The organism is Micromonospora sp. Utrum1, from assembly GCF_057197805.1.
The window spans coordinates 1,279,974-1,334,791 of sequence record NZ_CM170071.1 but is presented as its reverse complement, the minus strand read 5'-3'; the positions used below and the strand labels follow the sequence as shown (position 1 = coordinate 1,334,791).

Here is a 54,818-nt window from a genome sequence, read left to right as displayed (position 1 = left end):
TCAGATCGCCACCGGCGTGCTCGACGGTGACCGTGTTCATGTCCGCGGTGAGCGCACCCGCCTTCGCCTGCACGTCGTGGTCGTAGAGCACGACCTTGCCGTCGACCAGAACATCGAAGGTACGCATGCCGGCCTTGACCTTCTCGATCTCCGCGAAGTCGAGGCCGATCCGGTACGTCCCGGCGGGCGCGTCCTTGAACACGTAGGTGAACGTCTTGCCGGTCCGCTGGGTGCGGAACAGGTCGTCGTCCTCCGTGCGGCCGATGTCGGCCTTGGTGGCACGCGCCGCGCCGCCGACGTAGCCCCACGGCCGCGAGCCGAGCTCCTGGTCCGGCGACCAGACGAAGCCGTCGGTGCCGACGTACCCGGATCCGCCCACGTCGACGCCCTGCCAGTAGGCCGAGGTCGCCAGGCGGACCGGCTTGAGCTGGACCTCGCCCTTGCCGGCGTTCGAGGCCACGAGCACGTCCCCGACGAGCACACCGGGCTCGACGCCGGCGTTGTCGGCCGTCGCCGTGACCGTGGTGGACTCGCCGACCGCGAGCGTGACCGTGCCGGTTGCGGCCGCGCCCGTGAGGGTCAGCCACGGAAGGTCGGCGGCCTCGTGCCCGCGGTCGCTGGTGCGTTTCTGTTCGCTGAGCCGCACCTCGAGCGGGGCGGAGCCGGTGTTGGTCACGGTCACGTCGGCCGTCGCCTTCTGGCCCTTGTCGAGGAGCCAGTCGAAGTCACCTCCGGTGACGGTGGCGATGCCCGTGGTCAACGCCGTGTCGACCACCTCGGCCTGATCCTTCTTGGGGATGGTCACGGGGTGGCTGGCCGTGACGTAGTTCGGCGCCTCGACCTGCACGGTGTTCTCGCCGACCAGCGCCTGGGCCTTCCACCGGCCCTTCGCGTCGGCCGTGATGACCCGCTCACCGTTCGGCCCCTTGAGCGTGACGATCGCGCCCTCGATCGGCTTGCCGTCGTTCTTGTCGGTGACGGTGCCCTCGATCGTGCCCGCGGCCGGGAGGGTGTACTCCAGCCCCAGGCCGGCCTTCAGGACGGGCTGGTTGAAGGAGTACTGGCCCGCGGGGTTGCGCGTCAGGCTCTCCACACCGACCGTCGCCGACGACCCCCGGGTGAGGGGGTTGTCGCCGCCGACACCGTCGCCGTACCCGATCTGGACGCGGCCGTCCGCGATCAGGGTGACCGAGAAGCTCACGCGAGCCGTCTGGTCGTCGTAGAAGGTGGCGTTGCGCCACTCGATGACCTCAGCGGCCAGGCCGTCCACCTCGGTCCTGCCGAAGTAGATGCCCGCCTCGTCGTCGACGACCAGGTCGTCCCAGAGCGGATAGATCGCGTCGAACGCGTACGGCGACGGCAGCTCCGTGTTGTTCCCCACGGCGCTGGCCTGGTCGAAGATCAGCTGGCCGTTCGTCGTCACGCACACGCCGTCCCAGGCCGTGTCGTAGAACGGGAACAGGAAGCTGGAGTCGAACCACAGCACGCCGCAGACGTCATCGCCGTGCCACCCGGACTCCTCCGCACCCTGGCGGTAGAGCCCGTCGGTCACCTTCATCGAGTACGAGCGACCGGCGGGGGCCACCGGCACGGGGCCCGGCTCCGGCTGCTCGGGCTGGGGCTCCGGCTCCGCCTTGTCTGCGCGCGGGTCGAGCGTCACACGCAGCGCGGCGATGGTCGGGGCCTTCAGGCCCTTCGAGCCCCGTAGCTCCACGGTCAGCGGACCGCCCTCGTGTTTCACGACGGCGGTGCGCCAGTCGGCGGCGTTCGGCCCCACGGCCGCGGCCGCGTCGTAGGCGTAGTCCGTCAGCGTTCCGTCCACGAGGACGTCGAACACCCGCTTGCCCTTGGCCACGTTCTCGATCTCGGCGAACCCGAGGTCGATCGCGTAGGTGCCCTTGGGCGCGTCGGGGAAGCGGTAGAACAACTGCTTGTCCGCCGTGGTGCGCTGCGACTGGAACAGGGCGTCGTCCGTCGTACCTTCGATCCCGGACTGCGTGGAGGCGACCTTCGTCTTCCCCTCGTAGCCCCACGCCTCCTTGCCGGCGGCCTGGTCCCCGGACCAGGTGTAGCCGGAGCCGTCGGTGAACTTTGAGCCGCCGGCGTTGACGCCGACCTGGTACTTCGTGGTCGTGAGCGTCACCGGCACGTACGTCTTGGACTGCCGTCCGGAGTCGGACCGCAGCACGATGTTCGCGCCGAGGACCCCGGGCTTGGCGTCCTTCGAGGAGATCGAGACCTTGACGGTCGTCGACTGGCCCGGGGCGAGGGTGCCGCCGGTCGAGGACAGCGACAGCCACGGCAGGTCGGTGAGCAGGTCGTCCTCGACGTCGACCAGCACGACGTCATCGGCGACCTGGTCCGCCGCCCACAGCGCCCCGGTCGAGTCGGTCTCGAGGCCACCGCCCTGGGTCGGCTTCTGGCCCGGGAACCACCACGCGTTGACCAGCGAGCAGTCGTCGGGGTCGACCTGCAGCAGGCGGGTGGGCCTGTTGAAGGTGAGGTCGGTGTACCAGATGGTGTCGGATGCCTGGTTGTAGGCCAGGCCCATCACCTCGGGCAGCGGAGGGGCGCAGAAGGACAGCAGCGCCCCCGCGTTGTCGTGCGACGTCCCGGCGACGGTGCCGATCATGCCGTTCGCCCGGCCGCCGACGTAGAACACGTCCTCCGTCGGGTTGTAGGCGAGGCCGGTCAGCTGCAGCGTGGACCAGTCGCCCTTGATCTGCCGGGTCTCCTTCCCGGTCTCCCGGTCGAAGCAGTGGATGTAGCTGGCCGGGCTGTCCTCCATCTGGCACATGTCACCGGTCTTGGTGTCGAGCGCCATGTCGAACGCCCGGTACGCGGGGTTCCACGACGCGTCGAAGACCTTCCCGGTCGGCTTGCCCGCCACCGTGTAGGCGGTGTTGGTCCGCTCGTTGTAGTCGTGGACCCAGACGTCACCGTCGTACCCGATGCCGGAGGGCTCCTTCTCCTGGATGGTGCCCGGGATGGCGATCCGGGTGATGACGTCTCCGCCGGCGGTCGGGCCGACCTTGCCGGCCGCCTGTGCTTCCGCAGCGCTGGACGTCGCCGCCTTGCCGTCGGCGTTCGACGGCTTCATGCCGCTCGCACCGGCCTTCCAGGCGGTGAGGTCGATCGTGCTGGCCGCACCCGTCCCGGTGCGCGCGGTGGCGCCGGTGGCGTCAAGCTCGGGGTGGCGCGCGGCCTCGCCCAGGTCGTACGTGAGCGGGGCGGAACCGGTGTTGGTCAGCGTCAGCGAGCCCACACCGTTCTGGTCGGTGCCCATCACGGCGTCGAGGCCGCTCGCCTTCAGACCGGCGACGCCCGTGGTGAGGCGCGCATCGACCGTCGCCTTCGCGTAGAGCTTGTCGAGGGTGAAGTCGTACGACCCCGTCACGTAGTTCGGCGCCTCGACCGTCATCGTGTAGTCGGCGACCGGCAGCTGCCGGTGCACGATGCCCGTCGCGTTGGTCGTGACGCTCTCGACGAGCCCGTTCTTGTTCGTGAAGGAGACCTTGGCCCCGGACACCGGCAGCCCGTCGTTCTTGTCGACGACAGTCGCGTCGAGGTAGCCCCAGTCCGGAAGGTCGTAGGTGACGATCATCCCGTCGTGGAGCACCGGGACGTTGTCGGAGAACCGGATGCCGTCCACGCCGGCCCAGCCCTGGATGCCGGTGATGGTGCGGGCGCCGCCGGTCACCGGGTCGTCGGTCCCGATGCCGTCGCCGTACCCGAAGATCACCTTGCCCGAGCGGGTGAGCGCGGCCGAGAAGCTGACCGGCTCCGTGTACTCAGACCGGATCGGATAGGCCCAGATCTTGGCGTTGCGGAACTCGACGACGAACGCGTCCTCGCCGTCGACCTTGGTGGCCGACGTGAAGACTCCCCCGCCCGGGGCGAACTCGACGGGGGACGTGACCCAGAACGGGAAGATGCCCGCACCGCCGCTGCCGGGTCCGGTGGAGGTGTCCGGGGAGATCACGCCGCGCAGGCCGATACCGAGGGTGTCGTGGCTGCCGTTGTAGAGCGCGACCGGGAACGGCAGCTTCACCGTCGCCCACACGCCGCTGGTGAACGCGACCGGGTCGGTGCCGCGCAGGTACTCGCCTTCGGAGACGGCGCAGCTGTAGCCGCCCTTGTCGACGACGAGCCCGACCGGGATCTCCAGCGACGTGTTCTCGGTGCCGACGGTCAGCGGGAGGGACGTCGGCGAGAGGCAGGCGTTGGGCGTGACGGCGAGCCCGTACTGGCCCTCCGGCACACCGGCGATCGTGAACGCGCCGTTGGCGTCCGTGCGTACCGGCTTCAGCGGCGTGTCCTTGACGGAGACGTCGGCGTTCGGTACCGGCTGCTTCTTGTCGTCGACGACCTTGCCGCTGATGTCGTGGCGCGCGGCGGCCGTGAGCGGCAGCTTGACGGAGGTGTCCTGGCCGAGGGAGATCGTGACGTTGGCGGTCGCGGTCAGGTAGCCGAAGACCTTGGTGCTGATCTGGTAGTCACCGACCGGGAGGTTGATCTTGAACCGGCCGTCCTTGTCGGTGCCGATGGACCGGCTGAACGGTCCGCTGATCGTCACGTCGGCGGCGGGGACCGGGGCGCCGTTGGCGGTGACGACACCGGTGAGGGTGCCGCCCTGCCGGGGCGCGAGCTCGAGCAGGCGGACGAGGTCGAGCCGGCCTTCGCCGTACTTGTTGTTGACGTCGGCGGTGCCGCCGCACTCGGTGTCGTCGACGTCGACGGCCGAGTCGGCGAGCAGGCGGCGGGTCTGCTCGACCTGCCCGATGAGGGTCGGGTCGTAGCTCCACAGGTCGGCGACGGCGCCGGCGACGTGGGGAGCCGCCATCGACGTGCCAGACATCTCGGTGTAGCTGTTGTTCGGGTAGGACGAACGGACGGCGACGCCCGGAGCGGAGATCTCGGGCTTGATCCGGCCACCCTCACCCTCACCCTTGCGGGAGAACGACGCGAGCGTGCCGTCCGAGTCGTACGCGCCTACGGAGTAGGCACTCTCGGCGGAGCCGGGCGAGGAGACGGTGTCGCAGGCCGCGTACGGCGAGGTGTTGCCCGATGACCAGACGCTGAAGATGCCCGCGGCGCTCCAGGCCTCGTCGATGGCCTGGAAGAAGTCGTCGAAGTTGTGCTCGACGGTCTGACCCCACGAGTTGTTGATGACGTGGGGGCGCTTGGACGGGTCAGGGTTGTTCCCGTTGACGTCGGTCGGGGCGAGCAGCCACCAGCCGGACTTGAGCAGCGACTCGACGCCGCTGCTGTCGCAGCAGCCGTTCGTCGCGATCCACTGCGCGTCCGGGGCGACGCCGACGTGCTCGGTGCCGTCGTCGCCGACCATGGTGCCCATGGTGTGGGTGCCGTGTCCGTTGTCGTCGCACGGCGCGCCCGTGCACGGGCCCCGGGTGGCCATCCAGTTGTAGTTGTGGTCGATGGTGCCGTCGGGCTTCGTGCCGCGGTACTGGTGCATCAGGGCGGGGTGGTCGAATTGGACGCCCGAGTCGAGGTTGGACACGGTGATGCCCGCACCGGTCGCGCCCATGGCCCACGCCTGGGGGGCGTGGATGGCGTCCAGACCCCACGTGGTGGTGCCTGCCTCGGCGGCGGCCTTCGGGGCGGCGGGGCGGGCAGCCTGGTCGGCGGGGACCTTCTCCTCGACGGGCTCGACCAGCGCGACCTGCGGCGTCGCGTGGATCTCGGCGACCTGCCCGACCGAGGCGACGTCGAGCGCGAGCTTCTGCGTGCCGCCCTTGACGAGCACGGCGTTGACGAGGGGGTAGGACGTGTACTTCACGCCGGCCGCGTCGAGCTCGGCGGCGACGGACGCCGCGGAGCTCTTCGCTGCCGCTTGCAGCTTGTCGTAGACGAACTGACCGCGTTCGGTCCAGTTCGCGATCTTCTTGGCGGGGGCGAGATCGGCCTTGGTGTCGAACGTGATCCAGAAGTCGGAAGCCGGCTGCGTGCGGAAGCGATCCTTCAGGTTGGACGCGATCTTGTTGGCGGCCGCGCCGGGATCTGGCTCAGCGGCGGATGCCGGTAAGGGCTGGATCATGCTCAGGCCGACCGCTGCGGCCAGCGAAGCCGCGAGGGCTGTGAGTCTCATGGGGGTCCTTCCGCCTACAGGGGTTGGTAGGGGTCGTGGCTCTCGTGGTCGTCGGCACCGTCGGCGTCGTGGGCGTCGGAGGCGTCGCGGGCGCTGAGGCGCGGCTCGCGCGACAACTCGAGAGGTGGCTGGTGCTCGCTGGCGGAGTCGTCACGCGCGACAGGTAGCTCAGGCATGCATTGGCCTACGGCTATGGATCATGCAGTCATGCTCGGCGGACGAGTGACCGCTCGCTATCCAGCGGATACGTCAATTTTCACGACGCGTCGCCGAGGGAGTCCTCTTCTGCGAACACTCCGGCCTCCACTGCCTTGACCGCGAGCGCGGTCCGGGAGGTCACCTTCAGCTTGCGCATCGCCGCACGTAGCTGCTGATCCACCGTGGCCGGCGACTTGGCCAGGATCCGGCTGATCTCCCGGTTCGTCTTGCCGGCGACAACCAGTTGGACCACGTCGAGCTCGCGAGGTGAGAGCTGGTCGCCGTACCCTCGTCGGCCGCCGCGCCACAGTCGCGGAACCTCGGCGCCGTGTTCGCGAAGCCGCTGTGCGACACGGTCTGCATCGCCGCGGGCTCCGAGCCTGAACAGTTGCTCGTACTGCGCGGCGAGCAGCTCTCGGCCTTGCTCGATCTGGCCGTGCGCGAGGAGCGCCTCGGCTTGACGCTCGCGGGCGAGCATGGCGTCGTAGGGACGCGGCAACGCGCTCCAGGCGCGCGCCGCCCGACCGTAGGCTGTCGCCGCGCGGGCGTGGTCTCCGGCCGCCGCGAGCAGCAGCGCGCGGCATACGGTGAGCGCGGCGCGAGGCGCAGGCGCCGTACGGCCACGCAGTCCTCTGGCGAACTGGTCGCTCAGGCGTGTCGCGGCCTTCAGGTCGCCCGCGGCGAGATACGCCTCGATCCGGGCGGGGACGAGGTCCGTCGCCCAGACCCAGATGCCCTTTCTCCGGACCGTGTCCATCGGCTCGTTCGTGACCTGCAGCGCCCGGGCGCTGTTTCCGTCCGTCAGCCACAGTCTGGCCAGCGCAGCGGCGGCCTCCATCGTGTCGTCGGCTGCGCCGAGACGGGCAGACTCCTCGAGGACGAGGCGGAACTGCTCCTCGGCGGCGCGCCGCCGTCCGGCCGCGGCTGCCAGCCGGGCCGCGAGGCGAATGCTGCCGAGGTAGTGCGCCGGCCGGTCCCGGTCGGCATCGGCGAGTGCCGCGCTTCGCTCCGCGAGACCCTCCCACCGGCCGGTCAGCCACGCCAGGTTGGCCTGTTCGAGTCGGACGTTGTGCTGCAACCGGGACGCCTGCTCGGCCTCGGCAAGGCCCATGGCCACGGCGAGGTGTTTCTCCGCGTCGGCGTACCGACCCCAGATCAGTGCACCGGTCCCGACATTCGCGTGGATGCGGGCCACGTCGAGACGCTCCGCCGAGCTCGCGCCGTCGACGGGCAGGCCGGCGACGACGTCCCAGGCCTCCTCTTCGCCGAGCATGAGCAACGCCGCGGCTCGGTTGCCGGCCAGGTTCAGCCGCTCCGCGGGAGAATCGAATTCGGCGGCGAGCTCGGCGGCGCGATCCAGCCAACGCCGATGGGTCGACGCGGGCCACGGCCCCGCATAGGCCCATCCCAGATAGGTCATTGCCCGAGCCGCCTCGACCGGGTCATGGTCGAGGTTGGCCACCGCCTGCTCCAGCTCGCCGAGTGCGGCCTGCGCCTCACCCCCGGTGATCAGGAGCCGACCCAGGGGGTTGCGGATCTCGGCCTGCTGGCGGGCGGACAGACCGGGGGTCTCCAGCACCAAGCGCAAGGTACGGATCACGCGGTGGTGGACCTCGTCGACCGGTTCACGACGGCCCAGTGCGGCAACTCCGGCGATGCGCGCGACTCGTGCCCGATCCGTCGGCGGCAACACCGCCCACGACAACAGATCGACCAGCAGGTCGACCGCCTTGGTGTGGTCACCCGAGGCCATGGCCAGCTCGGCACCCTGCTCGGCGTACCCCGCCCAGGACCGCGTCTCGCCCGCCTCACGGAAGTGGTGGGCAAGGCGTGCGACAGGCGGCGGATGGATGTCCTCCAACGCGCGGCCGGCCAGCAGGTGGAAGTGTCTGCGGTCGGTCAACGGGATCGCCTCGTAGACAGCCGTGGCGGCCAGCACGTGCCGGAATCGCCACCGGCCGCGGTCGTCTCCGTCCAGGACGCCGGCGTCGGCAGCCTCCGCGACAGCGCCTCGACACGCAGTTGGTGACAGACCGGCGGTCATCGCGATCGTGGCCAGTGACGACGGTTCAGCCAACGTGGCCGCGGATCGCAGCACCTGCTGCGCCGTCGGCGACAGACGGCCCACCCGCTCCCGGGTGGAGTCGCGCACCGTTGGCGGCACCTGCAGCTCACGCAGCTTCAGCCGGACCCACTGCCCGTCGCGGAAGACGAGGTCGGCACGGTCGCACATGAGGCGAACCGACTCCTCCAGCGCCAGCGGAACGCCACCGGTCCGCTCGTGCATGAACGTCGCGAACTCCTGCGATACCGGGTTGCCGTCCAGCATCGAGGACACCAGCGCTGCCGTGTCGTCGGGTCGCATCGGCGCCAGGGCGATCCTCAGCTGGGTCACGCCAGCGGGCAACCGGGACGTCAGCCGCAGCAACAGCGACCCGACGTCCACCTCCTCCGGCCGATAGGAGATCACGAGGCTTGGCCCGTCCGACTGCTGTCGGGAGGTGACGAACAGCAGGAACTCCAAGGTCACCTCGTCGGCCCAGTGAGCGTCCTCGAGCACGAGAACGTCGACACGCAGAGCCCGCAGCAGCTCGTCCAGGGCGCGGAACAGGCGATGCCGTGCCGCCTTCGCATCGTCCAAGGGCGGCAGTGCGGGCGGCAGGTCCGAGGACCATTCAGGGAACAGGGGCCGTAACGCACCCGCAAGCTCGCTGAGCCGCAATCGCGACACCGGGCGGTCGATCCCACGGAACGCGTCGACGATCGGCCCCAACGTCAGCGACTCGCGAAGCGGTGGGCACACCGAGACCAAGGCGATGTGCTGGTCCGGCGCGGCCAACCACTCCCGCAGCAGTCGGCTCTTCCCGATCCCCGCCTCGCCCTCCACCAGCACGATCGCCGGTGGCCGGGCCAAGGCGCCCCGAAGCGCCGTCATCTCCCGATCACGACCCACGAAATGCGGCGTGGAAACCATCGGTGACGTCCGGTCGTCCTCGGGCGAGGGGTCGAGCATGCGTGATGCTCTCTCTTTTCGCTGCTCGGGCACAAGTACCATCGCGGCGACCCGCGTTGCGGGAACCTCCGCCGGAGCACCGATAACTCACTCGTTCCGCGCGGTCTCCGGGCCGGTGATCCGCCGCAGCAGCGGCAGCGTCGAGGCGACGATCCCCAGCGACACCGCCAGCCCGCCGGCCACCATCAGGTAGAACGACCCGTCCGGCGCCAGCAGCGTGTAGCCCAGCTGCGCCCGCAGGAACAGGTGCGCCGCCAGGAACCCCATCCCCGTCGCCACCGCCGCGACCAGCAGCAACGGCACGACGGTCTCCAGCGCCACGACCCGCCGCAGCGTACGCAGCTGCACCCCGGTGAGCCGCAGCATGCTGAACGGCCGCTTCCGGTCGCTCAGCCCGCCGGCCACGCTCACCGCCAGGCTGCAACCGGCGATCGGCAGGCTGGCCAGCATGACCACGTTGGCCAGCTGCTGGAACTGCACCATCAGCCGTGCGGAGTTCGACTCCCACTCGGCGACGCTGGACGGGAAGCGCACCGTCGGGAACGCGTTGATCAGCATGGTCCGGGCCTGCTCGAACGCGGCGCGGCTGGTGGTGTTGACGACCACCGACCGGATCGGTTGCCGCTCGACCTGGGCCGGGTCCAGGTCGGCGGCGGGCCAGACGTAGCTGTCATTGGTCAGGTCCCACGCACGCTCGCCGATGAGGTCGTCGGCCACGGCCGCGACCTGCGCGCCGGCCGGGCAGGCGCCGAAGAGCGCCAGGCGGTCCAGCTCCGCGCACGTGATGACGCTCGGCCACCACCACCGGTAGGCGGGCGATTCCGTCCCGTTCACCTCGAGCGGGGGTGGCGTGTCGACGGGGTTGGCGCGGACCAGCGTCACGCTGCGTACCCCCGGGATCGTCGCGAGCCCGGCCGGGATCTGGTCCGCGGCCGGTGCAGGGCCATCCTCGTGCGGGAACGAGATCGACAGGGACCTGGCGGCCACCGAGTCGGTGCGCGGCTCGCCCCGGTTGGCGACGTAGGTGGTGATGATGCCGGTGGCGACGCTGGTCACGAAGAGCGCCACGATCAGGCCACTGACCGACCGGAAGGCCGCCTTGGGATTGTCGGCGAGGCGCCGCCCGGCGATGAGCGCGGCCGGCCGGCTGGCCCGCCCGGCCAGCAGGCGGGCGCCGAGCATGGTCAGCCACGGCCCGGCCAGCAGCAGCCCGGTCAAAATCAGGAGAAACCCCGAGAGGTACGCGGTGAGCTGGCCGTTGGTGGTGGGGGGACGCCGGCCGATGAAGTACGTCAGCTCGACGAGCCCGGCGACCAGCGGGATCAACCGCCACGCACGCGGCGGCTTCGGGGTGACCCGGCGCGCGACGCCCAGCGGGGAGATCTGCACCCGGCGCAGCGCCAGCCAGGACGCCACGACGGCGCCGAGCGGGATGCCGAGCGCGACCACCAGGACGTCGGCGATGGCGAGTGACAGGTCGGCGGCGAAGAAGCGTTCGCCGGTGAACGGGATCGCGGCGAGCCCCGGGCGCAGCGCGAGGAACAGGCCGAACCCCACGGCCGTGCCCACCGCGGCCGCGAGCACGGACTCGACGGCGGAGATGACGGCGATCTGCCGTGGCGTGGCGCCGATCAGCCGCATCGCGGCGAAGCGCTGCTCCCGGCGGGTCGCGGCCAGCCGGGTGGCGGTGCCGATGAAGATGAGCACCGGGAAGAGCAGCGCGACCGCGACGATGGAGAGCACGAGGGCCATGCCGTCGTGGTTGATGCCGACATAGCAGCCGCGGGAGCAGCCGCTCGGCGAGGTGGCCATGATCTGGGTGACCTTGCCCGCCCCCAGGTGCTCCAGATCCGTGGGAGTCCGGCCGATGACGATCAGCAGCGAGTCGGGGGACGGCAGCGCCGCCCGTCCGATGGTGCCGACCTGATAACCGGGAAACCGGTCGCCGAGTTGCGCGGCCGGGGTGGCCCGCAGCAGGTCGCCGAGGGCGGGCGAGACGTAGTACTCGCCGGGGCCGGGCAGGCGCGGAATGCCCGGCGGGACGGGCGCGTCCGGACCGGTCGCCGCGACCTCGACCCGGCCGATCGAATCGCCGTGGTAGTAGTCCTCCCGGATCAGCCACCACAGCGGGTCGACCGACGGGTCGGCGGCGGCCGGCGCGACAGCGGTATTCAGCCAGGCATATCGCTGGTTCTGCGCGTTGACCGCGTTCATGCCGGCGAGCGTGGTGAGCAGCATGCCGACACCGAGCGCCACCGCGGTGGCGATGACGGCGAGCCGGGTGGCGGCCTCGCGCCCGCCGGCCAGGGACAGTCGGATCGCGAACCGGATCATGCGGACACCAGCGCGTTCACCTTGCCGTCGCGCACGATGACCTGCCGGTCGGCGTACGCGGCGACCCGGGCCTCGTGGGTGACGAGCACGACGGTGGTGCCCTGCTCGCGGGCCGAGGAGACCAGCAGGTCCATCACCTGCTCGCCGGTCAGCGAGTCCAGCGCCCCGGTCGGCTCGTCGGCGAACAGCGCGCCGGGACGGGCGACCAGGCCGCGGGCCAGCGCCACCCGCTGCGCCTGCCCGCCGGAGAGTTCACCGGAGCGGCGCCGCTCCAGCCCGTCCAGGCCGAGCCGCTCGAACCAGGGCCGCGCCTCCTTCAGCGCGGCGGTCCGCTTGACGCCGCGGAGCAGCAGCGGCAGCGCCACGTTCTCCTCGGCCGTCAGCTCCGGCACGAGCTGCCCGAACTGGAACACGAAACCGAACTGGTCGCGGCGCAGGACGCTGCGCTGCGTCTCGCTGAGCGTGTCGATCCGGCGGCCGTCGAAGTGGATCTCGCCGCTGTCGGGCACCAGGATCCCGGCCAGACAGTGCAGCAGGGTGGTCTTCCCGGACCCGCTCGGGCCCATGATGGCGACGATCTCGCCGGGGGCCACCAGGACGCTGGCGCCGCGCAGCGCCTGGGTTTCGCCGAAGGAGAGCGTGACGTCGCGCGCCTCGATGGCCTTCACTTCCGCACCGCCTTCGCGAGGGCGTCCAGCCGGGCGGCCGTGGTGTCGATCCAGTGCAGGTCGGCTTCCAGGTGGAACAGGCCGTGGTCGGCCAGCATGGCGTCGACCAGGGTGCCGGAGCGCTTGATGTCGGTGAGTTCCTTCATCCGCACCAGGTGGGCGGCGCGCTGGCGGTCGAGGTAGTCCTCGGCGGGGCGGCCGAGCATGAGCGCCAGCACGACCTTGGTGAACAGGACCGTCTGCAGGTTGGGCTCGGCCGGGACCGGTTCGGTCAGCCAGGACTCGACCTCGGTGGCGCCCTGCTCGGTGATGACGTAGCGCTTGCGCTCGGGGCCCACGCCCGGCTCGACCTCGCCGATCACGATCTTGCCGTCCCGGGCGAGCCGGCTCAGGGTCGAGTAGACCTGGCCGAACGGCAGCGGCTTGCCCCGGCTGAAGAAGGCGTCGTAGTCGCGCTTGAGGTCGTAGCCGTGGCTGGGCTCTCGTTCGAGTAGGCCAAGGAGGGTCATAGGAACGCTCATGCGGAGACTATAACCCGAGGGTATACCTCGCGTATATACCCCGCGGGTATGTCAGCGGGCCCTCCCGCTGTCGGCACCCGAGGCGGCGGGCTGTCCGGACGCCGTCGACGGGGTCAGTGCGAAGTGGACCGTACGGCCGGTCCTGGCCCGGCCCAGCCGGTGCGTCAGCGGCACCAGCACCCCGTGCAGCAGCGGATGCTTGCCGACCAGCGCCCGGCTGGCCGCCCGGTACTCCGCCCCGCTCAACCGCCGCGCGACCGCCTGCACCGCCTCCCCGGTCGGCTTGCCGAGGGCGGTCGACGGGGCCAACGTCACGTGCGAGTTGTTGCGGATCCGCCGGGTCTTCCACGCCTTCTCGAAGCTGCGCACGTACGCCCGCTCCCCGGCCACCGCGACGCTCACCGCCGTCGGCACGGGGGTCCCGTCCCGCTTGAACGTCGTCAACACCACGGTCTTCTGCCGCACCAGCGGCGCCCATGCGGGCGCCGGGGCGGGGTCGACGTACCCGACCACCCAACCGAGCTGCCGCAGCCGGGCCACCAGCGCGGCCAGGGCCAGGAGGGCCGACAGCCCGACCAGCCAGGTCTGGGCCGTGCTGCCGCCCAGGTCGGCGTCGACCAGGTGCGACACGGTGTGCGCCACCGCGCCGACGACGTAGCCGGCCAGGGCGACCGCCAGGGCGTCGGCCCAGATGAGCGCCAACAGCAGCGTCGCCCCGATGCCGAACTGGAACGCCCCGACGTCGTGCACGAAGTGCTCATGCGGGGGGAACCCCACCGCCGAGCTGAACGAGTCCGCCCGGGCCAGCGCCCACACCCCGACGACCACCGAAGCCGCGCCGAGCAGCGCGGCAACCCCACGTACGAGTGCTCTCATGCCCTTGGGACGGCCCGACGCCCGGCGGTGTGACCTGGACGCCGAGATGTCGCCGTCAGCCCTCGTGTGGGGCCCTCACTCACCCGCCGCACGTCCACCTCGACATGGACCCCGCTCTCCACCAAGACGTCGACGACCAGCCGCAGCCTGATGTCGGCGGCCGGCGAAAGGTCCCCATGGGCGGCCAGTTGGTGGAAGACAACTGGCCGCCGCTGGTTACCGCGCTTGAGTGGTGACTGATTTTGGATCAGGTGGTGGAGCGGGCGATGGCCTGTTCGACGAGGGCGACTGTGGCCCGGGGGTCGGCGACTTGAATGATGAGACGGGTGTAGCGCTCGTCACGCAGTTGGATGACGACGGCTTTGGCCGGGTCGCGGACGTCCCAGAAGATGCGTTCGCCATCGACGTGGAAGGTACCGGCGGTGATGACGCCGGGCAGGTGGGCGCCGGGCGCGCGGATGCCTTTTGGCTCCTTGATCACGCCGGGGTCGGCGGTGGCGCCTCGGACGTTGAGCAGCGGGATCGCCAGGCGGCTCTTGAGGGCCCAGAGCTTGTCCAGCCCTTCGATCTCGACGATGAGGCTGTCGTTGTCGATGCATACCTTTGCCATGGAAGCTCCTTCAGCGTTGCGGTTGGTGAATCCGGTCGAACAGGACCGTGCCGGCGCGGGCGGCGTCGACCCCGGTGCGGACCCGCAGACGCAGGCCGAGGATCGCCGCGGTGAGCGCGTAGGTCAGGGGTGACGGCGCGTCGTCGGCGGTCGCGGCGCCGCCGCCGCCCAGGGTGAGATCGATGGCAGCGTCGAAGTCGCGCATGGCGCGGGCGACTTCCTCTGCCACCTCGGAGTCCACCGGCGCGCGTTCGACCACGGCCAGCAGCAGCAGGTCCAAGTCAGGGCTCGCGGTGTCGGCCACGAATATGTCCCGCAATGCTTGTGCCGGATCGGGGGCCGCGGTGACCTTCGCCAGCAGTGGCCGGACCTGATGCTCCAGGTGCCACCGCAGGGCGGCCAGGTACAGCCCGCGCTTGCTGCCGAAGACCTTGTACAGGCTGTTGCGGTGCACGCCGAGGTGCGTCACTAGGTCGTCGACGGAGATGCCGTCGTACGCCCTGCCGGCGAACAGGCTTGCCGCCGCCCTGATCACTTCGGTCTCGTCGAATGCTCTCGGTCGGCCCATGGAAGGACCCTAGCCGATTTAGGAACGATCAGTCAAGAACGCTCGTTCCTAAACGTCTGGGGTCTCCCCCCTGGGGCTGCCCATGCGTAAACCGCTGCCGGCTGTGGATCCACTGCTGCGGCTACAGGCCAGCATCACCGCCCGCGACGACCGCCTACTCGGCTGGCTCTACGACCACGGAGTCTCGCCCGTGGGCCGTACGGCGGGCGACGGCCACTGTTGCGGGTGTGGGCGGGTCGACGCCGTGTCGGCCTTCGATCGCCACATGACGTCTCGGTCGTGGCCGCCTCGCGCACGGGTGGCACCGGAATTTTGCTCCGACGCCACCCGCTCCGCTTTCCGATAGCGGCTCAGCTCCAGTGCGTCATGTCAGCCTTCGTGCGGGCCTTCGCTGACCCGTCGGACGTCGACCTCGACATCGATCCCGCTCTCGGTGAAGACATCGGCGAATCGCTTCCCCCACTCCACCGCCTCCTCCTTCGACCGGACCTCGATCAGCCCGAACCCGGCGATCAGCTCCTTGGTCTCGGTGAACGGCCCGTCGGTGACGGTCTTCTTGCCCTTGGTCGCGGTGATCCGCGCCGACTCCTCGCTGCTCTTGCAGAGCCCCTCGGCGGCCAGCAGGATCCCCGCCCTGGAGACCTCCTCCATGTAGGCGCCCATCCGCTTCATGAACTCCGGCGACGGCTCGAAGTTGCCGGGAACGGCCTCGTCCAGCTTGTGCATCAACATGAATCGCATCTCAGTGCTTCCTCTCGGTGATCGTGTGCAGGGAAACCGCGGTGAGCCAGCCGAAGACCAGCGCCGAGCCGAGCGCCATCCGGACGCTGATGCTGTCCTGGTCGGGCCAGGCCATGACGGCGACCGTCGCCAGGGCGACGAGGACCGACGACAGCGCACCCACCCGCCCGAAGCGGCGGGCGAAGACCAGGCAGGCGACGGTGAGCGAGCCGAAGGAGAGCATCGCCCCGACCCCGTGCCCGTAGGAGTGCCAGCTCATCGTCTCGGGGTTGCCCTCCGGCGCGCCGGCCGGCCAGCCCATGCTCGGGTCGGCGCGGAACACCCCGGCGACGATCAGCCCGACGCCGAGCACCGCCACCAGCGCCGGCCCCCACGTCGCGGCCGGCCCGCCGCGCAGCGCCCGCCGGAAGCCGACCGCCCCGGCGACGGCCAGCAGCCCGGAGACGACGAAGTTGGCGATCTGGATCCAGCCGTGCTCGCCCAGGGCGAGCAGGCTGAGCGGCTGCCGGCTCAGGTCGAAGCCGTCCCGGGTGAACGCCTGGGCGAGGCCCAGCCCGAGGAACAGTGGCCCGGCGGCGGCGCCCGCGGTGAGCAGGGTGGCGGTCGAGACAACCCGTGTGGTCCCGGCCTGGGTGAGCGTCGTACTGGTCATCTCGATCTCCTCGTCATCGGTTCTCGCTGACGCGTCGATCGGGGCGACCCGGATCCGACATGATTTCTCAAGATCTTTTATTCGTCGCAGGCGGCGGCCCGGCCGAGCAGCAGGGCCCGCTCGCGGGCGTTGCCGGTGAGCGACGCCGCCCGCTCGAACTCGGCCCGTGCCTCCGCGTGCCGACCCAGCTTGAAGAGCAGGTCGCCGACCACGCTGGGCAGCAGGTGGTAGCCGGCCAGCGCCGGCTCGAACTCCAGCTCCCGGGCCAGTTCGAGGCCGGCGGCGGGCCCGTCGGCCTGGGCGACGGCGACGGCCCGGTTCAGCTCCACCACGGGCGAGGGCACGAGCCGAACCAGCTCCGCGTAGAGGGTCGCGATCCGCGCCCAGTCCGTCTCCTCCGGGGTACGCGCCCGCGCGTGGCAGGCCGCGATCTCGGCCTGGAGGGTGTACGGGCCGGGGTGGTCGGTGCGGGCCTTGTCGAGGGCGGCCAGGCCGCGCCGGATGAGCAACTGGTCCCAGCGGCTGCGGTCCTGGTCGTTGAGGAGGATCGGCGCGCCGTCGGGGCCGGTGCGGGCGCGGGTACGCGACGCCTGGATCTCCAGCAGCGCGGCCAGCCCGTGCACCTCGGGCTCGTCGGGCATGAGCCCCTGCAGCAGCCGCGCCAGCCGGAGCGCCTCCTGGCTGAGGGCGGGACGCATCCAGTCGTCCCCGGCGGTGGCCGAGTAGCCCTCGTTGAAGATGAGGTAGACGACTTCGAGCACCGAGTCGAGGCGTTCGGCGGCCTCGGCCGGGCCGGGCACCTCGAAGGGGATCTTCGCGGTGGCGAGGGTCTGCTTGGCCCGGGTGATCCGCTGCCCGACGGTGGGCTCGGTGGTGAGGAAGGCGCGGGCGATCTCGCCCGTGGTGAGGCCGCCGAGCAGCCGCAGGGTGAGCGCGGCGCGGGCGATCGGCGACAGGATCGGGTGGCAGGCCACGAAGATCAACCGCAGCAGGTCGTCCTCGATGTGCTCGTCGAGCGCGGCGACGAAGTCGGGGGTGACCTGCTCGTCGAGGTCCCGGCCGAGCTCGGCGAGCGTACGCTGCTGGATCTGCCTGCGGCGCAGCATGTCCACGGCCCGGCGCTTGCCGACGGTCGTCAGCCACGCCCCGGGTTTGGCCGGTACGCCGTCGCGCGGCCACTGCTCCAGCGCGGCGACGAGCGCGTCCTGGGCCAGTTCCTCGGCCAGGCCGACGTCGCGCACGAGGGCCGCGATGCCGGCCACCACCCGGCCGGCCTCCATCCGCCACACCGCCTCGACGGTGCGCCGCGCGTCGGACTCCCCCATGCGCACATCACAGCAGGCCGGTCCGACGTTCGCCAGCACTTGTGCGGGCCGGCACGATGGCGGGATGGACGAGGACGAGTGGTACCGCCGGCACGGCCTGCGCCCGGCGGACCTCGGGCCGGTGCGCGCCCTGCTCCGCGAGCAGACCGCGCTGGGCGTGGAGAACGACAGCGCGCTCGTCCACCTCGGCTGCGTGCAGTTGTTCCTGCACGGGGATCTGGCCGACGTGCTGCTGATCTCGCGGGCCAAACACTCCAGCTTCGACGCCGCCTGCTCCGTGGAGTGGCAGCTGCTCTGCGGTGCCGGCCGGGAGCACACCCTCGATCACCTGCGGTCGCTCGGCACGGCCGAGGCCGCCGAGGTGGTGGCGTACCTGTCGTCGGTCCACCCGGAGGACGTGGCGGCGTTCAGCGTCGAGAAGCAGTCCCGGTGGTACGCGGAGTACTACGACGCGGAGGAAACGTCGTAGGCGACTCGTAGCCTGGCGCGGTCATCGACGAACGCTGGAGGCGACGTGCTCGACCACTTCTCTGTCATGGTGCGCGACCTGCCGGCCAGCGCCGCCTTCTACGACGCGGTGCTCGCCCCGCTGGGCGGCCGGCGGATCATGGAGCCCGGCCCGATCGGCTACGGCGTCGAAAGTCCCGACTTCTGGCTGGTACCCGCGCCCGCCGAGGCCGGTGGGCCGCTGGAGTCGCACATCGCCTTCACCGCCCCGGACCGGGCGGCCGTGCAGGCGTTCCACGACGCGGCGGTGGCGGCCGGCGCGGAGGTGCTGCACGCGCCGCGGGAGTGGCCGGAATACCACCCGGGCTACTTCGGGGCGTTCGTCCGCGACCCGGACGGCAACAACGTCGAGGCGGTCTGCCACCGGCCGGAGTGAGGCCTCCCCGCTTCCTGGCCGGCCTCGGGACCCGGTGCGGCAACACCGGTCCGGCGGCGGCCCGGCGCATCGGACGCCGGGCCGCCGCACTACTACCGGGTTCCGGTCGTTGAACCGGGCGGGTCCACGAGGGTCCGACGAGGAGCAGCTACTAGTGATTGCTTTCCTCACTAGAGCTGCCCATAATTAACCGTTGTGGGTAGCGTGTATCGGATCGGTGAGTTCGCTAAGCGGGTGGGCCGCTCGGTGAGCACGGTGCGCCGATGGGAGGCGGAGGGCCGGATCTCGGCCCGTCGTCTGCCGTCCGGGCAGCGGTATTTCGACGATTCGGATGTGCGCCGGGTGCTGCAGCCGGGCTTCGACGTCGATCGGCGGAAGGTTGTGGTGTATTGCCGGGTCTCGGCGCCGGGTCAGAAGGTCGACTTGGCCTCGCAGGTGGCGGCGATGCAGCAGTTCTGCCTCGCTCGCGGTCTGGCGGTGGACGAGTGGATCAGCGAGGTCGGCGGCGGGATGGACCTTCGCCGTAAGAAGTTCCTGGCGTTGATGGATGCCGTCGATCGGGGTGAGGTTGGCACGCTGGTGGTGGCGCACCAGGATCGGTTGGCCCGGTTCGGGTTCGACCTGTTGGAGCATCTGGCGGCGCGTGGCGGCTGCGAGATCGTCGTGGCCAACCAGGAGTCCCTGTCCCCGCAGCAGGAGTTGGTCGAGGACCTCCTGGCCGTCGTGCACATCTTCTCGTGCCGGCTGGATGGTTTGCGCCGCTACGAGAGGGAGTTGAAAAGGGCGGACTTGGCCATGGAGGGTGACCGGTGAAGGTCACCCGGATCGCCTACTCGGTCAGACTGAATCCGGGCAAGTACGCCGCCCTGGTGGAGCAGGCCCGCCGGCTGGGCCGGGTGCGCAGCGAGGTGTGGCAGCGGTATGGCTCGATGAACGGTGTCGGGGCCGGGCTGCGGGACCGGCAGGTGCGGGACCGGTGGCTGGCTGACGGCACACATGTGCAGTTCGCCGTGTTGGCGAATGCGTGGAAGGAAACCGTCCGCGACGCCATGGCCGACATCGCGGCGAACCTGGCGGCGGCCAAGGTGCAGGTCCGGCGGGCGATCAGCCGACGCACCAACGATCCGGCGGAGCGTAAGCAAATGTTCACCGCGCTGCAGGCGGACCAGTGGGCGGACGATCCGTTCCTGGCCCGGCAGATGCGCAAACGCTGGAAGCGGGGCCGCAACCGCACACACAATCAGATCCTGGTGCGCGCCGACAAGTACAACACCATCGTCGATGGGCGGGGACGGTTGTGGCTGGCGATTCCGGGCCTTGTGCCCCGGAAGATGGTCAGGATCCCGCTGTCCACGACCGTCGCCCCGACGGGCACGCTGCGGCTAATTTTGCGCGGCGGTCGGGTGGAGGTGCACTACCAGATCGACGCGGCGCAGATGCGGTCGTCGCAGCGGCCGTGCGGCGAGGCGACGGTCGGTGTGGACAAGGGCTACACCGAAGCCCTGACCGGCTCCGACGGCCAGCCCCACGGTGCAGGGCTCGGCGTGCTGCTGTCGGGTGAGTCGGATCGGTTGAAGGAACGTAACCGGCGTCGGGCGAAGCTCCGCTCGATCGCGAACAGCGCCGCCCTGCGTGGCGACGACGCGAAAGCGCACCGGATCAAGGTCAACAATCTCGGCACAATCAAGCGGGGCCGGCAGGCCGCCCGGCATCGGGCGCGGGTGCGTACGGAGATCTTCACCGCCGTGCACGAGGTCGTGGACAAGGCCGCCACCGTGATCGCCGAGGACCTGACCAAACGCTTCACCGGCCGCAAACAGCTTCCTAAGAACATCAACCGGCGTCTTGCCGCGTGGACCAAAGGAGTCACCGCCGAGGCCCTGAAAAACGTGTCGGAGCGCAGAGGTTCTGCGCTCGTCCACGTCAACGCCGCCTACACCTCACAAACCTGTCACCGCTGCGGCCGGCTCGGCCGACGCAGCGGGGACCGGTTTCACTGCACCTCGTGCGGGGTGGTGTGGCAGGCCGACGTGAACGCCGCGATCAACATCCTGCACCGAGCCGGCGACCCCGACATCGCCCTGCACACCCCGTACCAGAAGGTGAAGCAGATCCTGCAGGATAGGACCGATCGCCACCGGACCAGACTGCCGGTCCAGGACTCCAACCCAGCCACCACCGGGCGGAGAGCGAACTATCCGAACCGCTCAGCTATGAGCAACAAGTAGGAAGCAGGCGGCATCCGGTGTTCGACGGCTTCGCGGAGCTGGACGTCGTCACCAGCGACACGACCATCCACGGGCGGCGGGGTGGTGACGGGCCGCCGGTCCTGCTGCTGCACGGCATGCCGGAGACGCACCTGATGTGGCACCGGGTCGCGCCGCGGCTCGCGGAGCGGTTCACCGTGGTCGCCACGGACCTGCGCGGTTTCGGCGACAGCGGAGCGCCGCCCAGCGCGCCGGACCACGCCCCGTACAGCATGCGCCGGGTGGCCGCCGAGCAGGTGGAGGTCATGCGGCTGCTGGGCTACGACCGGTTCGCCGTGGTCGGGCACGATCGCGGCGGGCGGTGCGCGTACCGGATGGCGCTGGACCATCCGGACGCGGTGAGCCGCCTCGCGGTGCTCGACATAGTGCCCACCGGCGACGCGTTCGACCGCGCCGACATGGCGTTCAGTCTGGGGTTCTGGCTCTGGTCGTTCCTCGCCGCGCCCGAGCCGGTGCCGGAGCGGCTGGTCGCGCAGGCCCCGGAGGTCATCGTCGACCACATGCTCGACGATCTGTCGGAGGTGCCGGACGCCTTCCCGGCGCCGGTGCGGGCGGAGTACGTGGCGAAGCTCGGCAGGCCGGAGGCCATCCACGCGATCTGCGAGCAGTACCGGGCGGCGGCGACCCTGGACTACCAGCACGACCGGGCCGACCGGGGCCGGCGGCGGATCGGCTGTCCAGTGCTGGCGCTGTGGGGTCACGCCGGCCCGGTCGCGACCTGGTACCGGCCGCTTGAGGTGTGGCGGTCCTGGGCGGACCAGGTCGAGGGCGGGCCCATCGCGGCCGGGCACTTCCTGCCCGAGGAGGCGCCCGACGAGACGCTCCGGCACCTGCTGGCGTTCCTGGCCTGACCGCGCGGGCGCTCGCGGGGCACGATGGGACGCGTGGACATCGAGCCGGTCGAGTGGGCGCCCGTCCGGGCGTTCCGGCGTGCGTGGCTGCGGCAGCGCTGGCAGGACCTCACCTTCCTGCACTGGGCGGTCGAGCCGGAGCTGGTCGCGCCGCTGCTGCCCGCCGGCACCCGGCCGGACACCCTCGACGGGCTCAGCTACGTGGGGCTGATCGGCTTCCGGATGGTCGGGCTGGGGCTCGGGCGGGGACCGGGCGTGCCGTACTTCGGCACCTTCTGGGAGACCAACGTCCGGCTGTACTCGGTCGACGGCACCGGGCGGCGGGCCGTGGTGTTCCGCTCGCTGGACGCCTCCCGGCTGGTGCCGGTGCTGGTCGCGCAGCTGAGCCTGCGGCTGCCGTACAAGTGGTCGGCGATGCGGCTGCAGCGGGACGGGGACCGCCTCACCTACCGCTGCCGGCGCCGCTGGCCAGGCCCGGTCGGCGCGGCCAGCCGGATGGCGGTCCGGGTCGGTGAGCCGATCGCCGACCCGACGCCGCTGGAGCATTTCCTCACCGCCCGCTGGGGGCTGCACACCCGGGCGTACGGGCGCACCCTGCACCTGCCGAACTGGCATCCGCAGTGGCCGTTGCACCGGGCCGAACTGCTGCACCTGGACGACGACCTGGTCACCGCTGCCGGGTTGCCGCCGCCGGCCGGGCCGCCGGTGAGCGTGCTCTACTCCCCCGGCATCCCGGTGGTGTTCGGCGGGCCGGCTCCCCTGCCCTGAGGCGTCAGCGCAGCGGGTCGTGGGTGCCACGCGGGACGTCGGGCCGGCAGCGGCGGACCCGCTCGGCCGCCAGCCGCCCGCCCACCGCCAGGCCGTACTTCTCCACGGCCGCCAGGCCGTAGGCACTGCAGGTGGGGGTGAAGCGGCACTGGGCGGGCCAGCGGTGCGACAGCCAGCGACGATAGCCGAGGATGGCGGCGCGGCCGGCGCGGTCCACGGCGGGCCTGCGCACCACGTCGGCGGCCACCGAGCCGAGGGTCAGCAGCAGCGAGAAGAGGCCGAGGTCGCAGCAGCCCGGGCCGTCACAGGGGAGGTCACAGTCGCACCAGTCCCGGTCCTTCTTGCGGCGGCGCCGCTTCCGCATGATCACAACGCCATGATGCGACACCCGCGCCAGCGGCCAGAGGCGCCGGATGTCAGGCGGCGTCGGCGATCGGCGAAAACCGCACGTCGAGCCGCATGTCCAGGGCTCGGGCGAGTCGTTCGAGGACGACGAGCGTGGGTACGGTGCCACCGGCCTCGAAGCGGGCCACGGCCGACTGGGTCATGCCGGCCGCACGCGCGAGCTGGGTCTGGCTCCAGCCAACGCGTTCCCGCAGGTCTCGGACGGTCTGACCGAGCTCGAACGCCAGCCGCGCGGCCGCGTACGCCTCGTCCGCCCCCGGCTCGGCCATCCGCCGCTGGCGCAGGTCGTTCCAGTCCACCCGATCGGTCATCACTCCGCCCCCTCGACCACGGCGTGCCGTTCCGCCACGCACCGTTCCAGAGCCCGGCGCGCCCGCTCGATCTCCCGGTCCTCCCGCATCCGCGTCTTGCGGAAGACCGTCAGCAGGATGATCCTCCGCTCGGAGGCTATCCAGTACGTGATCCGGATCGCTCCGCGCTCCAGGTAGAAGCGCAGTTCCCGGAGCTTGCCGTCGAGTTGCCGGGTGTGCGGCTCACTCAGTAGCGGACCTCGGTCGGCGAGAAGATCGATGTAGAAGGCGGCTCTTGCGAACTCTGCGGTCGGCAACTCCTCCAACCAGCTACGGACTTCTGGTTCAAGCTCCACGCTACCCAGGCCATAGCGTCGATGCTATGGCTTCGACTTGGTCGACGTCGTCCAATGCCCTCGCGTGTCGCGCCGGAGCAGCTCGACCCGATCGGATCGGGTTCGGTGGGGTCGGGTGGGGCGGATCCTGGATGCCTAGCGTCGAGGGCGTCAAGCGGAAGGAGCACCGGGTGCTGGAGCGGCTCAACCAGGCCATGGACCATCTCGAACGCCACCTCGACCAACCTCTCGACGTGGCCGGGCTGGCCCGGATCGCCTGCACGTCGGAGCACCACTTCCGGCGGCTCTTCTCGGTCCTGGCCGGGATGCCGCTGTCGGAGTACGTGCGCCGGCGTCGGCTCACCGTGGCCGGGGCCGAGGTGCTGTCGGGCGAGGCGTCGCTGCTCGACGTGGCGGTCCGCTGGGGGTACGGCTCGAACGAGGCGTTCGCCCGGGCGTTCCGCGCGGTGCACGGGGTCGGCCCGGCCGAGGCCCGGCGCACCGGGGCGGTGCTGCGGTCGCAGCCCCGGATGTCCTTCCGGCTCGTCGTCGAAGGGAGCACCACCATGGACTACCGGATCGTGACCAAGGACGCCTTCGCCCTCGCCGGGTTGAAGGCCCGGGTGCCGCTGGTCCACGAGGGGATGAACCCGCACATCGTGGCGTTCATCAAGGGCCTCGACCCCGAGGCGGTACGCCGGATCGAGGCGCTGTCCGACCAGGAGCCGGGCGGCATCGTCAACGTCAGCGACGACCTGGCCGGTTCCCGGGCCGAGGGCACCGAGCTGGACTACTGGCACGCGGTGGTGACCGGCGCGGACGTGCCGGCGGACCTGGACCGGCTGCCGGTGGCGGCCGGCTCCTGGGCGGTGTTCACCGTGTCGGGCGCGTTCCCGCAGGCGGTGCAGCACCTGTGGCGGGACGTGTTCACCCAGTGGTTCCCGTCCAACCCGTACGAGAGCCGTCCGGGGCCGGAGATCTCGAAGGTGCGGGTGTCGGCGGACGGGCGGACCGCCGACGCCGAGCTGTGGATCCCGGTGCGTCAGGCCACGGCGGCGGCCCGCGACAGGCAGGCCGGCACGTCGCCGAGGTGATAGGGGTGTTCGCTCGGCTCGATGCCGGCGAGGAACATCGCGTACACGGCGGCCATCCGCAGCTCGGCGACCGGGCGGAGCAGCTCGACGGCGCGCTCCGGGTCGCTGCCGGGCACGTCGGCCCGCCAGCGCGCCGCCCAGGCCGCGAGTAGCCGGCCGGCGACGGGCGGGTCGAGCGTCTCGGTGAGGCGCAGGATGTCGAAGGCGGGGTGGCCGACGAACGCGTCGCCCCAGTCGATGACGACCCGCCGGGTGCCGTCGCCGCGCACGTTGCCGGGGTGCAGGTCGCCGTGCACGAGGGTGTCGGGCAGGCCGCAGTCGCCGACCTGGTCGAGCCGGTCGTCGAGGTCGGCGAGCAGGTCGGCGGCCACGGTCTGGTCGTGCGGGGCCAGCCGGTCGCGGATCCAGGCGGCCAGCGCCGGTCCGCGCAGATCGGGTACGCCGGCCGCGACCAGCCCGGCGGCCTCGCCGGCCGCGCGGAGCTGCACGGCGTGGTGCTCGGCGGCGACGGCGGCCGGCTCCGCCTCGTCGGCGCCGTATTGGTCCTCGCCGGGCACGTGGTCGAGCAGGATCCGGCCGGTGTCGTCGGCGGCGAGCAGGGTGGGGGCGGCCGTGGGCGCGGCGGTGTTCAGCCAGCGCAGCACGGCCGCCTCGTGCCGGAAGAACGGCGGCACCTGCTTGAGCCAGGCGCTGCCGGCCGGGCCGTCGAGCCGCCAGATCGCCGACAGGTTCCAGGTGCGATGCTGGGCCACGGTGGTCGTCGGCCGGCCGAGCCGGCTCAGCTCAGCGGTGGCCCAGGCGACGCTGCGGGCCGGGCCGCCGGGTTCGGCGTACGCGGCGCGCAGCGGGTGCGGCGCGATGTCCACCGGCGCCGGGGTCAGGGGCACGGCGGGTGGCTCGGTGACCTGGCCCAGGTAGGTGACGTGGCCGCCGGGAGGCTCGGGGCGGTCGCCGGAGAGCAGCCGCAGCACGGCGACGTCGACGCCGTACCGGCGGCGGGCCTCGTCGACGATCGAGCCGACCTGCTGCCACCACGGCTCCGGCACGTCGTACGGGGGCAGGGCGCCGAGTGGCCGGCCGGCGGCGTCGAGCAGGACCAGGGTCACGGTGCGGGACACCTGCCGGACGCTAGTGGCGCATCCCTGAGGGACGCGAACGGTTAATCGGGGGGCGGTGGGGGGTCAGCCCGGATGCCCCCCGGGCCGCCCGGCGACCAGGCTGGGGCCATGACCCTCACCGATATCCGGACGCGTCCCACGTACCCCTGGTTGCGGCCGGTGGCCGTGACCGCGTCGCTGCTGCTCCTCGGCTACGGCCTGCTTCGCCTGCTCGACCGCCTGGACGGGCACAGTGACAAGGGCGCCTGGGCGTGGAACACCGGGCACACCCTGTTCCTGCTCGGCATCCTCGGGTTCGCCGCGCTGATCGTCGGCCTGCACGGCGTGCTGCGTACCCGCTCGACCCGGCTGCGGGCGGTGGACGACCTGGCCGCGCTGGCCGGCCTGGTCGGCGCGGCCGCCTTCATCTGGGTGATCCTCGGCGACCTGTTTCCGCGCTTCGCCGACGCGGTGGAGACGCCGGACGTGGTGCTGCTCGGCGGGCCGGCGCTGTTCGAGCTGGGCCTGCTGGTGCTGCTGTACCGGGCCGCGGCGGCGCGGCTGCTGCCGGTGTGGGCGCCGGTGCTGGTGCTGGTCGGGTTCGTGGCGATCGGGGTGAACCTGGACCTGCTGCCGGTCGGCGCGGCCCTGGTCCTCGCCGGCCTGCTCCCGCTGCGCCGGACGCCCCGCCCGGCGCGGATCGGCGGGTAGGGTCCGGGCATGGAGCAGCGGATCACCCTGATCACCCTCGGCGTGGCCGACGTGGCCCGGGCCCGGGCCTTCTACGAGCGGTTGGGCTGGCGCGGCCAGGAGGTCGAGGAGACCGTCTTCTTCCAGGCCGGTGGTCTCGCCCTGGTGCTCTGGGGGCGGGAGAAGCTGGCCGAGGACGCCGGCCTGGTCGACCCGGGCGGGGACGGGTTCGGCGGGATCAGCCTGGCGCAGAACGTGCGCAGCCGCGCCGAGGTGGACGAGCTGCTGGGCCGGGCCGCCGAGGCCGGCGCGACGGTCACGCGGCCGGCCCGGGACACCTTCTACGGCGGGTACGCGGGCTGCTTCACCGACCCGGACGGCCACCTGTGGGAGATCGCCTGGAACCCGGGGTTCCCGCTGGCCGAGGACGGCTCGCTCACCGTCCCCGACCTCGACGGCTGACCGGTCAGGTCCAGAAGGTCCGGCGGTAGCCCCGGTTGTCGGCGCAGGAGTCGCGCTGCCCGCCGGTCAGGCTGACCGTGCCGTCGCGGCACTGCACCAGCCAGCCGCGGCCGGACCAGAAGCCGGGCACGCACTCGAACCAGTCGCAGATCCCCGCGGCCGGCTTGCGGATCCGTTGGCCGCCGCAGAAGTCGTACCCGTAGGGGTTGGCCGGGGCGCCGCAGCGCCGCTCGGTGGCCGGCTGCGGCGGGGTGCTCCGGGACGGCGCGGTGGCCGGCGTGGTTCGGGTGCGCTGCGGCCCGGGGTTGGGCTTGACCTGGACGGCGGGGGCGATCGGCGGGGGCGTGGGGGTGGCGGTGGCCGCCGGGGTGGCCGCGGAGGCCATCTCGGAGCCGGGGCGCACCGGCGGGTCGGACTCGAAGAGCATGGCCGGCACGATCAGCGCGAGGGCCGCGCCGACCGCCACGGTCCGCCGGCCGCCGGGAAGCCGGGCGGAGAACCGGGCCTGGGCCGGGGTGAGCACGGCCGGCCGGACGGGCTGCACCGCCTCGTGCTCCGCGATCAGCTCGTCGAGCTGGGCGACGACCGCGGCGCGCTGCTCGATCGCGTCGGCGAAGGCCAGGGTGAGCTTGAACCGGAAGTCGGCCACCGCGCCGGTGGGCAGCAGCAGACCGGAGGTACGCCGCCGGTCGAGGACCTGGATCAGCGTGACCGGCGCGCCGGGGTCGTGGGACAGCCCGGTCATCCGGCCGTACGTCCAGTCGCGCCGGCCGCGCCCGCCGAGCAGCACGAGACGCCGGTTGGTGAGCACGGCGAGCCCGGCGTCGACGACCTTCACCCCTTCGGGGCGGCGCGGGCGCAGCACCGGCGGTTCCGGGTCGACGGTCAGCTCGGGGGCCGGCAGCACGGCGGTGTGCCGCACCTCGACCAGCTGCGCGGCCGGCAGCGTCCAGAAGACCACCTCGCCGGGGCCCAGCTCCATGGGCAGGCCCGCGCCGGCCTCGGCCGAGCCGTGGAAGGACCCGGCGAGGGTGCGCAGTCGGCGCAGCTCGTCGTCGCGGCGTCGCCACGCCTCGTCAGCCATGCGGAAGGCCCGCTGTCGCCGGTCGTTCTGCCGGTGCGCCCACCGGTAGCGCCATGTGGAACCCGTCGAATCAGTCATCGCCACGCCGACTCCTCCGCCGCGCGAGCCCACCAATCGGGGTGTCATTCATGTCAACGGCGGCGCAGGGGTGGCAAGACACGCGCAAGTCACCGATTCGACCGAAAGGGTGATTGCGCGACACGTTAGGCGGAATCTTCCGCGTCGGTTCACCGTGGTCCGGGCGGCCGCGCTTCGCCATGCGAGGGGGTCGGTGCGTCGGTAACGTCAGCCGCAGGGCGGGACGCGCCGCGACCCCGGGACGCGAGGAGGTGCACCGGTGGGCGACCCGGCCGTCGTGGTGGGCGTGGACATCGGCACCACCAGCACCAAGGCGGTCGCGTACGACACCGGCGGCCGGCAACTCGCCACGCACTCGATCGGCTACCCGCTGGAGGAACCGCACCCCGGGTACGCCGAGCAGGACCCGGTGCGGATCTTCGACGCGGTGGTGGGATCGATCCGGGCGGTGGTCGAGGAGCTGCGCGAGCCCATCGCCGGCCTGTCCTTCAGCACCGCCATGCACAGCCTGATCGGGCTCGACGCCGGCGGCAACCCGCTCACCCCCTCGGTCACCTGGGCCGACTCCCGGGCCGCCGCCCAGGCCGAGCGGCTGCGCGCCGTCCCCTCCGGGCTAGCCATCCACCGGCGCACCGGCACCCCGGTGCACCCGATGGCGCCGCTGCCCAAGCTGGTCTGGTTCGCCGAGCAGCAACCCAAGCTGCACGAGCGGGTCGCGCACTGGGTCGGCATCAAGGAGTACGTGCTGCTGCGGCTGGCCGAGACGCTGGTCATCGACCACTCGGTCGCCTCCGCCACCGGGCTGATGGACATTTACCGGCTGGCCTGGGACGCCGAGGCGCTCGGCATCGCCGGGATCACCGAGGAGCAGCTCCCGCAGCTCGTCCCCACCACCCACGTGCTGCCCGGGCTGACCGCCGAGGCGGCCCGGGCCACCGGGCTGCCCGCGGACACCCCGCTCGTGGTGGGCGCCGGCGACGGGCCGCTGGCGAACCTGGGGCTCGGCGCGGTGCATCCCGGCGAGGTCGCCTGCTCCATCGGCACCAGCGGGGCCATGCGGGTGATGGTGGAACGCCCCGGCGTCGACCCGCTCGGCGGCGTCTTCTGCTACGCCCTCACCGAGCACCGCTGGGTGGTCGGCGGGGCGATCAACAACGGCGGGATCGTCCTGCAGTGGGCCAACGAGGCGCTCGCCCCCGAGCTGGGCGAGCACGCCGAGGAGGAACTGCTCGACCTCGCCGCCCGGGCGCCGGTCGGCTCCGGCGGGCTGATCATGCTGCCGTACCTGCTCAGCGAACGGGCGCCGCACTGGAGCGCGCTGCCCCGCGGCGCGTACGTCGGACTGACCCACGGACACGGCCGGCCGCACCTGGTCCGGGCCGCGCTGGAGGGGGTCTGCCAGCAGCTCGCCCTCGTCCTCGCCTCCGTCCGGGCCGCCGGCAACGAGGTACGCGAGGTCCGGGCCAGCGGCGGCTTCGCCCGCAGCCCGCTGTGGCGGCAGATCCTCGCCGATGCGCTCGGCATGCCGGTGCGCTTCCCGGCCGGGCACGAGGGCTCCAGCTTTGGCGCCGCCCTGCTCGGCATGCAGGCGCTCGGCCTGATCGACTCGATCGAGGTCGCCGCCGACCTGGTCCGGATCGAGGAGACGGTCCACCCGGACCCCGCCTCCGCCGCCACGTACGCGGCCCTGCTGCCGCTCTTCTCCGAGCTGCACGACGCGCTCGTACCGACGTTCGCGTCGCTGCGGCGGCTGGCGCCGAGCCTGCCGCCGGAGCCACCCCCCACCGCTCCTCCCCAGTGATCGCCCGTCCCGGAGGCACGGACGACTACCGAAGGTCGTGATTGCCGTGGTCACACTGCTCGCCGCACCGGCGGAACCCCTCACCAACGCCGGCAACACCCAACTCGTCATCGCCGCCCTGCTCGGCATCGCCGCGGTGGTGGTGCTCATCGCCTGGGGCAAGGTCCACCCGTTCCTGTCCCTCATCCTCGGCGCGGCCGTACTCGGCGTGGTCGCCGGGGTCAGCCCCGACAAGATCGTCACCTCGTTCAGCGGCGGGGTCGGCTCCACCGTCGGCGGCGTCGGCCTGCTGATCGCGCTCGGCGCCATGATCGGCGGTCTGCTCGCCGAATCCGGCGGCGCCGACAGCATCGTGGAACGGGTGGTCGGCCGGGTCTCCGGCGGCGCGCTGCCCTGGGCCATGGCCGGCGTCGCCGCGCTGATCGGGCTCCCGCTCTTCTTCGAGGTCGGCGTGGTGCTGCTCGTGCCGATCGTGCTGCTGGTCTCCCGACGGGTCGACGTGCCGCTCATGAAGATCGGCATCCCGGCGCTGGCCGGCCTGTCGGTGCTGCACGGCCTGGTGCCGCCGCACCCCGGCCCGCTGGTCGCGATCGACGCGCTCGGCGCCAACCTCGGCCAGACCCTGGCCCTGGGCCTGCTGGTGGCGATCCCCACGGTGATCATCGCCGGCCCGATCTTCGGCAACTTCATCGCCCGCTACGTGCCGGCCACCGCGCCGGAGGCGCTGCTGCCCACCCGGCGGCCGCTCGCCGTCGGCGGGGACCGGCGACCGACCCGCCCCGGCGAGGGCCGGCTCGACGCCGACGGCGACCTGGTCACCGAGGACGACCTGGTCAACCCGGGCGCCGGCCGCCCCGGCGCGCCGATCGAGGAACCGGTAGGCCCGCGCGCCCGCCGGGAACCGGCGCTCTGGGCCGCCGTGGTCACCGTGCTGCTGCCCGTGGTCCTGATGCTCCTGCGCGCCATCGGCGAACTGACCCTCGACGAGGACACCACCGGCCGCAAGACGCTGGACATCATCGGCACCCCGATCGTCGCCCTGCTCGCCGGCGTCATCTTCGCGATGATCTTCCTGGGCTACGGGACCGGGTTCAGCCGCAACCAGGTCTCCGGCTTCCTCGGCGGGTCGCTGCCAGCCATCGCCGGCATCCTGCTGATCGTGGCGGCCGGCGGTGGCTTCAAGCAGGTCCTGGTCGACGCCGGGGTGGGCAACCTGGTCGCGGACGCCGCCAAGGGCGCGAACATCTCCCCGCTGCTGCTCGGCTGGCTGGTCGCCGTCGGCATCCGGATCGCCACCGGCTCGGCCACCGTCGCCACCATCACCGCCGCAGGCATCGTCGCACCGCTCGCGGCGACCCTGAACCAGCCGGAGGTTGCGCTGCTGGCCCTGGCCATCGGCTGTGGGTCGCTGTTCTTCTCACACGTCAACGACGCCGGCTTCTGGCTGGTCAAGGAGTACTTCGGACTGACCGTCGGGCAGACCATCAAGAGCTGGTCGGTGATGGAGACGATCATCTCGGTGGTCGGCTTCGCCGGCGTCCTCCTGCTCGATCTGATCCTCTAGCGGACGCTTGTCGCGCGGGCGCCCGGCCCGGCCGGTCGGGCGCCCGGGTCACGGCGCCTCGACGCCGGAGATGCGGAACTTGTGCACCTCCGCGCCGAGGATCATCGCCGCCTGCTCCCCGTCCGGGCCGGAGCCGCGGAAGTCGAGCAGTTGCTCGTCGGACTCCCACCGCTCGTAGACGTTGATCCGGCCCGGCTCGACCAGGTCCGCGCTGACCGCGAAGTCCACGCAACCCGGCGCCGAGCGGGCCGCCCGGACGACGTCGGTGCAGGAGGCCAGGTAGGCGTCCCGCTGGGCCGGGTCGACGTAGAGGGTGCCGGCGACGATGAACACGTGACCTCCAAGGGTGAGCCGTCCGCCCATCCTGGCACCCGGGGCGGATCAGGCCCGGCTGATCGCGTTGGCGTGGATCGCCTCGTTCAGGTACGCGGCCAGCCCCGGCCGCATCTTCTCGAAGTAGGCGGTGAACCGCGGGTCGGCCACGTACATGTCCGCCAGCCCGGTGTGGATCTCGTACGAGCACTCGTAGAACCACCGGCTGATGAGCTGCCGGTGCTCCTCGGCCAGCGCCATCGCCTCCGGCGAGTCGGCCGGGGCGCCCGACTCCAGCAGCGCGGTGACCCGCCGCCCCCACTCCTCGTTCTCGGCCTTGTTGCGCAGCCAATCGTCCTTGGAATAGCGGCCGACCCGCTCGGTCGACTGCCGGTACGCCTCCGTGCCGCCCCAGCGGCGCTCCGCCTCCTCGGCGTGCTCGTCCGGGTCGAAGTTCCCGAACACCTCGAACCGCTCCTCCGGGGTGAGCTGAATGTCCAATTTTCTCGCCTCCATCGCGAGTTCGATCGCCACGACCATGTCGCGCAGCTTCCCGATCCGCCCGGTCAGCAGCTCGTGCTGCCGACGCAGGTGCGGCAACGGGTCGCCGCCCGGGTCGTCGAGGATCTCGGCGATCTCCTCCAACGGGAACCCCAGCTCCCGGTAGGCCCGGATCAGCTGCAACCGTTCCAGGTCCGCGTCGTCGTAGCGGCGGTAGCCCGCCGCGGTGCGGCCGCTCGGCGAGAGCAGCCCGATCTCGTCGTAGTGGTGCAGCGTCCGGACCGTGACCCGGGCCGCCCGCGCCACCTGACCCACCGTGTACGCCATGGTTCCCTCCCTTCCGCGACCAAGGCTCCCGCCTGCCGTTGCGTGAGGGTCAAGCCCGATTCTGCGGCCGGCGCGGGCGGGCCGGCGGGAAACGGCGATCGCCCCGGTCTCCCGAGGGGGGTGCGGGAGGCCGGGGCGATCGGGAGCGGGTCAGGCGCTGACCCGCTCCTTCTCGGGGGCGGCGAATGTCTCGCTGGCCGGGGTGCGGAAGGCGTGCACCAGGCCGGCGACCGAGAGCAGCAGGAGCAGCGCGGCGCCGAGGTACATGGCCAGGGCGCCCTGCCCGGCCTTGCGGCCGAACTCGCTGAACCCGTACGAGGTGAGCAGGAGGCCGCGCAGCGTCTCGCCCTTGAACACGGTCTCCCGCTGGGCGCTGACGTCGGCGAGCTGCTTCTGCAGGTCGGCGAGGTTGGCGGCGTTGGCCTGCTCGGCCTGGGTCACCTGCTCGCGCAGCGCGGTCTGCGGCTCGCCCAGGTCGGCGTACGTCCGGCCGCCGCCGATCGACGTCAGGTGCCGGCCGATGTAGTCGTTGGCGTAGCACTCGGCCTGCTTGCCGCTGGTGAGCGGCTGGCCGGCGTACTCGCGCAGGCAGGCCGACTTCTTCTCCTCGTCGCTGAGCCCGTCGGCCGGCGTGAAGCTGATGTGCTGGGCGGCGAGCTGGTCGTGCACGTAGCGGTTGGCGAAGTTGGCGTTCGTCGTCAGGACGACGCCGACGACGAGCAGCAGGACCGCGAGGCCCAGCCCACCGATGCTGAACAACAGGTCGAGCGTCCGTCGCTTCATCTCTGGCTCCTGTATGGATGGTGTCTCCGTTGCTTGCCGACACCATCGTGGCGGTGGAGGGGGCACCGCCGGCAGGGCCGAACCCCCTGTCCGGCCCGGGACCTTCGACCCTGTACCGGCCGGGCCGGTCAGCGGGTCGCGTCGACCGGGGTGAGCGCGTGCAGCAGCTCGGCCAGGGCGACCGGGCGGCCGTATCGCCAGCCCTGGCCGTGCAGGCAGCCGATCGCGGTCACCGCGGCGTGCTGGCTGCCGGTCTCCACGCCCTCGGCGACCACGGCCAGGTCGAACGCGCCGGCCAGCCGGTTGACCATCTCCACCGTGGCGTACGCCCGCGGGTCGTCGGCGTCGAGCCGGGACACGAAGGACCGGTCGATCTTCAGCTCGGTGGCCGGGATCCGGTGCAGGTAGCTCAGCGAGGAGTAGCCGGTGCCGAAGTCGTCGATGGCGATGCCGACCCCGAGGTCGCGGAGCTGGGTCAGCCGGTCGAGCACCGCCTCGCTTCCCTCGATCAGCGCTGACTCGGTGAGTTCCAGGGTGAGCGCGCGGGGTGGCAGGCCGGCCGCGCCGACCGCCTCGGTGACCGTGGCGATCAGGTCGGGCCGGCGCAGGTGGGCGGCGGCGATGTTGACCGCGACGGTCACCTCGGGCGTGTGCTCCCGCCAGGCGGCCGCGGCCCGGCACGCCTCGTGGATCACCCACCGGTCGATGGCGATGATCAGGCCGGTCTCCTCGGCCAGCGGCAGGAACCGCGCCGGGGCGAGCACCCCGAGCCGGGGGTGCCGCCAGCGCACCAGCGCCTCGGCGCTGCGTACCGCGCCGGTGGGCAGGTCGACGATGGGCTGGAACTCCATGAGCAGTTGGCCCTCGTCGACCGCGCGGCGCAGGTCGGCGATCAGCTCGGCCCGGGTCACCGCCGACTCCCGCAGCTGCGGCGTGCAGGTCCGGTACGCGGACTTGCCGGCCGCCTTCGCCGCGTACATGGCGATGTCGGCGTCGCGGAGCAGGTCGGTGTGGGAGGTGTGCTGCGGGCCGTACTCGGCGATGCCGATGCTGGCCGAGGGGTGTACGCCCAGGTCCTCCTCGCCGGGCAGCGGTTCGAGGGCGGCGAGCAGCCGGACGGCGAGCCGCTCGGGCGCCATCGGCCGGTCCCCGGCGACCAGCACGGCGAACTCGTCGCCGCCGAGCCGCGCGATCATGCCGTCGGGGCCGGTCGCGTCGTGCATCCGCTCCGCGATGGTGCTCAGCAGCCGGTCCCCGGCGGCGTGCCCGAAGCGGTCGTTGACCTGCTTGAACCCGTCGAGGTCGAGCAGCAGCACGGCGACCGGGCCGCCGTCGCGCAGGGCCCGGCGCAGCCGGCGGGTGAAGGTCAGCCGGTTGGGTAGGCCGGTGAGCTGGTCGGAGTATGCGAGCCGGCGCAGCCGGGCGACCAGCCGCAGGTTCTCGTTGGCGGCCAGCCCTTGCCGCAGCGCGAGCACGCCGAGCAGCGTCATCATGCCGATGAAGATCAGGTGCGGGGTTTGCCCGGTGGGCCGCCGGGAGAGCACCACGGCGATGATCGCCCCGCCCACCGGCAGGTAGGGCAGGGCGACCCGCCACCAGGGCGGCAGCGGCGACTCGCCGGTCTCCTCCGCTGCCGGGCGGGCGGGTGGCGGCGGGTAGCGGGTGGCGAGGCCGATCAGCAGGTAGCTCAGCGGCCAGCAGACGTCGATGGGGTGGCCGGGGGCGTAGGTGCCGTGCGCGACGAGGGAGACGTAGACGGCGTCGGCGCCGGCCCGGGTGGCGAGGCCGACGCCGATGAGGGTGAGCGCCCGCCACATCGGACGGGCCGGTCCGGCGACCGCCACCAGGATGGTGAGCTGCACCAGGTCGAGCATCGGGTAGAGCAGCCCGGCGGTGCGCAGCGGATCGGTCAGCTCGGCGTCGGCGAGGTCGCGGAACACCACCACCCAGCCGATCGGGATGAGGGCCAGCGCGACGATCACGCCGTCGAGCAGGGTGCGGGCCTGCCCGACCAGGCTGCGCGGGGCGGCCAGGGAGCAGAGCAGCGCGGCGGTGCCGGTGAGGATGCCGGCGGTGAACAGTCCGCCGACCAGCGGGGTGTTCGGCAGGTCGTGTCCGCCGAGCCGTTCGACCGTCCACACCGTCCGGCCGAGCGCCGCGAGGATCATGGTGGCCGCGAGCAGCGCCCAGAACCGGCGCAGCGGGGCCGGGTGCCGCCGGGCCACGCCCGTGCAGGCCGCCGCCGCCCAGCTCGCCATCGCCACCGCGCCGAGGTCGCTGACCAGGGCCCCGCCCGGCAGGCCGGTGACCAGCCAGATCGCTTCCCCGGGTACGGCGAGGGCGGCCGCGACGAGCCCGACACGGCCGGAGAGCGGGCGACGGGCCGGCGCCACGGCGGCGAGGCTCACGTCCTGCTGGGGTACAACGATTCGCTCCGGCTCTCTCCCAGACGGGCACCCTCGACGACGAGGACCGGTTGCGGACGGCGATCGGCGCAAGCCTAGTCAGCCCTCGGGTGCCGCCGCCAGAGCCGATCGGCGTCGGTCACCGCCCCTGCGGCCCGGGGTCTGCCGGGTCACGTCGGCGGTAGAGGGAGACGAGGACGCCGTAGCGGGGCTGGTCCGGGCCGGCCTCGTCGGCCTCGCCGACCAGCGCGTCGAGGGTGGCCCGCAGCCGCTCGGCCTGGGCCGGGGTGAGCCGCAGGTGGCGCAGGTGCAGCAGCGGGTCGGGGTCGCCGGCCAGTTCCTCGGCGACCGCGCCGAACAGCGCGGTGGTGGCGCCGGCGTCGGCGGTCTCGCCGACCAGGCGGCGGAAGGCGCGCTCGTGGTACTGCTCGGTGCCGCCGCGGACCTGGCGGGTGTGCGCGACGCGGACCATGCCGGCCTCGGTGAGCACCTTGAGGTGGTGGGCGACGGTGCCCTTGGCCGCGCCGAGCCCGGTGGCGAGCTGGCTGATGGTGGCCGGCCCGGGCCCGAGCGCGAAGAGCAGCCGGTGCCGGAACGGGTGGGCCAGCGCCTTGAACTGGGCCGGGGTGCGGACCTCCAGCTCGGGTTCGTGGTTCACCGCTAAAGCGTCTAATTCTCTTGACGCTTTGTCAACCGGCCTGCTCTACTCGGAACATGCGTCAGGATGAGATCACCGACATCATCGAGCGGGCCGCGAAGCTGGTCGCCGAGCAGTACGTCTTTCCCGAGGTGGCCGGCCGGATCGCCGCCCACCTCGGCGACCGCCTCCGCGCTGGCGCCTACGCCGACGCGAGCGACGCGGCGGCGCTCGGCGCGCTGGTCACCGCCGACCTGCAGGAGGCCAACGGTGACCTGCACCTGCGGCTCAAGCACCACGAGACCCCCCTTGCCGACATCGCCGACGACCCGGCCGAGGTGCAGTTCGTCCAGCTCGCCGCGCAGACCATGGGTGGCATGGCCCGGGTGGAGCGGCTGCCCGGCAATGTGGGGCTGCTGGAGATCGCGCCCTACCTCTTCCCGCCGCAGCTCGCCGGCGACCTCGCGGTCGCCGCGCTGCGGCTGCTCGCCGGCACCGACGCGCTCCTGCTCGACCTGCGCGGCAACCGGGGCGGCAGCCCCGACATGGTGGCCCTGGTCTGCGGCTGGTTCTTCGCCGAGCCGACCCACCTGCACACCATGCACGAGCGGGCCGGGACCACCCACCAGTACTGGAGCGCCGCCTGGCTGCCCGTGCCCCGCTACGCGCCCGACAAGCCGGTGTTCGTGCTGACCGGCCCCGAGACGTTCTCCGGCGGCGAGGAGCTGGCGTACGACCTCCAGCAGCTCGGCCGGGCCACCGTGGTCGGCGAGCGGACCCGGGGCGGGGCGCACCCGCGGGTCGGGCACCGGCTGCACCCGCACCTGGAGCTGACCGTGCCGGTGGCCCGGCCGGTCAACGCCGTGAGCGGCACCAACTGGGAGGGCTGCGGAGTCGTCCCCGACGTCGAGACGCCGGCCAGGGCGGCGCGCGACGTCGCGTACCGGAGGGCTCTGGAGGCCCTGCTGGCGGCGGACCGCCAGGGGCCGACGGCGGCCGAGGCGCGCGAGGCCCTGGCCACCCTCGGCTGAGCCCGAGGGCTCAGGACCAGTCCTCCGCCGGGTCGGCGTCGACGGACGGGGCCGGGGCGTCGGATGCGGGTGCCGTGGCCGGCGGGCCGCCGTGGGTCCAGGGGGTCTCCTCCGGGGCGGGGAAGCTCCCGGCCGGCAGGAAGCCGTCCGACAGGGTGGTGAGGCAGAGACGCTCCCCCACCTCGGGCACGGTGCCCGGCGGGGCGGTCAGCCCGCGCCCCATCCCGCCGGAGAGCTCCAGGACCACCTCGGTCTTGCCGTCGGCGGCCGGGGTCACGAAGACCACCTTCGCCTTCTGGCCGGGGCGGGCCGGCGAGTAGAGCGTCGCGCCCACCGGCACGAGCACCGGCTCGGTGGTGACCACCTGAATCCGCGGGCGCAGCACCGGCCGCTTGCCGGAGTCGTCCACCCGCTTCGGGTCGGCCAGCGTCACGTCGCCGACGAACGCCTCCCCGGTCAGCCGGTGCTCGGCCATCACCAGCGGGTCGTCGTAGGCGCGCTGCACCGCGTAGGAGGTTAGCGCCCGTTCCAGCCGGTGCAGGCGCACCGCCGCGGCCACCGCACCGTCGCGGCGCGGCTGCGGGCCGCCCCCGCCGTCGACGTGCTCGGCGTGCGCCGTGAAGGCGTCCTTGTCGCCGTCCCAGCGCCCGGCCACCCGCGCGCCGGGCGGCAGCGCCCGGAGCAACCCGACGCCGCGCCACATCAACTCCCAGGTGGGCGTCAGCTGCTCGCGCAGCAGCCCTTCCAGCTCCGCGTACGCCGCCGCGCGCGCAACCTGGTCGTCACCGGCCCGGGTGTACGCCTCGATGGCCGGCGCGAGCCGGTGGTTGTCGAAGTCCGGGTCGGTGGCCGGGCCGGCGGGCGGGCAGCGGGCCGGGTCCTCGGCAAGGGCGGCGGCCTCGGCGCCGGTACGCCCGGGCGGCGGGTCGAGCCAACCCAGCAGCGCCGGCAGGTGCAGGTCCTCCACGGCGCTCTGCCCGGTCGCCCAGTGCAGGGTCAGCGCCTCGGTCAGCGCCACCAGCGCCGCCGAGCCGGGATGCTCGGCGCGCTCGGCGAAGAAGGTCAGCCAGCGGCCGAGCAGCGGCACCGACGGGTGCACCGGATGCTCCCCGTCCGGCCGGCGGAACCGGGTGGAGCGGCCGAACAGCCGCAGGAAGGTGATCCCGGCCGGGTTCGGCACCAGCAACTGCGGGGCGTCGGCGTAGCGGTACCGGACGTCCTTGCCCCGGTCGATCGGCACCGCCTCGCTGACGCCCCGGAACCCGTCGAGGTACGGCAGCACGATCCCGGCCAGCTCGGCCGCGAACGCGAAGCGCTGATCCCGGTTGCGGGGCTGCGGCACGACCAGCAGCCGGGCCTCGTCGGGCGCGGCGCCGACCAGGGCCGCGAGCGGGGCGTTCGCCTCGCCGGCCAGGGCGAGCGGTACCAGCACCAGCGGGCGGTCGGCGAGGTGCAGGTGCCGGACGGTGGCCACCGGCTGGGCCACCCCGGCGGCGACCGCCCGCGCCTGAGCCAGCGCGCGCAGGGTGGTCACCGGGTCCTCCGGGCGGGGTGTCGGGGCGTACTCATGCGGAGAGTCCGGCGAGGGCGTCGGCGCGCAGGCGCGCGGCGGCGCGCAGCAGCGCGGCGGCCTCCGCCTGCTCCGGGTCGGGGGCGCGAACGCCTTCGGCGAGCGCCAGCACCTCGGCCACCTCGGCGACGCCGCCCAGCGCCTCGCGGACCGGCCGGCCCAGCGCGCCGGTGTGGCCGCGCGCCTCGTGCCGACAGAAGTAGGCCAGCTCGCAGGCGGCCAGGCAGTCCGGCGCGTAGCGGGCCGGGACGTCGTGCAGGGCGCCGGCCAGCGTGGCCGGGTCGGCGGTCAGGTCGGCGGTGAACCCGGCCGGCACGGCGGTGAGCAGGTCGTCGATCCGGGCCGTCCGGTCGAGCTGGCGGCGCAGCACCAGCAACTGCTTGCGCACGTCGAGCAGGCTGGCCACCGGCCGGTTGGCGAAGTCGCGCGGGCAGACCAGCACCACCTCGTGCGAGACGAGGTCCGGGTCCTGCCCCTCGGCGGCGAGCAGCTCGCGCAGCGCCAGCACGTAGACGGCGGACTGGATGGCGGCGGCGGCGACCTTGGCCGGGTCGGCCTGGCCGTCGATGATCGGGAAGGACTTGATCTCCACGACGTGGAAGCGGCCGGCGAGCCGGGCGGCCACCAGGTCCGGTTCCAGGTTCACCCGGCGGCCGGCGACGTCCAGGCCGAGCAGCGGATGGTCGAAGAGTGCCGGCCCGTCGCCGGACGCGGTCAGCGCCGCGCGGGACCGCTCCGGCCGGTCCTCGTCGCCGCCCAGGTCGGTCCAGGTGGCGCCGTCCGGCACCGGTACGCCCAGCCGCTCCGCGACCAGGCGCAGCAGCTCCGCCCCGCCGTCGGCCTTCACCTGGGCCTCGAAGGCGTTGCCCCGGGTGATGGCGAAGCGGGACTGGCCGAACCGGGCCGGGAAGCCGATCCGCTCGGCCAGCTTCGGCTTGTCGACCCCGGCGCTGTCCAGCACGGCGCGGCGGGTGCAGCCGGGGTTGCCGGTCAGCGCGGCGATGGTGCGGGCGTTGTGCCTCCGGGGCGGCACGCCACCCCGGATCTCGGCCAGGCGCTGCGCGGTCTCCGTCATGATCCGCCCAGGATAGGCGGTGCGCGCCGCGACGGCCGCTGCCGCGCCCGCCGGTCAGCGGCCGGCCGACCGGTTCCAGGGTGAGCGGGGTGACTGGGCGCCCGCCGTGGGCCGGCTGCGGCGGCGGCGCCGGCGACCGGGCGTGCACGGCGGGCGGGAGACGGTGTGCACCGGCGCGGCCGGTGGGGTGACCGGCTGGCGGCCGATCAGCCAGCAGAGGAAGCGCGCCACGGTCAGCCGACCGGGAGGCGCTCGGCCTCGGCCCGGGAGATCTCGTACTGCGCGCCGCAGAACGTGCACTGCTGCGCGTAGCGGGTGCGCACCGGGATGAGCGGGATGAAGAAGAGGGTGAATTTCGTGGCCCGCCGGGTGATGACCTGGGCGGCCTGGTTGCCGCAGTTGCGGCAGACCTGGGTGACCACGCCGGACCGGTCGACCTTGGTCCGGAGCCCGAAGATGAAGAACATCGCCCGGCATTACCCCGCCGGGCCCCGGAAATCACCACCGAAAAATTCTTGACCCCGCTGTCCGGATGCGCGGCCCCCGTTCGTCAGGGTGGATGAGAGCACGACCGACAGGAGTGAAGCGATGAAGTACATGATGCTCGTCTGCACCGACACCGAGCCCGACCGCGACCCGGGCGCGGCGCCCGACATCGAGAAGTGGGTGGCCGAGCGGGACGCCAACGGTCAGCGACTGACCGGCAGCCGGTTCGCGCCCCCGTCGGCCGCCACCACCGTCCGGGTCCGCGACGGCGAACTGCTGCTCACCGACGGCCCGTTCGCCGAGACCAAGGAGGTGATCGTGGGCTTCGACCTGCTGGAGTGTGCCGACCTGGACGAGGCGGTCGAGGTGGCCCGCGCCCACCCGATGGCGTACGCCGGGCGCATCGAGCTGCGCCCGCTGGTCGAGGACTGATCCGGTTGACTTCCTCCCCCTCTTGAAGGAGGGGGATTCCCACCGGCCTTACGGCCGATCCGGCTTACGCCGGGCGCCTCACGGCGGGGGGTTCCTGTTTCACGGCCGACTGCGGAAGGGAGGGCCCTTGCCGTCTCACGTCAGCTCCACAGGCATCACCGAGGTTGCCCTCGGCTACGGCTCGACCAGCCGCAAGGATGTTCTTCGCCGCGTTCACGTCCCGATCATGGCGGGTGCGGCAGGTGGGGCACGTCCAGTGCCGGGTGGAAAGACCCAGAACGGGGAGCAGATGCCCGCACGCCGAGCAGGTTTTGGAGCTGGGGTACCAGCGGTCGATCACCACGAGGGTGCGGCCAGCACGCTCGGCCTTGTACTCCAGCTGGCGGCGGAACTCGCCCCAGCCGCAGTCGGAGATCGCTTTCGCGAGGCTGCGGTTGCGGAGCATGTTGTTGACCGCGAGGTCTTCGATCACGATCGTGTCGGCGGCCCGGACCAGGTTGGTGCTGGTGCGGTGCAGGAAGTCCACGCGAGCGTTACGGACCTTGCGGTGCGCACGGGCGACCTTCGCCTTGGCCTTGCGCCGGTTCGCGCTGCCGCGCTGACACCGGGCCATGCGCCGCTGGTAGCGAGCAAGGTTACGGGCCCGACGGTCCAGGTGCTGGGGGTTGGCGATGCGCTGCCCATCGCTGGTCACCGCGAAGTCCTTGACGCCAAGGTCGATGCCGATCTTATGCCCGGTCGCGTCAAGCGGTTCGGGCGAGTCGGTGTCGACGGCGAACGTCACGTACCAGCGGCCGTCCGGGTCGCGGGAGATCACGACCATGGTCGGGTTGAGGGTGGCGATGTCGACACCGCCGAACGACCACGCGAACGACAGCGGCCCGTTCGTCTTCGCTACGTGCAGCGCGCCGTCCTTCATCCGGAACGCCGAGCGGGTGTAATGCGCCGACTGGTGAGCGTTGCGGCTCTTGAAGCGCGGGTACCGGGCGCGACCGGCGAAGAAGCTCGCGAACGCGGTGTGCTGGTGCCGCAGGGTCTGTTGCAGCGGCACCGACGACACCTCGGACAGGAACGCCAACTCCGCGGTCTTCTTCCATCCGGTGAGGGCGGCGTCGGTCTGCCTGTACGAGGTCCGCTCGCCCCGCTGGTGGTAGGCGGCGTGGCGTTCGGCGAGGGTCCGGTTCCAGACAAGGCGCACACACCCGAACGTGCGGCTGAACACGGCCGCCTGCTCGGGTGTCGGGTAGGCCCGACACTTGTACGCCGTCCTCATAGGACTGAAGTTACACGATCTGTCCTCCCGTGTAAGAAGGCGGGTTGCGCGTCAAAGGACTTCGTTCTCGAACCGCCCCGGCTCCGCCGGGCCGCTCCTGACGGAGTCCGAATTCCTCCCCGGCCTGAAAGCCGGGACAGCCTTCGGAGGTACAGGTGACCGACGCGGCCGGGGCGGTCGCCGACGCGGGCGCCGAGGCGTACCCGCGGATCGTGGCCGCCCTGATCCGCGTCACCGGCGACTGGACCCTCGCCGAGGACTGCGCCCAGGAGGCCCTGGCGGCGGCGCTGGAGCGCTGGCCCCGCAACGGCGTGCCGGACAACCCGGGCGGGTGGCTCATGACGGCCGCCCGCAACCGGGCCGTGGACGTGCTGCGCCGGGCCAGCGTGGAACGCCGCAAGCTGCGCGACCTGGCGCTGCTCACCGATCATGCACCCGCGCCACCGGAGGGAGACGTGGTCAACGACCGGCTCCGGCTCATCTTCACCTGCTGCCACCCGGCGCTGGCGTTGGAGGCCCGGGTGGCGCTGACCCTGCGCACGGTGGCCGGGGTGCCGACCGCCGACATCGCCCGGGCCTTCCTGGTCACCGAGTCGACCATGACCCGCCGGCTCACCCGGGCCAAGGCCCGGATCGCCGCGGCCGGCGTGCCGTACCGGGTGCCGACCGGGCCCGCGCTGGTCGAGCGCCTGCCGGGCGTGCTGGCCGTGCTCTACCTGCTCTTCACCCGCGGGTACGACGCCGACGGCGAGCCCGCGTTCGCCGCCGAGGCGATCCGGCTGGCCCGGCTGCTGCACACGCTCCTGCCGGACGAACCCGAGGCCGCCGGACTGCTCGCCCTGTTCCTGCTGCACCACTCCCGCCGGGCGGCCCGCCGCGACCCGTCCGGTGACCTGCTCACCCTCGACCAGCAGGATCGCGGCCGGTGGGACCGGGCCGCCATCGCGGAGGGCGTCGCGCTGCTGGACCGGGCCGGCGACGGCCCGTACGCCCTCCAGGCCCGGATCGCCGCCGCGCACGCCACGGCACCGACCGCCGCCGAGACCGACTGGCCGGGCATCGCCGGCTGCTACGACGCGCTGGTCCGGCTCCGCCCGACCCCGGTGGTCCGGCTCAACCGGGCGGTGGCCCACGGGTACGCCCACGGCCCCGCCGCTGGGCTGGCCCTGCTCGCCGAGGCTGGGGCCGGCGGGGCGCTCGACGGCTACCCGCCGGCGGTGGCCGCCGAGGCCGAGTTGACCGCCCGCCTCGGCGACCCGGTACGCGCCGCCGCGCTGTTCCGGGCCGCCGCCGACGCGGTCCGCTCCGATCCGGAACGGCGGGCGTTGCTCCGCCGGGCCGCCGAGCTGTCGCCCTGAGCGCCGTTTCCGGGCGGGCCGGCCGGAGGTCAGGGGCCATCGGCTCAGGCGTTGCTGGGCATCTCCACGGCGAGCCAGATCGGCTGCCAGTCGGCCATCTCGTGGAAGCGGCGCAGCTCGGCGAGCCCGGCCACGCTCCCGCTCCAGGCCGCGTACGGGGGGTTGCCCTCGTCGAAGCCGGACTGCACGAAGGTCAGCTTGGTGCGGCCGTCGGACTCGGCCAGCTCCCAGGTGCTGACCCCGGTCGGTCCCCAGTCGACGGAGAGCGCCCGGCCCGGCGTCAGGTCGACCACCTTGGCCGCGTAGCCCGCGTCGAAGCCGCCCATGGCGTAGCGGCCGCCGACCCAGGGCTCGATGCCGATCGGGAAGCCGAACCAGGCGCTGGCCTGCTCCGAGTCGGTCAGCGAGGTCCACACCTTGTCCGCCGGCGCGTCGATCAGCAGCTCGCCGCGCAGGTCGGCGGAGGTGAAGTCGGTGCGCGGCAGCAGCGGGCGACCCTCCAGGTGCGCGTTGAGGTTGGCGATGGCCAGCGCCCAGAAGGTCTGCAGGACTCCGCGGATGCTGCTGCCGTTCATCGCCTCGGCGAAGCTGAAGTGGCTCTGCCGCAGGGTGAGCACGGTGTTCCCGTCCTCCGGCGTCAGCTCGAACTCGGTGGTGGTCTCCACCCCGTCGAGCGTCCAGCCGAAGCGCAGCGTCCGCTCGTCGGCGTGCAGCAGCCGCTGGTGCGGCGCGTCGCCCTCGGGCGTGTAGCGGCCCCAGAACTCGTAGCGCCGGGGCAGCTCGACCTCGGCGTGCTCGGCCAGCCAGGCGCGCAGCTCGGCGGGGTCGGTCAGCGCGCGGCGCACGGTCTCGGCCGGCGCGGCGAGGCGGGCCCGGACGGTCAGCAGGTCACTCATGGTTGTCGCCCTTCGGGTAGCAGGCCACGGCGAGCTTGAAGGCATCACCCTCGGCGCCGCCGTAGCGCGTGAAAAGGTCCCGCAGCGTCGACTGCAGGTCGTGCAGGAACTCCTGCCGCCGCTCGGCGGGCACCCGGATCTCGCCGGAGACACCGATCGACGGCAACTCGGGGGCGGTGCGGTCCAGCCCGGCGATGTCGGCCTGGACCTCCTCCATGAGGTCGAGCAGGTAGCCCAGGCTCAGCTCGTCCTGCGCCCGGCGGGCCCCGCCGATCCGCCCGACCAGCCGCGGCGAGAGCCAGTAGGACCGGGCGGCGGCCTGGTAGATGCCCTCGCTGATGCCGCGCACCCTCCGCTCGGCGACCTGCTCGGCCAGCCCGGCCGCGACCAACTGCTTGACGTGGTAGTAGACCCGCTGCGGCGTCTGCTCCAGCCGGGCGGCGATCTCGGTGCAGGTGCGGGGCTCGGCGAGTTGCCGCAGCACCTCGATCCGCTGCGGCTTGAGCAGGGCTTCGGCCTGCTCGCGCTCTTCCAGGTACAGGACGTCTCTCATGGCAAAATCAGTTTGTACGTACAAAACTTTTTTGTCAATGGCTTCGACGAAAGGCCGCGCGGTCCGCGCGGCCTTTCGTGCCTACTTGCCCAGGACGACGACGTGGGTCGGTGGCTCCACCTTCACCGGCAGGCCGTAGCCGGACAGCTCGATGACGACCTTGAGGTGGTAAGTGAAGTCCCTGCTCCGGGCCATCCGGGACGTGCGGTCGTAGGCCACCGTGGCGATCCGGTCGTCCGCGCCGACCGTCACCTCGCCCACGAGGCGGTCGGCGATGATGTCCCCGGAGGGATTCGCCACGGAGACCTCGAAGTGGTAGACGCCGTCGGCCTTCTCCGTGACCGTGGCGCCAGCCTGGCGCAACATCCGGAGCAGCCCCGCCGGGCTCGCCGAAGCCCCCATGCCGCCGCCCATCGCCATGTCGTAGTCGAGGTTGTCCTGCTTCTCCTTCTCCCGGCTCCACACGATCTTCCCGTTGTCGGGATCGGCGCCGTCCCGAGCCCCGACGTACCGGACGCCGTTGATCAGGCGCTCGTGCTCGAAGCCCGCCACGATGGCGGGACGCAGCTGTCCCTTGTACGGCGATTCCAGATAGCCCGTGGCCGTCGCCGGATCGAAAGCACCCTTGGTGACCCACCGCTCGCTCACCGGCTCCGGCAGCTCACCCTTCGGCGGGGGCTCGTAGAGCGAGGTGGTGGTGACCTTCACCCGGTAACTGATGTTCTCGCTGGCCGCCGCGGCCGCGGCGAGCCGCAGCTGCGGCGACTGGGGGCTCGCCGCGGGCGCCGGCTTCCCGGCGACCGGCCCGGGCGAGCTGGTGCCGCCGCCGGACGTGCCCGCGCCGACGGTCAGCGCCGCGGTCAGCGCCCCGGCCACCCCGACCACGTACGCGGTCCGGTGCAGAACGGTGCGCCGCCGGTGGCGGCGGGTGGCCGCGCCGAGCACGTCGCGGGTGAGCGTCAGGCCGGCGGCCTGGTCCCGCATCCCGGCCACGAGCTGGTCCTCGAGGTGGGTGGTCATCGGCGTCCTCCGTTCATTCCGGCGCCTTCCAGCGCCCAGTCCGCGGTGAGTTCACGTAGCCGGGTCAGCCCCCGGGAAGCGCTCGACTTGACCGTGCCGACCGAGCAGCCGAGCAGCTCGGCGGCCTCCGCCTCGCTCAACTGCTCCCAGTAGCGGAGCACCAGCACGGCCCGCTGCCGAGGCGGCAGCAGACCCAGCGCCTGGACGAGCGCATGCCTCAGGTGCAGCGCGTCGGTGCCGTCCGGCTGGCCCGGCGGTTCCACCTCGGTCAGCACCTCCGGCCGACGCCGGCGCAGCCGCCACCGGTCCACCGCCAGGTGGTAGAGGGTGCGACGCAGGTAGCCCTCCTTGTCGCCGTGCACCCGGTGCCAGTTCCGCATCAGCCGTTCCAGCGCCGCCTGCACCAGGTCCTCCCCGGCGACCCGGCTACCCGTCAGCAGCACCGCCGTCGCGAGCAGCGCACCGCCGCGCTCCGCGACGAGGGCGTCCAGCCCTTCAAAGCGCTTCTTCCGCCACACCGGATCTCCTTTCGTCGCCACCAAGGACGACGGGTCACGCCCGAAGGTTGACCGGCCGGAAGGACCGGTTTCACGACGAAAGGCCGCGCGGTCCGCGCGGCCTTTCGTGGGACGAGGAACGTCAGGGCGTCCAGTCGGGACGCAGTGGGTAGCCGTTCGCCCCCTGCGGCTCGTTGTGCGTGGCGAGCACCTGGTGCAGTTGGATGCCGTTGCGCTCGAAGGCCATCCGGGAGCCGGCCATGTACAGCCCCCAGACCCGGGCGGTGCCCGGGCCGACCTCGTCGACGCAGAAGTCCCAGTGCTCGACGAGGTTGCGGCACCAGCCGGCCAGGGTCAGCGCGTAGTGCTGGCGCAGGTTCTCCTCGTGGTGCACCTCCAGCCCGGCGTCGTGGATCTCGCTGATCAGCCGGCCCGGGCCGGCCAGCTCGCCGTCCGGGAAGACGTACCGGTCGATGAACGCGCCGGAGCGGTGCGGGGCCCGGTTGTCCGCCCGGGTGATGCAGTGGTTGAGCAGGCGGCCGCCGGGCTTGAGCCGGCTGCGCAGGGCACCGAAGTAGGCCGGGTAGTTGCGCACCCCGATGTGCTCGGTCAGCCCGATCGAGGAGATCGCGTCGAACTGCTCGCGCGGGGCGTCCCGGTAGTCCAGGTGGCGCACCTCGGCGAGGTCGCCCAGCCCCTCCCGCTCGATCGCCGCCTGCGCCCACTCGGCCTGCGCCCGCGACAGGGTGACGCCGAGCGCCTTGACGCCGTATTCGCGGGCCGCGTGCCGGACCATGCCGCCCCAGCCGCAGCCGACGTCGAGCAGCCGCATCCCCGGCTTCAGCGCCAGCTTGCCGGCGACCAGGTCGTACTTGGAGCGCTGCGCCTCCTCCAGGGTGTCGGTGGGGCTACGGAAAACCGCGCAGGTGTACGTCATCGACGGGCCGAGCACCTTCTCGTAGAAGGCATTGGAGACGTCGTAGTGGTGGGAGATCGCGTTGCTGTCCCGGGTGCGGGAGTGGCGCAGCCCGTTCATCACCCGCTTCCAGCGCGGCGCGGCCTCCTGCGGCGGGGGCGGCGGCGGCAGCAGCCGCTCCCAGCCGAGCCCCTTGACCAGGGCCAGCGCCTCGGCCACCGGCGGCATCCGCAGCGGCATCTCGTCCTTGAGCACCCGCAACGCCTCGTACGGGTCGCCCGGGTGCACGCCCTCCAGCCCGAGGTCGCCGCTCACGTAGGCCCGAGCCATGCCCAGGTCTCCCGGGGCGGTGAGCAGGTAGGACAGCCCGCGTTCGGAGCGGATCGCCAGGGTGATCCCCGCGTCGGCCGGGCCGACAGCGCTGCCGTCGTATCCGGTGATGCGCACGGGCAGGTCGCCCGTGGTGACCGCGCGGATCACATCCGCCACGGTCGGTCCGGTCCGCCGGCCCCCCGCCGGCGGTCCCGCCGGGGCACTCGCCGCCCCGGGTGTTCGGTCGGTCAGACTCATGCTCTCGCTACCGCCTTCTCGTACAGTCCGGTGAGCCGGTGGTCAGGGTCGTAGCGTTCCTTCACGGCGCGCCAGGTCTCCCCGCCGTAGAGCCGGTCGAACGCCGCCCGGTCGTAGTACGCGTCGGAGTAGAGCGACTTGTGCCCGCCCACCTCCGACACCGCGTGCTCGATCTCCCGGTTGACGTCGCCGTCGGCGGCGCCCTCGGCGATCGGCACGCTCCCCCAGAAACCGATGTTCACATAGGTTTCGCCCGCTTGGAGGGGATACAGCGGCCAGGCCCGGGCGGATCCCGGGCCGGCCGGCTCCCGTAGCCTCAGCGGGCAGAGCCACACCGGCGTCATCCGCACCGTCTGGGCGAACCAGCGCAGGAAGTCGGCGGTGCCGGCGAGCGGGATCTCCACGTCCTGCACCACCCGCTCCCGGGCCGGCCGGCCCCGCCAGCGGTCGACCCGGGCGGCCACCTGGTGCCGGTGCTCCAGCCGGACGAGCCGGTGGTAGAAGTCGCTGCGCCGGTAGCGCTGCGGCCAGAGCCGGCGGACCACCGGGTGCTGCACCCCGAACGCGGCGGAGCACCAGAACCAGTCGGTGTCCCAGCGCCACAGGTAGTCGTAGGTGCTGAGCACGTCCCGGGTGCGCCGGCGCAGCGAGCGGTAGTAGATGTCCTGACCGGTGTAGTCGCTCGGCCGGCCGTCGGCCTCGTCGGTGAACGTGGCGAGCACCAGGTACGCCTCGCCGGGGCTGAACATCACCCCGTCCATCCCGTCGACCGGCTCGCCCTCCCAGGAGCCCTTCGCGACCACCTCGGCGATCGCGTCGGTCAGCTCCTCCAGCCGGCTGAACCGGATGTTGCGCAGCGCCACGTAGCGACGGACCGGTTGCAGCTCGATACGCAGCCGGGTCGAGTAGCCGAGGCTGCCCAGCGAGTTGGGGAAGGCCCGGAAGAGGTCGGCGTGCTCGCCCACCGGCCCGGCGGTGACCAGGTCGCCGGACCCGGTGAGGATGTCGAGCTCGGTCACCGACTCGTGCGGCAGGCCGTTGCGGAACGAGGTGGACTCGATGCCCAGCCCGGTCACCGCGCCGCCCAGGGTGATCGTGCGCAGCTGCGGCACGACCAGCGGCATCAGGTTGTGCGGCAGGGTGGCGTCGACCAGGTCCTCGTAGGTGCACATGCCCTGCACGTCGGCGGTCCGGGCGTCCGGGTCGACGGAGAGCACCCCGGTCAGGCCGCTCACGTCCAGGCCGGGGGTGCGCGGCGCGGATCGGGGTCGGAAGAGGTTGGAGGTCCGCTTGGCCAGCCGTACGGGTTCTCCGGCGGGCACCGCGGCGTACGAGCGCCGCAGCGCGTCCACCGCCCGCCCATGATCACGGACAGCGTGCATGAGATCACCTTACGCCTGGGTACGACAATTCGTGGGATGTCCACGGTGGCCTTTTCGAGGCCGTCCGAAGATCGGCGGGTTACGGTGGCGGGCATGCCCTCCCCCGCGCTCACCGCCCTGGACGACGCCGGCCTGCCCTACCGGGTGATCCGGCACGGCCCGGTGCGGAGCCTCGCCGAGGCGGCGACGGCGCGCGGCGTCGAGGTCCCCGACGTGGTCAAGACGATCGTGGTCCGCCGCGGCGAGGACGACCACCTGTTCGTGCTCACCCCCGGCGACCGGGTCATCTCCTGGCCGAAGCTGCGCCAACTGCTCGGGGTGAGCCGGATGTCCATGCCGGACGCGGCGGCGGCCCGGGCGGCCACCGGTTACGAGCGCGGCACCATCACACCGTTCGGCGCCACCAACGCCTGGCCCGTGGTCGCCGACGAGCGGCTGCGCGGCCGGGAGATCACCCTCGGCGCGGGCGAGCACGGGGTGGCCGTCGCCCTCGACGCCGACGCCGCCCTCGCCGCGCTCGACGCCACCGTCGCCGACGTCACCGACCCCGAACCGGCCCGCTGAGCGGTGGCCGCCACGCCCCTGCCCGGCATAGCGTTGGGGACATGCCGAAAGCCGTTTGGAACGACCTGGTCGTCGCCGAGAGCGACGACACCGTGCTGGTCGAGGGCAACCACTACTTCCCCCGTACGGCCCTGCGCGACGACCTGATCCGCGAGTCCGACACCCACACGGTCTGCCCGTGGAAGGGCACCGCCTCCTACTACACGCTCGAACACGCGGGCGCGACCAGCCCGGACGCGGTCTGGTACTACCCCGACCCCAAGCCGGAGGCCGAGATGGTGCGCGACCGGGTGGCGTTCTGGAAGGACGTCCGGGTCGTCGACTGAGTCACCCCGCCGCCGGGGCGACTGGCTCTCGACGGTGTACGTGGGTCAGGATGCCCCCATGGCCGACCCACGCACCGACCCCTCCGGCACCGTCTACGGCGGCCACCGGCCGGCCCGCCGCGGGCTGCCGCAGGACCCGCTGATGCGGATCGCGCTGGGCGTCGCCGTGGTCGGCGTACTCCTGGGGGTCTTCTTCGCCACCGGCGTGCTCGGCGGCGGCGGCGACCAGCCGGTGGTGCCGGCGGCGGCCGTACCGACCCCGGCGGCCAGCGAGCCGAGCCCGGCCGCGGCCACGACGGCGGCCGCCCCCACCACGGCGGCGGCCTCGCCGAGCGCCGCGCCGACCACACCGGCGGCCCCCGCGGCCACCCCGAAGGTGGTCCGCGGCGTGCCCTCCGGGCTCTGCCTCGGGGTGACCGGCGAGGACCCGGAAGGCGCGAACGCCGCGCTGGCCGACTGCACCGGCGGGCCGGAACAGCAGTGGGTGGTCACCCCGGTCGCCGCCGACACCTACGTCCTGGTCAACGCGGCCAGCGGCAAGTGCCTCGACGTGTACGGGCAGGGCACCGACGACGGCACGGACCTGGTGCAGTGGTCCTGCAACGGCCAGGCCAACCAGCAGTGGAAGCTCCAGCCGGCCGGGTCCGGCCCAGTGCTGCTGGTCGCCGTGCACAGCGGCAAGTGCGCACAGGTCGACGACGCCGGCACCGCGGCCGGGACCGAGCTCGAACAGGCCCCCTGCAACGGCGCTCCGGAGCAGCAGTGGGCGGTCGGCTGACCGGTCAGCCCCGGTAGCTCCAGGCCCGGCGGCCGACCGCCACGGGGAGCGCGAACGCCGGCTCGTCGCCGCGGCGGCGCAGCAGCAGCGAGAGCCCGGCCGCGCCGATCGACAGGGCGCCCGCCACGTACCAGGCGGTGGCGTAGTCGCCGAGCCGGTCGCGCACCAGGCCGGCCCCGGTGGCGGCGACCGCCGCGCCGACCTGGTGGGCGGCGAACACCCAGCCGAAGACCACCGCGCCGGACGCGCCGAACCACTCCCGGCACAGCGCCACCGTGGGCGGCACGGTGGCCACCCAGTCCAGGCCGTAGAAGACGATGAAGACCAGCATGCTGGGCCGGGCGGAGCCCGCGAAGAGGCTCGGCAGCACCAGCAGCGAGGCACCGCGCAGCGCGTAGTAGGCGCCGAGCAGCAGCCGGCTGTCCACCCGGTCGGTCAGCCAGCCGGAGGCGATCGTGCCGACGATGTCGAAGAGCCCGACCAGGGCGAGCAGGCCCGCAGCGGTGGTCTCCGCCATGCCGTGGTCGTGCGCGGCCGGCACGAAGTGGGTGCCGACCAGGCCGTTGGTGGTCGCGCCGCAGATCGCGAAGCCGCCGGCGAGCAGCCAGAACGGCCGGGTCCGCGCGGCGGCGGCGAGCGCGCCGACCGCCCGGGCCGCCGCCCCGCCGGCCGGCGGGGCCGGGGGCACCACCTCAGTCGCGCCGTAGGCGGGCAGGTCGAGATCCGCCGGGTGCTCGCGGAGCAGCCACACCACCAGGGGTACGACCGCCAGCGCGGCCCCGGCCACCACCAGCGCCGCCAGCCGCCAGCCGTGGTCGCGCACCAGCACGGCGACCAGCGGCAGGAAGACCAGCTGGCCGGCGGCCCCGCCCGCGGTCAGCACGCCGGTGACCAGGCCCCGGCGCCGGACGAACCAGCGCCCGGTGACCGTCGCCACGAAGGCCAGCGCCATCGAGCCGGTGCCCAGCCCGACCAGTACGCCCCAGCAGAGGATCAGCTGCCAGCTCGCGGTCATCCCCACGGTCAGCGCGCTGCCCAGGGCGACCAGCACCAACGCGCCGGCGACCACCCGGCGGATGCCGAACCGGTCCATCAGCGCGGCGGCGAACGGAGCGGTGAGCCCGTAGAGCATGAGGTTGACCGAGACGGCGGCGGAGATGGTGGCCAGCGGCCAGCCGAACTCGGCGTGCAGCGGGTGCAGCAGCACCCCGGGGGTGGCGCGGAAGCCGGCGGCGCCCACCAGGGCGACGAACGAGACGCCGGCCACGAGCCAGGCCGGATGCAGACGGTGTCGGGTCACGCTCCGAGTCTCGGCGGGGCGGCACGACGCGACGAGTGGCCGGAAAGCCATCATGCGCAATAATCGGGCCATGACCCCGCACCGCATCGCCGTCCTCGCCCTCGACGACGTGGTCGGCCTCGACCTCGGCACCCCGGCCCAGGTCTTCGGCACCGCCCGCGCGGTGGACCTGACCCCGCTCTACGCCGTCGAGACCTGCACCCCCGGTGGGCGGCCCGTCCGCAGCACCGCCGGCTTCCAGGTGCTCCCCGACCACGGCCTGGAGCTGCTCGACTCCGCCGACACGGTGATCGTCCCCGGCATCCACGCCGGCCCGCCGCTGACCGACGGCACGCTGGACCCGGAGGTGGCGGCGGCACTGCGGGCAGCCCACGACCGCGGCGCCCGGATCATGTCGATCTGCACGGGCGCCTTCGTACTGGCCGCCGCCGGCCTGCTCGACGGCCGCCGGGCCACCACCCACTGGGCGTACGCCGACCGCTTCCGCCGGTTCCACCCGGGTGTCGACCTCGACCCGGACGTGCTCTTCATCGACGACGACGGGGTGCTCACCTCGGCCGGGGTGGCCGCCGGCATCGACCTCTGCCTGCACGTCATCCGGACCGACCACGGCAGCGCGGTGGCCAACCGGTCGGCCCGCCGCTGCGTGGTGCCGCCGTGGCGGGAGGGTGGCCAGGCCCAGTACATCGAGCGCCCGGTGCCCCGGACGGCGGAGACCGGCACCGCGGCCACCCGCGAGTGGGCCCGGCAGCGGCTGCACGAGCCGGTCGCGCTGCGCGAGCTTGCCGCGCACGCCCGGATGAGCGTCCGCACCTTCACCCGGCACTTCCGCTCCGAGACCGGGCTCAGCCCGGCGCAGTGGCTGCTCCAGCAGCGCACCGAGCACGCCCGGCTGCTGCTGGAGACCACGGACCTGACCGTCGACCAGATCGCCCGGCACGCCGGCTTCGGCACCACCGCCGCCCTCCGCCAGCACTTCCACTCCCGGGTCGGGGTCGCCCCGACGGCCTACCGCCGCAGCTTCCGCCCCGTCCCCTGACCCTCGGGTGCCTCCGACGCCCGGGACCCGGTGTTACTCGGCAGCAACTCCCCGCGTGGGGTGGTGCGGTGCGATTGCGGCTCGATGGGGTCAGGCGAGGTGGGTGGTTCGGTGGGATTGCGGCTCGGCGGGTTCAGGCGAGGTGGGGTTGCCGGCGGAGGGCGCGGAGCTGGGCCAGGTGCATGGGCAGGTGGACGCGGGTGTGCAGGTCGAGGGCCCGACCCCAGGGCAGGGATTCGTCCACGTCCAGGTCGAAGCCCTCCCGCAGCACGGTGTCGACCGGGGTCTCGGCTGCCGGGCCGAGCCGCTCGGCGAGGGTGCAGAGCTTCTGGCTGGTGGCCCGGAGCAGGGTGGCCAACCCGTCCAGCCCGCCGCACTCCGAGACCAGCGCGTCGAGCTGCGGCCGGTGGATGGTCTCCAGGTCGTAGTAGGCGAACGGGGAGCCGACCAGCACCGCCTCGGTCGCCTCGCTCATCAGCTCGTCGCTGGCGGCGAGGTGCGCCACGATCTGCTCGGCGCTCAACTCCCCGTCGGGGGGCGGCCCGAACCCGCCCGCGTCCACCTCCGCGAGCACCGACTCGTACGCCCGCCGCAGCGCCGCGGCGTCCACCTCGTCCATGCCCGCATCCAACCCCCGCCTCCGACAACCGCGCCGCGGTTACCCCGCCCTCTTCACCCGGACGGGGCGTTTCGCCGCTCTTGATCTCGGCGAGTTGCCGTTCGCTGCTTGCTGAGAGCAAGTCGCCAAGATCCGGAAACGCCGCTGGCCGGCACCCCGTGTCGGGGTGCCGGCCAGCGTTGTCTTGCTTGTGTCAGCGGTTCCAGTTGTGGGCGACGATGTCGGCGGCCTGCCGCTCCCACTGCGCGTACGCATCCGGGTAGGCCGAGACCTGCACGGTCTGCGCGGCGTCGGTCAGCGGCATGTCCTGCCAGCCGTCGACCTGCTTCAGACCCTTCAGGAACGCAAGCGTCGAGTACTCGGGGTCGGTGATCTGCTCCGGCGAGCCCCAACCACTGGACGGGCGCTGCTGGAACAGGCCCAGCGAGTCATGGTCATTCTTGTCGCCGAGGTGGCCCAGGTTCTCCAGCTTCGACTCCTGCAGGCTGGTCGCGATCGAGATGACCGCGGCCCGCTCCGGGAGACCGGCCTTTTTCGTCGCGGCGATGATCGCCTTGGCGTTGGCGGTCTGCTCGTCGTTCAGAGCGATCTTCGACTGGGCGCCCTGCACGCCGTGCGGGATCAGCTTGTCACCCTGCACCGCCACGGCGGCCGGCTTGCTGTCGTGCACCGGCTCGGCGTGAGCGGCGATCGGACCGGCGAAGATGCCACCGGTGAAGGCCAGACCAGCGATACCGAGCACGCTCTTACGCAGCATCGTGTTCATGGGGTTAGCTCCATTCGGGGGTTGGCGCACACACGCCGACGGGGGTCGGCTGGGGTGGTGTGCGCAAGCACCGTCAGGCGCTCAACAAAGTCTTGAGGGGGTCGAGCAAAAAGTCTTG

Annotated in this window: 53 protein-coding genes and 1 pseudogene (1 of these 54 only partly in view); 19 read left to right on the top strand and 35 right to left on the bottom strand. The window is 72.6% G+C overall.

Annotated elements, in window-relative coordinates; all coding sequences use genetic code 11:
- The 9 genes from AC0OLQ_RS06695 to AC0OLQ_RS06655 all read right to left on the bottom strand — a co-directional run.
- Positions 1–6,109 carry the 5' portion of a S8 family serine peptidase gene (locus AC0OLQ_RS06695; RefSeq protein WP_484530623.1) on the bottom strand. 80 nt of this gene lie to the left of the window's left edge, so only the first 6,109 of its 6,189 coding nucleotides appear in the window; the start codon lies at positions 6,107–6,109; its stop codon lies beyond the left edge, outside the window.
- Between the two features lie 14 nt (positions 6,110–6,123).
- Positions 6,124–6,285 carry a hypothetical protein gene (locus AC0OLQ_RS06690; RefSeq protein WP_484530622.1) on the bottom strand — a complete coding sequence of 54 codons (162 nt, stop codon included), beginning with the start codon at positions 6,283–6,285 and terminating at the stop codon, positions 6,124–6,126.
- Positions 6,286–6,365: 80 nt separating this feature from the next.
- Positions 6,366–9,320, bottom strand: coding sequence for an ATP-binding protein (locus AC0OLQ_RS06685; RefSeq protein ID WP_484530621.1), 2,955 nt, complete (start codon positions 9,318–9,320; stop codon positions 6,366–6,368).
- Positions 9,321–9,407: 87 nt separating this feature from the next.
- Complete coding sequence (locus AC0OLQ_RS06680) at positions 9,408–11,654, bottom strand: FtsX-like permease family protein (protein WP_484530620.1); 2,247 nt, start codon at positions 11,652–11,654, stop codon at positions 9,408–9,410.
- Positions 11,651–12,322: an ABC transporter ATP-binding protein gene (locus tag AC0OLQ_RS06675; protein WP_484530619.1), complete on the bottom strand. Its 672-nt coding sequence runs from the start codon at positions 12,320–12,322 to the stop codon at positions 11,651–11,653. The genes AC0OLQ_RS06680 and AC0OLQ_RS06675 overlap by 4 nt, the downstream gene beginning before the upstream one ends.
- On the bottom strand, positions 12,319–12,843 hold the full coding sequence (locus AC0OLQ_RS06670) for a PadR family transcriptional regulator (protein ID WP_484530618.1): 525 nt from the start codon (positions 12,841–12,843) through the stop codon (positions 12,319–12,321). Before AC0OLQ_RS06670 ends, AC0OLQ_RS06675 begins: the two co-directional genes overlap by 4 nt.
- Positions 12,844–12,894: 51 nt before the next feature.
- Positions 12,895–13,719: a PPOX class F420-dependent oxidoreductase gene (locus AC0OLQ_RS06665; RefSeq protein ID WP_484530617.1), complete on the bottom strand. Its 825-nt coding sequence runs from the start codon at positions 13,717–13,719 to the stop codon at positions 12,895–12,897.
- A 247-nt stretch (positions 13,720–13,966) separates the two neighbouring features.
- Positions 13,967–14,329 (bottom strand): hypothetical protein, encoded by a 363-nt coding sequence (locus tag AC0OLQ_RS06660; RefSeq protein WP_484530616.1) that lies wholly within the window; start codon positions 14,327–14,329, stop codon positions 13,967–13,969.
- Positions 14,330–14,339: 10 nt separating this feature from the next.
- The gene (locus AC0OLQ_RS06655; protein ID WP_484530615.1) at positions 14,340–14,897 is read right to left on the bottom strand and encodes a TetR/AcrR family transcriptional regulator; all 558 of its coding nucleotides are present in this window, start codon (positions 14,895–14,897) and stop codon (positions 14,340–14,342) included.
- An 82-nt stretch (positions 14,898–14,979) separates the two neighbouring features.
- Here AC0OLQ_RS06655 and AC0OLQ_RS06650 point away from each other — a divergent pair.
- Positions 14,980–15,081, top strand: a pseudogene (locus AC0OLQ_RS06650) (replication-relaxation family protein); the annotation flags it as partial.
- Positions 15,082–15,266: 185 nt separating this feature from the next.
- Here AC0OLQ_RS06650 and AC0OLQ_RS06645 read toward each other — a convergent pair.
- From AC0OLQ_RS06645 to AC0OLQ_RS06635, 3 genes are all read right to left on the bottom strand, one after another.
- Positions 15,267–15,638, bottom strand: a complete 372-nt coding sequence (locus AC0OLQ_RS06645) for a YciI family protein (protein ID WP_484530614.1) — start codon at positions 15,636–15,638, stop codon at positions 15,267–15,269.
- 1 nt (position 15,639) lies between these two features.
- Positions 15,640–16,290 carry a DUF998 domain-containing protein gene (locus AC0OLQ_RS06640; RefSeq protein WP_484530613.1) on the bottom strand — a complete coding sequence of 217 codons (651 nt, stop codon included), beginning with the start codon at positions 16,288–16,290 and terminating at the stop codon, positions 15,640–15,642.
- Between the two features lie 77 nt (positions 16,291–16,367).
- On the bottom strand, positions 16,368–17,615 hold the full coding sequence (locus AC0OLQ_RS06635) for an RNA polymerase sigma factor (RefSeq protein ID WP_484530612.1): 1,248 nt from the start codon (positions 17,613–17,615) through the stop codon (positions 16,368–16,370).
- Positions 17,616–17,679: 64 nt separating this feature from the next.
- On the opposite strand from AC0OLQ_RS06635, the gene AC0OLQ_RS06630 reads away from it, so the two are divergent.
- The 6 genes from AC0OLQ_RS06630 (at position 17,680) to AC0OLQ_RS06605 (ending at position 22,384) form a co-directional block, all read left to right on the top strand.
- The gene (locus AC0OLQ_RS06630; RefSeq protein ID WP_484530611.1) at positions 17,680–18,084 is read left to right on the top strand and encodes a hypothetical protein; all 405 of its coding nucleotides are present in this window, start codon (positions 17,680–17,682) and stop codon (positions 18,082–18,084) included.
- Between the two features lie 45 nt (positions 18,085–18,129).
- Positions 18,130–18,498, top strand: a complete 369-nt coding sequence (locus tag AC0OLQ_RS06625; protein ID WP_484530610.1) for a VOC family protein — start codon at positions 18,130–18,132, stop codon at positions 18,496–18,498.
- 195 nt (positions 18,499–18,693) lie between these two features.
- Entirely contained in the window at positions 18,694–19,311 is a 618-nt protein-coding gene (locus tag AC0OLQ_RS06620; RefSeq protein WP_484530609.1) for an IS607 family transposase, read from the top strand.
- Positions 19,308–20,726, top strand: coding sequence for an RNA-guided endonuclease TnpB family protein (locus AC0OLQ_RS06615; RefSeq protein WP_484530608.1), 1,419 nt, complete (start codon positions 19,308–19,310; stop codon positions 20,724–20,726). The genes AC0OLQ_RS06620 and AC0OLQ_RS06615 overlap by 4 nt, the downstream gene beginning before the upstream one ends.
- A gap of 17 nt (positions 20,727–20,743) precedes the next feature.
- Positions 20,744–21,616 carry an alpha/beta fold hydrolase gene (locus tag AC0OLQ_RS06610; protein WP_484530607.1) on the top strand — a complete coding sequence of 291 codons (873 nt, stop codon included), beginning with the start codon at positions 20,744–20,746 and terminating at the stop codon, positions 21,614–21,616.
- 33 nt (positions 21,617–21,649) lie between these two features.
- Complete coding sequence (locus AC0OLQ_RS06605) at positions 21,650–22,384, top strand: YqjF family protein (protein WP_484530606.1); 735 nt, start codon at positions 21,650–21,652, stop codon at positions 22,382–22,384.
- A gap of 4 nt (positions 22,385–22,388) precedes the next feature.
- On the opposite strand, the gene yidD is transcribed toward AC0OLQ_RS06605, so the two are convergent.
- From yidD to AC0OLQ_RS06590, 3 genes are read right to left on the bottom strand one after another with little or no spacing between them, the layout of a single operon-like run.
- On the bottom strand, positions 22,389–22,748 hold the full coding sequence (gene yidD / locus AC0OLQ_RS06600) for a membrane protein insertion efficiency factor YidD (RefSeq protein ID WP_484532288.1): 360 nt from the start codon (positions 22,746–22,748) through the stop codon (positions 22,389–22,391).
- A 52-nt stretch (positions 22,749–22,800) separates the two neighbouring features.
- On the bottom strand, positions 22,801–23,100 hold the full coding sequence (locus AC0OLQ_RS06595) for a helix-turn-helix domain-containing protein (protein ID WP_484530605.1): 300 nt from the start codon (positions 23,098–23,100) through the stop codon (positions 22,801–22,803).
- A complete protein-coding gene (locus AC0OLQ_RS06590) occupies positions 23,100–23,435 on the bottom strand; it encodes a type II toxin-antitoxin system RelE/ParE family toxin (protein WP_484530604.1) in 336 nt (111 codons plus the stop codon). Before AC0OLQ_RS06590 ends, AC0OLQ_RS06595 begins: the two co-directional genes overlap by 1 nt.
- Before the next feature lie 170 nt (positions 23,436–23,605).
- Here AC0OLQ_RS06590 and AC0OLQ_RS06585 point away from each other — a divergent pair, with 170 nt between their 5' ends.
- A complete protein-coding gene (locus AC0OLQ_RS06585) occupies positions 23,606–24,508 on the top strand; it encodes an AraC family transcriptional regulator (RefSeq protein WP_484532287.1) in 903 nt (300 codons plus the stop codon).
- Here the strand turns inward: AC0OLQ_RS06585 and AC0OLQ_RS06580 are convergent.
- Positions 24,457–25,626, bottom strand: coding sequence for an aminoglycoside phosphotransferase family protein (locus AC0OLQ_RS06580; protein ID WP_484530603.1), 1,170 nt, complete (start codon positions 25,624–25,626; stop codon positions 24,457–24,459). The genes AC0OLQ_RS06585 and AC0OLQ_RS06580 overlap by 52 nt on opposite strands.
- A gap of 108 nt (positions 25,627–25,734) precedes the next feature.
- Here AC0OLQ_RS06580 and AC0OLQ_RS06575 point away from each other — a divergent pair, with 108 nt between their 5' ends.
- Both AC0OLQ_RS06575 and AC0OLQ_RS06570 read left to right on the top strand, forming a co-directional pair.
- Complete coding sequence (locus tag AC0OLQ_RS06575; protein ID WP_484530602.1) at positions 25,735–26,316, top strand: hypothetical protein; 582 nt, start codon at positions 25,735–25,737, stop codon at positions 26,314–26,316.
- Positions 26,317–26,325: 9 nt separating this feature from the next.
- Complete coding sequence (locus AC0OLQ_RS06570; RefSeq protein ID WP_484530601.1) at positions 26,326–26,757, top strand: VOC family protein; 432 nt, start codon at positions 26,326–26,328, stop codon at positions 26,755–26,757.
- Positions 26,758–26,761: 4 nt separating this feature from the next.
- Here the strand turns inward: AC0OLQ_RS06570 and AC0OLQ_RS06565 are convergent, their stop codons facing one another.
- Entirely contained in the window at positions 26,762–27,925 is a 1,164-nt protein-coding gene (locus AC0OLQ_RS06565) for a hypothetical protein (RefSeq protein WP_484530600.1), read from the bottom strand.
- Between the two features lie 253 nt (positions 27,926–28,178).
- Between AC0OLQ_RS06565 and AC0OLQ_RS06560 the strand changes: the two genes are divergently transcribed.
- Together AC0OLQ_RS06560 and AC0OLQ_RS06555 are read left to right on the top strand one after the other, a co-directional pair.
- Positions 28,179–29,720 (top strand): gluconokinase, encoded by a 1,542-nt coding sequence (locus tag AC0OLQ_RS06560; protein WP_484530599.1) that lies wholly within the window; start codon positions 28,179–28,181, stop codon positions 29,718–29,720.
- Between the two features lie 46 nt (positions 29,721–29,766).
- Positions 29,767–31,284: a GntP family permease gene (locus tag AC0OLQ_RS06555; RefSeq protein WP_484530598.1), complete on the top strand. Its 1,518-nt coding sequence runs from the start codon at positions 29,767–29,769 to the stop codon at positions 31,282–31,284.
- Positions 31,285–31,332: 48 nt separating this feature from the next.
- Here AC0OLQ_RS06555 and AC0OLQ_RS06550 read toward each other — a convergent pair whose 3' ends face one another.
- The 5 genes from AC0OLQ_RS06550 to AC0OLQ_RS06530 all read right to left on the bottom strand — a co-directional run bounded on the left by AC0OLQ_RS06550 (position 31,333) and on the right by AC0OLQ_RS06530 (position 36,270).
- On the bottom strand, positions 31,333–31,647 hold the full coding sequence (locus AC0OLQ_RS06550; protein ID WP_484530597.1) for a putative quinol monooxygenase: 315 nt from the start codon (positions 31,645–31,647) through the stop codon (positions 31,333–31,335).
- 18 nt (positions 31,648–31,665) lie between these two features.
- On the bottom strand, positions 31,666–32,424 hold the full coding sequence (locus tag AC0OLQ_RS06545) for a MerR family transcriptional regulator (RefSeq protein WP_484530596.1): 759 nt from the start codon (positions 32,422–32,424) through the stop codon (positions 31,666–31,668).
- A 150-nt stretch (positions 32,425–32,574) separates the two neighbouring features.
- Positions 32,575–33,207, bottom strand: a complete 633-nt coding sequence (locus AC0OLQ_RS06540; RefSeq protein WP_484530595.1) for a hypothetical protein — start codon at positions 33,205–33,207, stop codon at positions 32,575–32,577.
- 128 nt (positions 33,208–33,335) lie between these two features.
- Entirely contained in the window at positions 33,336–35,615 is a 2,280-nt protein-coding gene (locus AC0OLQ_RS06535; RefSeq protein WP_484530594.1) for a putative bifunctional diguanylate cyclase/phosphodiesterase, read from the bottom strand.
- Between the two features lie 136 nt (positions 35,616–35,751).
- Positions 35,752–36,270 (bottom strand): ArsR/SmtB family transcription factor, encoded by a 519-nt coding sequence (locus AC0OLQ_RS06530; protein WP_484530593.1) that lies wholly within the window; start codon positions 36,268–36,270, stop codon positions 35,752–35,754.
- A gap of 56 nt (positions 36,271–36,326) precedes the next feature.
- Here AC0OLQ_RS06530 and AC0OLQ_RS06525 point away from each other — a divergent pair, with 56 nt between their 5' ends.
- Positions 36,327–37,280 carry a S41 family peptidase gene (locus AC0OLQ_RS06525; RefSeq protein WP_484530592.1) on the top strand — a complete coding sequence of 318 codons (954 nt, stop codon included), beginning with the start codon at positions 36,327–36,329 and terminating at the stop codon, positions 37,278–37,280.
- Positions 37,281–37,290: 10 nt separating this feature from the next.
- Here the strand turns inward: AC0OLQ_RS06525 and AC0OLQ_RS06520 are convergent, their stop codons facing one another.
- The 3 genes from AC0OLQ_RS06520 to AC0OLQ_RS06510 all read right to left on the bottom strand — a co-directional run bounded on the left by AC0OLQ_RS06520 (position 37,291) and on the right by AC0OLQ_RS06510 (position 40,392).
- Positions 37,291–38,814: a hypothetical protein gene (locus AC0OLQ_RS06520; RefSeq protein ID WP_484530591.1), complete on the bottom strand. Its 1,524-nt coding sequence runs from the start codon at positions 38,812–38,814 to the stop codon at positions 37,291–37,293.
- Between the two features lie 31 nt (positions 38,815–38,845).
- Positions 38,846–39,925, bottom strand: a complete 1,080-nt coding sequence (locus AC0OLQ_RS06515; protein WP_484530590.1) for a hypothetical protein — start codon at positions 39,923–39,925, stop codon at positions 38,846–38,848.
- A gap of 233 nt (positions 39,926–40,158) precedes the next feature.
- On the bottom strand, positions 40,159–40,392 hold the full coding sequence (locus tag AC0OLQ_RS06510) for a zinc-ribbon domain-containing protein (protein WP_189194225.1): 234 nt from the start codon (positions 40,390–40,392) through the stop codon (positions 40,159–40,161).
- 121 nt (positions 40,393–40,513) lie between these two features.
- Between AC0OLQ_RS06510 and AC0OLQ_RS06505 the strand changes: the two genes are divergently transcribed.
- A complete protein-coding gene (locus tag AC0OLQ_RS06505; RefSeq protein ID WP_107077788.1) occupies positions 40,514–40,843 on the top strand; it encodes a YciI family protein in 330 nt (109 codons plus the stop codon).
- A 64-nt stretch (positions 40,844–40,907) separates the two neighbouring features.
- Here AC0OLQ_RS06505 and AC0OLQ_RS06500 read toward each other — a convergent pair whose 3' ends face one another.
- Positions 40,908–42,116, bottom strand: coding sequence for an RNA-guided endonuclease InsQ/TnpB family protein (locus AC0OLQ_RS06500; RefSeq protein WP_484530589.1), 1,209 nt, complete (start codon positions 42,114–42,116; stop codon positions 40,908–40,910).
- A 155-nt stretch (positions 42,117–42,271) separates the two neighbouring features.
- On the opposite strand from AC0OLQ_RS06500, the gene AC0OLQ_RS06495 reads away from it, so the two are divergent.
- Positions 42,272–43,474, top strand: a complete 1,203-nt coding sequence (locus AC0OLQ_RS06495) for an RNA polymerase sigma factor (RefSeq protein ID WP_484530588.1) — start codon at positions 42,272–42,274, stop codon at positions 43,472–43,474.
- A gap of 44 nt (positions 43,475–43,518) precedes the next feature.
- On the opposite strand, the gene AC0OLQ_RS06490 is transcribed toward AC0OLQ_RS06495, so the two are convergent.
- The 6 genes from AC0OLQ_RS06490 to AC0OLQ_RS06465 all read right to left on the bottom strand — a co-directional run bounded on the left by AC0OLQ_RS06490 (position 43,519) and on the right by AC0OLQ_RS06465 (position 49,308).
- Positions 43,519–44,370, bottom strand: a complete 852-nt coding sequence (locus AC0OLQ_RS06490; protein ID WP_484530587.1) for an SRPBCC domain-containing protein — start codon at positions 44,368–44,370, stop codon at positions 43,519–43,521.
- A complete protein-coding gene (locus tag AC0OLQ_RS06485) occupies positions 44,363–44,923 on the bottom strand; it encodes a winged helix-turn-helix domain-containing protein (protein ID WP_254332216.1) in 561 nt (186 codons plus the stop codon). The genes AC0OLQ_RS06490 and AC0OLQ_RS06485 overlap by 8 nt, the downstream gene beginning before the upstream one ends.
- Before the next feature lie 81 nt (positions 44,924–45,004).
- Positions 45,005–45,943 (bottom strand): hypothetical protein, encoded by a 939-nt coding sequence (locus tag AC0OLQ_RS06480; RefSeq protein ID WP_484530586.1) that lies wholly within the window; start codon positions 45,941–45,943, stop codon positions 45,005–45,007.
- Positions 45,940–46,461 (bottom strand): SigE family RNA polymerase sigma factor, encoded by a 522-nt coding sequence (locus AC0OLQ_RS06475; RefSeq protein ID WP_484530585.1) that lies wholly within the window; start codon positions 46,459–46,461, stop codon positions 45,940–45,942. The genes AC0OLQ_RS06480 and AC0OLQ_RS06475 overlap by 4 nt, the downstream gene beginning before the upstream one ends.
- Positions 46,462–46,582: 121 nt before the next feature.
- Positions 46,583–47,926, bottom strand: coding sequence for a class I SAM-dependent methyltransferase (locus AC0OLQ_RS06470; RefSeq protein WP_484530584.1), 1,344 nt, complete (start codon positions 47,924–47,926; stop codon positions 46,583–46,585).
- A complete protein-coding gene (locus tag AC0OLQ_RS06465; RefSeq protein ID WP_484530583.1) occupies positions 47,923–49,308 on the bottom strand; it encodes an FAD-binding oxidoreductase in 1,386 nt (461 codons plus the stop codon). Before AC0OLQ_RS06465 ends, AC0OLQ_RS06470 begins: the two co-directional genes overlap by 4 nt.
- A 93-nt stretch (positions 49,309–49,401) precedes the next feature.
- Here AC0OLQ_RS06465 and AC0OLQ_RS06460 point away from each other — a divergent pair, with 93 nt between their 5' ends.
- From AC0OLQ_RS06460 to AC0OLQ_RS06450, 3 genes are read left to right on the top strand one after another with little or no spacing between them, the layout of a single operon-like run.
- On the top strand, positions 49,402–49,872 hold the full coding sequence (locus AC0OLQ_RS06460) for an aminoacyl-tRNA deacylase (RefSeq protein WP_484530582.1): 471 nt from the start codon (positions 49,402–49,404) through the stop codon (positions 49,870–49,872).
- A gap of 41 nt (positions 49,873–49,913) precedes the next feature.
- Positions 49,914–50,198, top strand: coding sequence for a DUF427 domain-containing protein (locus AC0OLQ_RS06455; RefSeq protein ID WP_484530581.1), 285 nt, complete (start codon positions 49,914–49,916; stop codon positions 50,196–50,198).
- 58 nt (positions 50,199–50,256) lie between these two features.
- Positions 50,257–50,976: an RICIN domain-containing protein gene (locus AC0OLQ_RS06450; RefSeq protein ID WP_484530580.1), complete on the top strand. Its 720-nt coding sequence runs from the start codon at positions 50,257–50,259 to the stop codon at positions 50,974–50,976.
- A gap of 4 nt (positions 50,977–50,980) precedes the next feature.
- Here the strand turns inward: AC0OLQ_RS06450 and AC0OLQ_RS06445 are convergent, their stop codons facing one another.
- Positions 50,981–52,276 (bottom strand): MFS transporter, encoded by a 1,296-nt coding sequence (locus AC0OLQ_RS06445; RefSeq protein WP_484530579.1) that lies wholly within the window; start codon positions 52,274–52,276, stop codon positions 50,981–50,983.
- A 52-nt stretch (positions 52,277–52,328) separates the two neighbouring features.
- Here AC0OLQ_RS06445 and AC0OLQ_RS06440 point away from each other — a divergent pair, with 52 nt between their 5' ends.
- Positions 52,329–53,315, top strand: a complete 987-nt coding sequence (locus AC0OLQ_RS06440) for a GlxA family transcriptional regulator (protein ID WP_484530578.1) — start codon at positions 52,329–52,331, stop codon at positions 53,313–53,315.
- Between the two features lie 133 nt (positions 53,316–53,448).
- Here the strand turns inward: AC0OLQ_RS06440 and AC0OLQ_RS06435 are convergent, their stop codons facing one another.
- Both AC0OLQ_RS06435 and AC0OLQ_RS06430 read right to left on the bottom strand, forming a co-directional pair.
- Positions 53,449–53,925 carry a hypothetical protein gene (locus tag AC0OLQ_RS06435; RefSeq protein ID WP_357337801.1) on the bottom strand — a complete coding sequence of 159 codons (477 nt, stop codon included), beginning with the start codon at positions 53,923–53,925 and terminating at the stop codon, positions 53,449–53,451.
- A gap of 202 nt (positions 53,926–54,127) precedes the next feature.
- The gene (locus tag AC0OLQ_RS06430; RefSeq protein WP_484530577.1) at positions 54,128–54,700 is read right to left on the bottom strand and encodes a hypothetical protein; all 573 of its coding nucleotides are present in this window, start codon (positions 54,698–54,700) and stop codon (positions 54,128–54,130) included.
- Positions 54,701–54,818 lie beyond the last annotated feature (118 nt).

What these genes read in the sequence shown, in the direction of transcription:
- AC0OLQ_RS06690 (WP_484530622.1), bottom strand. Translation starts at nt 6,285, where the DNA reads ATGCCTGAGCTACCTGTCGCGCGTGACGACTCCGCCAGCGAGCACCAG.
- AC0OLQ_RS06685 (WP_484530621.1), bottom strand. Translation starts at nt 9,320, where the DNA reads ATGCTCGACCCCTCGCCCGAGGACGACCGGACGTCACCGATGGTTTCC.
- AC0OLQ_RS06680 (WP_484530620.1), bottom strand. Translation starts at nt 11,654, where the DNA reads ATGATCCGGTTCGCGATCCGACTGTCCCTGGCCGGCGGGCGCGAGGCC.
- AC0OLQ_RS06670 (WP_484530618.1), bottom strand. Translation starts at nt 12,843, where the DNA reads ATGAGCGTTCCTATGACCCTCCTTGGCCTACTCGAACGAGAGCCCAGC.
- AC0OLQ_RS06665 (WP_484530617.1), bottom strand. Translation starts at nt 13,719, where the DNA reads ATGAGAGCACTCGTACGTGGGGTTGCCGCGCTGCTCGGCGCGGCTTCG.
- AC0OLQ_RS06660 (WP_484530616.1), bottom strand. Translation starts at nt 14,329, where the DNA reads ATGGCAAAGGTATGCATCGACAACGACAGCCTCATCGTCGAGATCGAA.
- AC0OLQ_RS06655 (WP_484530615.1), bottom strand. Translation starts at nt 14,897, where the DNA reads ATGGGCCGACCGAGAGCATTCGACGAGACCGAAGTGATCAGGGCGGCG.
- AC0OLQ_RS06645 (WP_484530614.1), bottom strand. Translation starts at nt 15,638, where the DNA reads ATGCGATTCATGTTGATGCACAAGCTGGACGAGGCCGTTCCCGGCAAC.
- AC0OLQ_RS06640 (WP_484530613.1), bottom strand. Translation starts at nt 16,290, where the DNA reads ATGACCAGTACGACGCTCACCCAGGCCGGGACCACACGGGTTGTCTCG.
- AC0OLQ_RS06635 (WP_484530612.1), bottom strand. Translation starts at nt 17,615, where the DNA reads ATGGGGGAGTCCGACGCGCGGCGCACCGTCGAGGCGGTGTGGCGGATG.
- AC0OLQ_RS06630 (WP_484530611.1), top strand. Translation starts at nt 17,680, where the DNA reads ATGGACGAGGACGAGTGGTACCGCCGGCACGGCCTGCGCCCGGCGGAC.
- yidD (WP_484532288.1), bottom strand. Translation starts at nt 22,748, where the DNA reads ATGCGGAAGCGGCGCCGCCGCAAGAAGGACCGGGACTGGTGCGACTGT.
- AC0OLQ_RS06595 (WP_484530605.1), bottom strand. Translation starts at nt 23,100, where the DNA reads ATGACCGATCGGGTGGACTGGAACGACCTGCGCCAGCGGCGGATGGCC.
- AC0OLQ_RS06575 (WP_484530602.1), top strand. Translation starts at nt 25,735, where the DNA reads ATGACCCTCACCGATATCCGGACGCGTCCCACGTACCCCTGGTTGCGG.
- AC0OLQ_RS06570 (WP_484530601.1), top strand. Translation starts at nt 26,326, where the DNA reads ATGGAGCAGCGGATCACCCTGATCACCCTCGGCGTGGCCGACGTGGCC.
- AC0OLQ_RS06550 (WP_484530597.1), bottom strand. Translation starts at nt 31,647, where the DNA reads ATGGGCGGACGGCTCACCCTTGGAGGTCACGTGTTCATCGTCGCCGGC.
- AC0OLQ_RS06545 (WP_484530596.1), bottom strand. Translation starts at nt 32,424, where the DNA reads ATGGCGTACACGGTGGGTCAGGTGGCGCGGGCGGCCCGGGTCACGGTC.
- AC0OLQ_RS06540 (WP_484530595.1), bottom strand. Translation starts at nt 33,207, where the DNA reads ATGAAGCGACGGACGCTCGACCTGTTGTTCAGCATCGGTGGGCTGGGC.
- AC0OLQ_RS06525 (WP_484530592.1), top strand. Translation starts at nt 36,327, where the DNA reads ATGCGTCAGGATGAGATCACCGACATCATCGAGCGGGCCGCGAAGCTG.
- AC0OLQ_RS06515 (WP_484530590.1), bottom strand. Translation starts at nt 39,925, where the DNA reads ATGACGGAGACCGCGCAGCGCCTGGCCGAGATCCGGGGTGGCGTGCCG.
- AC0OLQ_RS06510 (WP_189194225.1), bottom strand. Translation starts at nt 40,392, where the DNA reads ATGTTCTTCATCTTCGGGCTCCGGACCAAGGTCGACCGGTCCGGCGTG.
- AC0OLQ_RS06505 (WP_107077788.1), top strand. Translation starts at nt 40,514, where the DNA reads ATGAAGTACATGATGCTCGTCTGCACCGACACCGAGCCCGACCGCGAC.
- AC0OLQ_RS06500 (WP_484530589.1), bottom strand. Translation starts at nt 42,116, where the DNA reads ATGAGGACGGCGTACAAGTGTCGGGCCTACCCGACACCCGAGCAGGCG.
- AC0OLQ_RS06490 (WP_484530587.1), bottom strand. Translation starts at nt 44,370, where the DNA reads ATGAGTGACCTGCTGACCGTCCGGGCCCGCCTCGCCGCGCCGGCCGAG.
- AC0OLQ_RS06485 (WP_254332216.1), bottom strand. Translation starts at nt 44,923, where the DNA reads ATGAGAGACGTCCTGTACCTGGAAGAGCGCGAGCAGGCCGAAGCCCTG.
- AC0OLQ_RS06480 (WP_484530586.1), bottom strand. Translation starts at nt 45,943, where the DNA reads ATGACCACCCACCTCGAGGACCAGCTCGTGGCCGGGATGCGGGACCAG.
- AC0OLQ_RS06470 (WP_484530584.1), bottom strand. Translation starts at nt 47,926, where the DNA reads ATGAGTCTGACCGACCGAACACCCGGGGCGGCGAGTGCCCCGGCGGGA.
- AC0OLQ_RS06465 (WP_484530583.1), bottom strand. Translation starts at nt 49,308, where the DNA reads ATGCACGCTGTCCGTGATCATGGGCGGGCGGTGGACGCGCTGCGGCGC.
- AC0OLQ_RS06460 (WP_484530582.1), top strand. Translation starts at nt 49,402, where the DNA reads ATGCCCTCCCCCGCGCTCACCGCCCTGGACGACGCCGGCCTGCCCTAC.
- AC0OLQ_RS06455 (WP_484530581.1), top strand. Translation starts at nt 49,914, where the DNA reads ATGCCGAAAGCCGTTTGGAACGACCTGGTCGTCGCCGAGAGCGACGAC.
- AC0OLQ_RS06450 (WP_484530580.1), top strand. Translation starts at nt 50,257, where the DNA reads ATGGCCGACCCACGCACCGACCCCTCCGGCACCGTCTACGGCGGCCAC.
- AC0OLQ_RS06440 (WP_484530578.1), top strand. Translation starts at nt 52,329, where the DNA reads ATGCGCAATAATCGGGCCATGACCCCGCACCGCATCGCCGTCCTCGCC.
- AC0OLQ_RS06430 (WP_484530577.1), bottom strand. Translation starts at nt 54,700, where the DNA reads ATGAACACGATGCTGCGTAAGAGCGTGCTCGGTATCGCTGGTCTGGCC.